Annotated in this window: 49 protein-coding genes (2 of these 49 cut by a window edge); 18 read left to right on the plus strand and 31 right to left on the minus strand. The window is 67.3% G+C overall.

The features are described from left to right. A protein-coding gene (locus OC534_RS08945; RefSeq protein ID WP_136003216.1) for a 2-oxoglutarate and iron-dependent oxygenase domain-containing protein crosses the window boundary here: on the minus strand, nt 1–734 show its 5' portion. Its footprint begins 202 nt before the window's first position; 734 of the gene's 936 nt are visible here — the first part of the coding sequence; the start codon lies at nt 732–734; its stop codon lies beyond the left edge, outside the window. A 199-nt stretch (nt 735–933) separates the two neighbouring features. Between OC534_RS08945 and OC534_RS08950 the strand changes: the two genes are divergently transcribed. Together OC534_RS08950 and OC534_RS08955 are read left to right on the plus strand one after the other, a co-directional pair. Next, nucleotides 934–2,217, plus strand: coding sequence for a glycosyltransferase family 4 protein (locus OC534_RS08950; protein ID WP_262071678.1), 1,284 nt, complete (start codon nt 934–936; stop codon nt 2,215–2,217). After that, nucleotides 2,204–3,058: a polysaccharide deacetylase family protein gene (locus tag OC534_RS08955; RefSeq protein WP_017354651.1), complete on the plus strand. Its 855-nt coding sequence runs from the start codon at nt 2,204–2,206 to the stop codon at nt 3,056–3,058. Before OC534_RS08950 ends, OC534_RS08955 begins: the two co-directional genes overlap by 14 nt. Before the next feature lie 77 nt (nt 3,059–3,135). Here the strand turns inward: OC534_RS08955 and glmM are convergent, their stop codons facing one another. From glmM to trpB, 5 genes are all read right to left on the minus strand, one after another. Continuing rightward, nucleotides 3,136–4,503, minus strand: a complete 1,368-nt coding sequence (gene glmM / locus OC534_RS08960) for a phosphoglucosamine mutase (protein WP_262071679.1) — start codon at nt 4,501–4,503, stop codon at nt 3,136–3,138. Then, a complete protein-coding gene (gene accD / locus OC534_RS08965; protein ID WP_017354649.1) occupies nt 4,503–5,387 on the minus strand; it encodes an acetyl-CoA carboxylase, carboxyltransferase subunit beta in 885 nt (294 codons plus the stop codon). Before accD ends, glmM begins: the two co-directional genes overlap by 1 nt. A gap of 152 nt (nt 5,388–5,539) precedes the next feature. Further along, nucleotides 5,540–6,346 (minus strand): tryptophan synthase subunit alpha, encoded by an 807-nt coding sequence (gene trpA, locus OC534_RS08970; RefSeq protein WP_262071701.1) that lies wholly within the window; start codon nt 6,344–6,346, stop codon nt 5,540–5,542. A 7-nt stretch (nt 6,347–6,353) separates the two neighbouring features. Continuing rightward, the gene (locus tag OC534_RS08975) at nt 6,354–7,052 is read right to left on the minus strand and encodes a hypothetical protein (protein WP_262071680.1); all 699 of its coding nucleotides are present in this window, start codon (nt 7,050–7,052) and stop codon (nt 6,354–6,356) included. Beyond that, nucleotides 7,049–8,275, minus strand: coding sequence for a tryptophan synthase subunit beta (gene trpB / locus OC534_RS08980; protein WP_017354646.1), 1,227 nt, complete (start codon nt 8,273–8,275; stop codon nt 7,049–7,051). The genes OC534_RS08975 and trpB overlap by 4 nt, the downstream gene beginning before the upstream one ends. Before the next feature lie 95 nt (nt 8,276–8,370). Between trpB and OC534_RS08985 the strand changes: the two genes are divergently transcribed. Beyond that, the gene (locus tag OC534_RS08985; protein WP_262071681.1) at nt 8,371–9,258 is read left to right on the plus strand and encodes a LysR family transcriptional regulator; all 888 of its coding nucleotides are present in this window, start codon (nt 8,371–8,373) and stop codon (nt 9,256–9,258) included. Between the two features lie 52 nt (nt 9,259–9,310). Here OC534_RS08985 and OC534_RS08990 read toward each other — a convergent pair whose 3' ends face one another. The 8 genes from OC534_RS08990 to prmB form a co-directional block, all read right to left on the minus strand. Further along, nucleotides 9,311–9,967, minus strand: a complete 657-nt coding sequence (locus OC534_RS08990; RefSeq protein WP_017354644.1) for a phosphoribosylanthranilate isomerase — start codon at nt 9,965–9,967, stop codon at nt 9,311–9,313. Then, nucleotides 9,964–10,737 (minus strand): tRNA pseudouridine(38-40) synthase TruA, encoded by a 774-nt coding sequence (gene truA / locus OC534_RS08995; protein ID WP_017354643.1) that lies wholly within the window; start codon nt 10,735–10,737, stop codon nt 9,964–9,966. The genes OC534_RS08990 and truA overlap by 4 nt, the downstream gene beginning before the upstream one ends. Nucleotides 10,738–10,817: 80 nt before the next feature. Then, nucleotides 10,818–12,731 (minus strand): FimV/HubP family polar landmark protein, encoded by a 1,914-nt coding sequence (locus tag OC534_RS09000; RefSeq protein WP_262071682.1) that lies wholly within the window; start codon nt 12,729–12,731, stop codon nt 10,818–10,820. A gap of 88 nt (nt 12,732–12,819) precedes the next feature. Continuing rightward, nucleotides 12,820–13,845, minus strand: a complete 1,026-nt coding sequence (locus tag OC534_RS09005) for an aspartate-semialdehyde dehydrogenase (protein ID WP_017354297.1) — start codon at nt 13,843–13,845, stop codon at nt 12,820–12,822. 148 nt (nt 13,846–13,993) lie between these two features. After that, complete coding sequence (locus OC534_RS09010) at nt 13,994–15,049, minus strand: D-glycerate dehydrogenase (RefSeq protein WP_262071683.1); 1,056 nt, start codon at nt 15,047–15,049, stop codon at nt 13,994–13,996. After that, nucleotides 15,042–16,145: a chorismate synthase gene (aroC, locus tag OC534_RS09015; RefSeq protein WP_262071684.1), complete on the minus strand. Its 1,104-nt coding sequence runs from the start codon at nt 16,143–16,145 to the stop codon at nt 15,042–15,044. Before aroC ends, OC534_RS09010 begins: the two co-directional genes overlap by 8 nt. Further along, nucleotides 16,135–16,647, minus strand: coding sequence for a hypothetical protein (locus OC534_RS09020; RefSeq protein ID WP_153165189.1), 513 nt, complete (start codon nt 16,645–16,647; stop codon nt 16,135–16,137). The genes aroC and OC534_RS09020 overlap by 11 nt, the downstream gene beginning before the upstream one ends. Further along, a complete protein-coding gene (prmB, locus tag OC534_RS09025; protein ID WP_017354301.1) occupies nt 16,637–17,563 on the minus strand; it encodes a 50S ribosomal protein L3 N(5)-glutamine methyltransferase in 927 nt (308 codons plus the stop codon). Before prmB ends, OC534_RS09020 begins: the two co-directional genes overlap by 11 nt. A 225-nt stretch (nt 17,564–17,788) precedes the next feature. On the opposite strand from prmB, the gene OC534_RS09030 reads away from it, so the two are divergent. Together OC534_RS09030 and asd are read left to right on the plus strand one after the other, a co-directional pair. After that, nucleotides 17,789–18,439 (plus strand): SCO family protein, encoded by a 651-nt coding sequence (locus OC534_RS09030; RefSeq protein ID WP_136003208.1) that lies wholly within the window; start codon nt 17,789–17,791, stop codon nt 18,437–18,439. Further along, a complete protein-coding gene (gene asd / locus OC534_RS09035; RefSeq protein ID WP_017354303.1) occupies nt 18,436–19,278 on the plus strand; it encodes an archaetidylserine decarboxylase in 843 nt (280 codons plus the stop codon). Before OC534_RS09030 ends, asd begins: the two co-directional genes overlap by 4 nt. Before the next feature lie 64 nt (nt 19,279–19,342). On the opposite strand, the gene OC534_RS09040 is transcribed toward asd, so the two are convergent. Together OC534_RS09040 and OC534_RS09045 are read right to left on the minus strand one after the other, a co-directional pair. Next, on the minus strand, nt 19,343–19,684 hold the full coding sequence (locus OC534_RS09040) for a ribonuclease E inhibitor RraB (protein WP_017354304.1): 342 nt from the start codon (nt 19,682–19,684) through the stop codon (nt 19,343–19,345). 65 nt (nt 19,685–19,749) lie between these two features. Then, nucleotides 19,750–21,360, minus strand: coding sequence for a transglycosylase SLT domain-containing protein (locus tag OC534_RS09045; RefSeq protein ID WP_153165191.1), 1,611 nt, complete (start codon nt 21,358–21,360; stop codon nt 19,750–19,752). Between the two features lie 65 nt (nt 21,361–21,425). On the opposite strand from OC534_RS09045, the gene OC534_RS09050 reads away from it, so the two are divergent. Next, on the plus strand, nt 21,426–22,988 hold the full coding sequence (locus tag OC534_RS09050) for a DUF853 domain-containing protein (RefSeq protein WP_262071702.1): 1,563 nt from the start codon (nt 21,426–21,428) through the stop codon (nt 22,986–22,988). A 31-nt stretch (nt 22,989–23,019) separates the two neighbouring features. Continuing rightward, the gene (greB, locus tag OC534_RS09055; RefSeq protein ID WP_017354307.1) at nt 23,020–23,535 is read left to right on the plus strand and encodes a transcription elongation factor GreB; all 516 of its coding nucleotides are present in this window, start codon (nt 23,020–23,022) and stop codon (nt 23,533–23,535) included. Here greB and OC534_RS09060 read toward each other — a convergent pair. Both OC534_RS09060 and rimO read right to left on the minus strand, forming a co-directional pair. Then, entirely contained in the window at nt 23,435–24,364 is a 930-nt protein-coding gene (locus OC534_RS09060) for a DUF3025 domain-containing protein (protein ID WP_017354308.1), read from the minus strand. The two genes, greB and OC534_RS09060, sit on opposite strands and share 101 nt — an antisense overlap. Continuing rightward, nucleotides 24,361–25,728, minus strand: a complete 1,368-nt coding sequence (rimO, locus tag OC534_RS09065; protein WP_153165193.1) for a 30S ribosomal protein S12 methylthiotransferase RimO — start codon at nt 25,726–25,728, stop codon at nt 24,361–24,363. Before rimO ends, OC534_RS09060 begins: the two co-directional genes overlap by 4 nt. Before the next feature lie 188 nt (nt 25,729–25,916). Here rimO and OC534_RS09070 point away from each other — a divergent pair, with 188 nt between their 5' ends. From OC534_RS09070 to OC534_RS09080, 3 genes are read left to right on the plus strand one after another with little or no spacing between them, the layout of a single operon-like run. Continuing rightward, a complete protein-coding gene (locus OC534_RS09070) occupies nt 25,917–26,588 on the plus strand; it encodes a dienelactone hydrolase family protein (RefSeq protein WP_017354310.1) in 672 nt (223 codons plus the stop codon). Continuing rightward, complete coding sequence (locus OC534_RS09075; protein ID WP_017354311.1) at nt 26,585–27,007, plus strand: HIT family protein; 423 nt, start codon at nt 26,585–26,587, stop codon at nt 27,005–27,007. The genes OC534_RS09070 and OC534_RS09075 overlap by 4 nt, the downstream gene beginning before the upstream one ends. A gap of 14 nt (nt 27,008–27,021) precedes the next feature. Next, entirely contained in the window at nt 27,022–27,189 is a 168-nt protein-coding gene (locus OC534_RS09080; protein WP_017354312.1) for a DUF5668 domain-containing protein, read from the plus strand. 80 nt (nt 27,190–27,269) lie between these two features. On the opposite strand, the gene dcd is transcribed toward OC534_RS09080, so the two are convergent. Both dcd and apbC read right to left on the minus strand, forming a co-directional pair. Continuing rightward, nucleotides 27,270–27,842: a dCTP deaminase gene (gene dcd / locus OC534_RS09085; RefSeq protein WP_017354313.1), complete on the minus strand. Its 573-nt coding sequence runs from the start codon at nt 27,840–27,842 to the stop codon at nt 27,270–27,272. 69 nt (nt 27,843–27,911) lie between these two features. Then, entirely contained in the window at nt 27,912–28,769 is an 858-nt protein-coding gene (apbC, locus tag OC534_RS09090) for an iron-sulfur cluster carrier protein ApbC (RefSeq protein WP_017354314.1), read from the minus strand. Between the two features lie 204 nt (nt 28,770–28,973). On the opposite strand from apbC, the gene OC534_RS09095 reads away from it, so the two are divergent. From OC534_RS09095 to OC534_RS09105, 3 genes are all read left to right on the plus strand, one after another. Beyond that, nucleotides 28,974–31,778 (plus strand): TonB-dependent receptor, encoded by a 2,805-nt coding sequence (locus tag OC534_RS09095; protein ID WP_017354315.1) that lies wholly within the window; start codon nt 28,974–28,976, stop codon nt 31,776–31,778. A 331-nt stretch (nt 31,779–32,109) separates the two neighbouring features. Then, the gene (locus OC534_RS09100) at nt 32,110–34,926 is read left to right on the plus strand and encodes a TonB-dependent receptor (protein ID WP_026070475.1); all 2,817 of its coding nucleotides are present in this window, start codon (nt 32,110–32,112) and stop codon (nt 34,924–34,926) included. A gap of 353 nt (nt 34,927–35,279) precedes the next feature. Further along, nucleotides 35,280–38,351 carry a TonB-dependent receptor gene (locus OC534_RS09105; RefSeq protein WP_017354317.1) on the plus strand — a complete coding sequence of 1,024 codons (3,072 nt, stop codon included), beginning with the start codon at nt 35,280–35,282 and terminating at the stop codon, nt 38,349–38,351. Between the two features lie 63 nt (nt 38,352–38,414). Here the strand turns inward: OC534_RS09105 and OC534_RS09110 are convergent, their stop codons facing one another. After that, the gene (locus OC534_RS09110; protein WP_153165236.1) at nt 38,415–40,013 is read right to left on the minus strand and encodes an NAD(P)/FAD-dependent oxidoreductase; all 1,599 of its coding nucleotides are present in this window, start codon (nt 40,011–40,013) and stop codon (nt 38,415–38,417) included. Nucleotides 40,014–40,238: 225 nt separating this feature from the next. Between OC534_RS09110 and OC534_RS09115 the strand changes: the two genes are divergently transcribed. Continuing rightward, nucleotides 40,239–42,347 carry a M13-type metalloendopeptidase gene (locus OC534_RS09115; protein WP_262071703.1) on the plus strand — a complete coding sequence of 703 codons (2,109 nt, stop codon included), beginning with the start codon at nt 40,239–40,241 and terminating at the stop codon, nt 42,345–42,347. A gap of 145 nt (nt 42,348–42,492) precedes the next feature. Beyond that, on the plus strand, nt 42,493–44,502 hold the full coding sequence (locus tag OC534_RS09120) for a M13 family metallopeptidase (protein ID WP_153165194.1): 2,010 nt from the start codon (nt 42,493–42,495) through the stop codon (nt 44,500–44,502). 228 nt (nt 44,503–44,730) lie between these two features. Here the strand turns inward: OC534_RS09120 and OC534_RS09125 are convergent, their stop codons facing one another. The 6 genes from OC534_RS09125 to OC534_RS09150 all read right to left on the minus strand — a co-directional run bounded on the left by OC534_RS09125 (nt 44,731) and on the right by OC534_RS09150 (nt 50,133). Then, the gene (locus OC534_RS09125; RefSeq protein WP_017355812.1) at nt 44,731–45,399 is read right to left on the minus strand and encodes a rhomboid family intramembrane serine protease; all 669 of its coding nucleotides are present in this window, start codon (nt 45,397–45,399) and stop codon (nt 44,731–44,733) included. Between the two features lie 70 nt (nt 45,400–45,469). Continuing rightward, nucleotides 45,470–45,835 (minus strand): MGMT family protein, encoded by a 366-nt coding sequence (locus OC534_RS09130; RefSeq protein WP_017355811.1) that lies wholly within the window; start codon nt 45,833–45,835, stop codon nt 45,470–45,472. After that, the gene (locus tag OC534_RS09135) at nt 45,832–46,752 is read right to left on the minus strand and encodes a DMT family transporter (protein WP_026070741.1); all 921 of its coding nucleotides are present in this window, start codon (nt 46,750–46,752) and stop codon (nt 45,832–45,834) included. Before OC534_RS09135 ends, OC534_RS09130 begins: the two co-directional genes overlap by 4 nt. A 96-nt stretch (nt 46,753–46,848) precedes the next feature. Next, entirely contained in the window at nt 46,849–48,204 is a 1,356-nt protein-coding gene (gorA, locus tag OC534_RS09140) for a glutathione-disulfide reductase (RefSeq protein WP_136003172.1), read from the minus strand. A 101-nt stretch (nt 48,205–48,305) separates the two neighbouring features. Next, nucleotides 48,306–49,565: a DUF418 domain-containing protein gene (locus OC534_RS09145; protein WP_153165238.1), complete on the minus strand. Its 1,260-nt coding sequence runs from the start codon at nt 49,563–49,565 to the stop codon at nt 48,306–48,308. Between the two features lie 88 nt (nt 49,566–49,653). Beyond that, the gene (locus tag OC534_RS09150) at nt 49,654–50,133 is read right to left on the minus strand and encodes a peptidylprolyl isomerase (protein ID WP_026070739.1); all 480 of its coding nucleotides are present in this window, start codon (nt 50,131–50,133) and stop codon (nt 49,654–49,656) included. Between the two features lie 110 nt (nt 50,134–50,243). Between OC534_RS09150 and OC534_RS09155 the strand changes: the two genes are divergently transcribed. The 3 genes from OC534_RS09155 to OC534_RS09165 all read left to right on the plus strand — a co-directional run bounded on the left by OC534_RS09155 (nt 50,244) and on the right by OC534_RS09165 (nt 53,273). Further along, nucleotides 50,244–50,786 carry a C40 family peptidase gene (locus OC534_RS09155; RefSeq protein WP_026070738.1) on the plus strand — a complete coding sequence of 181 codons (543 nt, stop codon included), beginning with the start codon at nt 50,244–50,246 and terminating at the stop codon, nt 50,784–50,786. A 146-nt stretch (nt 50,787–50,932) separates the two neighbouring features. Beyond that, on the plus strand, nt 50,933–51,688 hold the full coding sequence (locus tag OC534_RS09160; RefSeq protein WP_229296545.1) for a C40 family peptidase: 756 nt from the start codon (nt 50,933–50,935) through the stop codon (nt 51,686–51,688). A 247-nt stretch (nt 51,689–51,935) separates the two neighbouring features. Beyond that, nucleotides 51,936–53,273, plus strand: a complete 1,338-nt coding sequence (locus OC534_RS09165) for a sigma 54-interacting transcriptional regulator (RefSeq protein ID WP_136003171.1) — start codon at nt 51,936–51,938, stop codon at nt 53,271–53,273. A 19-nt stretch (nt 53,274–53,292) separates the two neighbouring features. Here the strand turns inward: OC534_RS09165 and OC534_RS09170 are convergent, their stop codons facing one another. The 4 genes from OC534_RS09170 to OC534_RS09185 form a co-directional block, all read right to left on the minus strand. Beyond that, nucleotides 53,293–54,603: a hypothetical protein gene (locus OC534_RS09170; RefSeq protein ID WP_017355803.1), complete on the minus strand. Its 1,311-nt coding sequence runs from the start codon at nt 54,601–54,603 to the stop codon at nt 53,293–53,295. Nucleotides 54,604–54,648: 45 nt separating this feature from the next. Further along, nucleotides 54,649–55,410, minus strand: coding sequence for a hypothetical protein (locus OC534_RS09175; protein WP_262071686.1), 762 nt, complete (start codon nt 55,408–55,410; stop codon nt 54,649–54,651). 9 nt (nt 55,411–55,419) lie between these two features. Next, nucleotides 55,420–56,130 (minus strand): C39 family peptidase, encoded by a 711-nt coding sequence (locus OC534_RS09180; protein ID WP_136003169.1) that lies wholly within the window; start codon nt 56,128–56,130, stop codon nt 55,420–55,422. Nucleotides 56,131–56,264: 134 nt separating this feature from the next. Next, nucleotides 56,265–57,671 carry the 3' portion of an adhesin gene (locus tag OC534_RS09185; RefSeq protein WP_136003168.1) on the minus strand. It continues 27 nt past the right edge of the window, so only the last 1,407 of its 1,434 coding nucleotides appear in the window; its start codon lies beyond the right edge, outside the window; the stop codon is at nt 56,265–56,267.

The following is a 57,671-nucleotide window of genomic DNA, read 5'->3' on the forward strand; positions in this document are numbered from 1 at the left end:
GTGGACGGGTACACATGGTTGGTCAGGCGCTGCAGCATGTCGCCGATGTTGACCACGATGGTGTCCGCGTCGGAGGTGAACGGCACCCACTTGCCTTCGTGCGACTGCACTTCCAGCCCCGCCGCGCTGGCACCGACCAGCAGCGTGATGAAATTGATGTCGCCGTGTGCGCCGGCGCGCACGTTGGGAATGTTCTCGGCGGTGATCGGCGGGTAGTGGATCGGGCGCAGGATCGAGTTGCCGTTGTTGGTCTTGTCGGCAAAGAAGTCGATCGGCAGGCCGATGTGCAGCGCCAGCGCCGACAGGACCCGCGAGCCCAGGTTGTCCAGGGCCTGGTACAGGCCGTAACCGCGCTCACGGAAACCGGGAACCTCGGACGGCCACAGGTTCGGGGCCATCACGTCACGGTACTTGGAATCGTCCGGGATCTCGCGGCCGATGTGCCAGAACTCCTTCAGGTCGAAGTGCTGGGAGCCCTTGGCGGTTTCCACGCCGAACGGGGTGTAGCCGCGGGCGCCACCGCTGCCCGGCACGTGGTACTGGCGCTTGGTCTCCTCCGGCAGAGCGAAGAAGGCCTTGAAGACGTCGTAGGCCGCATCGATGTCGGCCTGCGGGATGCCGTGGTTGCGGATGCCCGCGAAACCCCATTCGCGGTAGGCCGCGCCCAGCTCTGCAACGAAGGCGTCGCGGTCACTGTCGAAACGGGTGATGTCGAGGGTCGGAATCTGGCTCACAGCGTTACCTGGCTTGTTCTTGGATGGACGAAGGGCCGCACCTGTGGCCCGGCTGAACATTGTGACAGATCGGGCTCATGCCGCCACCGATACATTGATACAAGCCGATACAATGCGCGCCACCCGGGCTGTGTGAACGGGCCAATGACGCTGCCGCCGCCACGCGTCCCCTCCTCTGCTGCAGCACTCGATCCGCCCTATGGACGCCACCTCGCCGGTTCCCGCTGAGCCCTCTTCCTTCGCTGGCAGCCCCCGGCAGGCCGACGCCGGTCCGCCCGTCGCCGATCCCCACGCTCAGGCCCTCGCGGCGGGCGCTGAGGCCGCCGGCCACCGCGTCATCCCGCTGAAGATCCTGCATACCGAAGCGGCCAAAGGCTTTGGCGGTCAGGAGATCTACATCTACCGGCACATGCTGGCCATGCGCGAGCGCGGCCATGACGTGTCGCTGCTGTGCCAACCCGGCGCGCGGCTCGGCGAAATCGCACGGGAAGCCGGGTTCACCGTGCACACCCTGAAGATGGGCGGCCTGCTGCGCCTGCTGCGCGGCATCGGCACGGTCTCGCGACTGGTGCGACGCCACGGCTACCACGTGGTCAACACGACCAGCCGGCGCGACAGTCTTATCGCCGCTGCCGGAGCGCGCCTGGGCGGCACGCCCCTGGTGGTGCGCTCGCGTCACCTGATGAGCCCGGTCAACTCACTGCTGACCTACACCGGCCTGCCGCACCGGGTCCTGACCGTCAGCAGCTTCGTGAAGCAGCTGCTGGTGACGCGCGGCATCGCCGGGGAGCGGATCGGCATCGTGCCGCCGATCGCGGTCCCGCCGCAGTGGACGCAGATCAACAAGGACGATCCGTGGCAGTGCCTGCAGGAGACCCGCACCGAGGTGCGGCGCGAACTCGGTTTCGACGAGGACCAGATCGTGGTCGGCTGCGTGGCGGTGCTGCGTGAGCCGAAGGGCCACGCCGACCTGCTGCACGCCATCGCCCCGCTCTGCCGCCGCCACCGCAACCTGCAGCTGGTGATCGTCGGCGACGGACAGCCGGTGATGGACCGCCTGCTGGCGCTGCGCGCGGAACTGGGCATCGCCAGCCAGGTGCACCTGCTGGGCTACCGCCTCGGCGCGTGCCGGTTGATGACCGCCTTCGACATCTTCGCGCTGGCCAGCCACAAGGAAGCGGCCGGCACCGTGTTCCTGGAAGCAGCTTACGTCGGCGTGCCGATCGTGGCCACGCGGGTGGGTGGCGTGCCGGAAATGGTGATGGAAGGGAGCAATGCTATGCTCGCGCCGCTTGGCGACCCGGCCGCGCTGACGCACGCGCTGCAGACGCTGGTCGAAGACCCGCAGGAGCGCCGCCGCATGGGCCGCGCCGGCTGGGAATGGATGCACAGCGCGCAGCGCTTCACGCCGACCGGCCACACCGAAGCGACCGAACACTATTACCACCAGTGGTTGAAGGAACTTGGGCATGGCCAACGCTAGATCCGTCCCGGTGCTGATGCATCACCATGTATCGCCCTCGCCGGGCATGATCACCGTGTCCCCGGAGAACTTCGAAAGCCAGATTGCGTGGCTGGCCGCCGACGGCTGGACCTCGCTGACGCTGGAGCAGTACGCCGGCTTCCTCGCCGGCCAGCCGGTGCCGCGCAAGTCGATCGTGATCACCTTCGACGACGGCTACCTGGACAACTGGGTCTACGCGCACCCGATCCTGCTCAAGTACGGCATGCACGCGGTGGTGTTCGTGGTGACCGGCTGGATGGGCGATGGCCCGGAACGGCCGCATGCCGGCCAGACCGGCGCGACCCTGCCGGCAACACCGGACCATCGCGGCTGCGAAGCGGCGATCCTGGAACAGGACCGCGCCGACTCGGTGATGATGCGCTGGAGCGAGGCGCGCGCGATGATCGCCGCCGGCACCTTCGAAGTGCACTGCCACACCCATACGCATACGCGCTGGATGAAGCAGGCGATCAGCCGGGCGCAGAAATGCGTGGGTATCGAGAGCGACCTGTCGCGCGCGCGCGCGGTGCTGCAGCAGGAGCTTGGCAGCGTTTCGGACACGCTGTGCTGGCCGTACGGCGATTTCGACGAGGACTACGTGGCGATCGCACGGCAACAGGGCTTCACCCACCTGCATACCACCCATCCGTTCGGCCGCAATGTGGTGGGCGGCGATCCTGGCCACATCTATCGCTTCGCCATCCGCAACCGTCCGGCACGCTGGCTGCGCAAGCGGATCGCGTTGAGCTACCACCCGCTGATCGCGCCGCTGTTCAACCGCTTCAAGGCGAAACAGAAGAAGATGGCGCCGGGGCCGTAACGGCCCGGAAACGAACGCGTGCGCCACGAAAAAACCCGGCCGAGGCCGGGTTCTTCGTTTGCGCCGCCTGCGACATGTCAGGCCGCTGCGGCGGCCTTCACCGCATCGGACAGGTTGTCCAGCGTGGCCTGCATCAGGTCGCTGCTGTCCGCTTCGACGGTCACGCGTACCACCGGCTCGGTCCCCGACGGCCGCAGGAACGCACGACCGCGGCCCTGCACCGACTGCTGCGCGGCCGCGAGAGCGGCCTGCACGCTGTCGGACTGCACGACGGCCTTGGCCGAGACACCGGCCAGACGCACGTTGACGGTCTTCTGCGGCACTTTGTGCAGGCCCGACAGCGCCTGCCGCAGCGATGTATTCTCACGCCGCAGCACTTCCAGCACCTGCAGTGCGCTGACGATGGCGTCGCCCGTGGTGGCGCGGTCCAGGCACAGCAGGTGACCGGAGGCCTCACCGCCGAGCACGCCACCGCCTTCGACCAGCGCCTGGTGCACGTAGCGGTCACCGACGTTGCTGCGCAGGAACTGTATGCCCAGCCGCTCCATCGCCTGCTCGAGCCCGAAGTTGGTCATCAACGTGCCGACCACCGGACCGCGCAGGCGTCCATTGCCGCGCCAGGAGGGCGCCAGCACGTACAGCAGGTCGTCGCCATCGACCGGGTTGCCCTGATCGTCCGCCATCAGCACGCGGTCGCCGTCGCCATCGAAGGCGATGCCGAGATCCGCACCGGTCTCGCGCACCTTGGCGGCAAGGTTGTCGATGTGCATCGACCCGACGCCGTCATTGATGTTCACACCGTTCGGCTCGGCGCCGATGGCGACCACCTCCGCACCGAGCTCGCGGAACAGCAGCGGCGCGATGTGGTAGGTGGCGCCGTGGGCGCAGTCGAGCACGATCTTCAACCCGCGCAGGTCGAAGGCACGCGGCACGCTGGCCTTGCAGAATTCGATGTAGCGGCCCACCGCGTCCCGGGCGCGCATGGCCTTGCCGAGACGGTCCGATTCGGCGGTGGTGAACGGTTCGTCCAGCGCTGCTTCCAGTGCCAGCTCGGTGGCGTCATCGAGCTTCTCGCCATCGGCGGAGAAGAACTTGATGCCGTTGTCGTAATGCGGGTTGTGCGAGGCGCTGATGACGATGCCGGCGTCGGCCCCGAGCGTGCGGGTCAGGAAGGCGACGGCCGGGGTCGGCATCGGCCCCAGCAGCTGCACGTCCGCGCCGGCGGCAACCAGCCCCGCCTCGAGCGCGGCTTCGAACATGTAGCCGGAGATGCGCGTGTCCTTGCCGATCACCACCACCGGGCGGTGGCCCGGCCGATGGCCGTTGCGCGCGGTCAGCACGCGACCGAGCGCGTTGCCCAGGCGCAGCACGAAATCGGCCGAGATCACCCCCTGGCCGACCCGACCGCGGATGCCGTCGGTGCCGAAATACCTGCGCGCGCCCATCAGGCAGCGGCGTCCGCGGCAGGCGCGGGCTGGCGGCCCAGCATGGCCAGCAGCTCGGACAGACGGTCACGCATTTCGCGGCGATCGCAGATCTGGTCGATCGCCCCATGCTCCAGCAGGAACTCCGAACGCTGGAAGCCTTCGGGCAGCTTTTCGCGCACGGTCTGCTCGATCACACGCGGACCGGCGAAGCCGATCAGCGCCTGCGGTTCGGCGATGTTGATGTCGCCCAGCATGGCAAACGACGCCGACACGCCACCGGTGGTCGGGTGGGTCAGTACCGAGATGTACGGCAGGCCGGCATCACGCAGGCGACCCAGCGCGGCCGAGGTCTTGGCCATCTGCATCAGCGAGAACAGGCCTTCCTGCATGCGCGCGCCGCCGCTGGCGGAGAAGCACACGTAGGGCGCACCGATCTCCAGCGCCTTTTCGGCGGCCAGCGAGAAGCGCTCCCCCACCACCGAGCCCATCGAACCGCCCATGAAGGCGAAGTCGAAGGCCGAGGCCACCAGCGGGCGGCCCTTCATCAGGCCCTGCATGGCAATCAGCGCGTCGTACTCGCCGGTGTTCTTCTGCGAGGCCTTGATGCGTTCGCTGTACTTCTTCTGGTCCTTGAACTTGAGCAGGTCCGTCGGGCCCAGGCGCGCGCCGATCTCGGTGGTGCTGTCGACGTCGAACAGCGCCGCCAGACGCGCGCGTGCGCGGATGGCCATGTGATGGCCACACTTGGGACAGACCTCGAGGTTCTCCTCCAGCTCGGGACGGTAGAGCGCGCTGCCGCAGCTGCTGCACTTCTCCCACAGGCCCTCGGGGACGCTGCGCTTCTTGCTGGGGACGTTGTCGGTGCGGATGCCAGACGGCATCAACTTGCTGAGCCAACTCATGCGGGATGCTACTTCCGTTCAGGGCGGCCCGGGGGCCGCAAAGGCCGACAGTCTAGCTTACCCGTACGGTGCCCGGGACCCCCTGCCCGTGCAGTAAAGCGGGCGTGAAAACCGTGCTGGGGCGTACGTTCGAGGGGGCGCGGCGGCCGGCGTTACCGCACGTCCAGCGCCTCGCGCAGCGGTTGCAGGAACGTCCGGGCCACGTGCGCGGCGGCAGCGGCATCACCGGTCCCGGCCAGGGCGGCAACCAGGGCGCTGCCGACCACGACACCATCAGCCTCCACCGCCATCGCCGCCGCACTGGCCGCATCCTTGATGCCGAAACCGGCCACCACCGGCACGTGGGAGCGCTGGCGCAGGTCGCGCAGGCGGGCGCTGGCGGCGCTGCTGTCCAGGCGGTCGGATGCACCGGTGACGCCGGCGAAGCTGACGTAGTACAGGTAGCCCTGGGCCATCGTGGACAGGGTGTCCAGCCGCGCATCGGCGGTGGTCGGCGAGGCCAGGAGGATCAGGGCCAGGCCTGCGGCCGCGAAGATGCTGCGGGTTTCGTCGGCCTCTTCCGGCGGCAGGTCCACCAGCAGCACACCGTCCACGCCGGCGCGGATCGCCGCCTCGGCAAAGCGTGCGGTGCCGTGGATCTCGACCGGATTCAGATACCCCATCAGTACCACCGGGGTGGCAGCGTCGTCACGGCGGAAGGCAGCCACGGTCTCCAGTACGTAGCGCAGCCCTGCACCACGCGCCAAGGCGCGCTCGGAGCTGCGCTGGATGGTCGGTCCGTCGGCCATCGGGTCGGAGAACGGGACGCCCAGTTCGATCACGTCCGCCCCCGCGGCAGCCAATGCGTGCATGACCGGCACGGTCGCCTCCAGGCCCGGGTCACCCGCGGTGATGAAGGGAATCAGCGCCTTGCGGCCGGAGGCACGCAGACGGGCAAAACAGGCATCGATACGGTCCACACTCATGTCAGGCACATCCTTCGAACGTTTCAACGGCGCCGCTGGCGCCCCAGTACATCTTCGTTATCGCCCCATCGACGATCTCCAGCCGGATCGCCAGATCCGAGCCCGGGTCCTGCCAGGTGAGGTACTCGCCCGCGTCAGGGACATAGGCATGCGGCTGCGCGGTGCTGCCGCCGGGCAGGCGCCGCAGGGCGTCTTCGCGCGACATGCCCAGGCGCAGTCCGAACGGCCCGGGCTGGGTGATGGTCTCGCCCGATCCGTCCAGCAACGCCAGGTCGAAACGCAGTACGTGCTCATCCTGGACCATCATCGAAACGCCCTCGGGCAGACTGCCGCGCTCATAGAACTCGCAGCTCCCGGGCGCCCCGCCCTCGCTCAGACCCGCCGAATGCCACTGGTCATCGGCATCGGTCACGCTGAAGCGCTGCCCGATCACGATGTCGCCGGCATGGTCCAGGGCAACCGAGACCACCGCCGGAGCCGCGGCGTCGGGGGCAACCGGCTCGACGGCCGGTTCGGGCGCCGGGTCGTCCTCGATCGGGCGGTTGGCAATGTCGTCTTCGTTGCTTGCCGGCATCCGTGCCGGTGCGATCGCCGCGGGCGCCGCAGGCGCGGCCGGCAGCACCGGCGGGTCCGGCGGGGTACAGCCGGTCAGGCCGACCACGATCAGCAGCGCACTTCCCTGGCGCAGCAGGGGGGTCACAGCATCAGACCCTCGCGCGCGGCGATGGTGTGCACGTCCTTGTCGCCCCGACCGGACAGATTGCACAGCACCAGCTTGTCGCTGGGCAGCGCGCGCGCCAGCTTGATCGCCTGGGCGACCGCGTGGCTGGATTCCAGCGCGGCGAGGATGCCCTCGCTGTGGGCCAGTTGATGGAACGCGGCCAATGCTTCGTCGTCGGTGATACCGACATACTCGGCGCGACCGGCATCGGCCAGGAAGGCGTGCTCCGGGCCCACGCCGGGGTAGTCCAGGCCGGCTGAAACCGAGTGGGTTTCGATGATCTGCCCGTCGTCGTCGCAGATCACATAAGTGCGGTTGCCATGCAGCACGCCCGGGCGGCCGGCCGCGATCGAGGCCGCATGACGACCAGTTTCAATGCCGTCACCGGCGGCCTCGGCGCCCACGATGCGCACATCGCGATCGTTGAGGAAGGCATGGAACAGGCCGATCGCGTTGCTGCCACCGCCCACGCAGGCGGTGATCGCATCGGGCAGGCGGCCGTAGTCGGTGAGCATCTGCGCGCGCGCTTCGCGCCCGACGATGGCGTTGAAATCACGCACCATGCGCGGATACGGGTCCGGCCCGGCGACGGTACCGATGATGTAGAAGGTATCGCGCACGTTGGTGACCCAGTCGCGCATCGCTTCATTGAGTGCGTCCTTGAGCGTGGCCGACCCGGAGGTGACCGGCACCACCGTCGCGCCGAGCAGCTTCATGCGGTAGACGTTGATCTTCTGCCGCTCGATGTCGGTGGCGCCCATGTACACCACGCATTCCAGGCCCAGCCGCGCCGCCACGGTGGCGCTGGCGACGCCATGCTGGCCGGCACCGGTCTCGGCGATGATGCGCTTCTTGCCCATGCGCGCGGCCAACAGCGCCTGGCCGATGGTGTTGTTGATCTTGTGCGCGCCAGTGTGGTTCAGGTCCTCGCGCTTGAGCAGGATCTGTGCGCCACCGACCTGACGGCTGAGGCGTTCGGCGTGGTAGATCGGACTCGGCCGGCCCACGTAGTGGGTGAGGTCCTTGTCGTAGGCGGCGATAAAGGCCGGATCGCGGCGCGCCTCGTCATAGGCGGCGGCCAGCTCCTGCAGCGGCCCGATCAGGGTTTCGGCGACGAAGCTGCCGCCGTAACGGCCGAAATGCCCCTGGGCATCCGGATAGGCATGGAAATCGGCGATGGGGGATGCGGGGGTGGAGGACATGGCGCGACAACCGGTGGAGACAGGCTGACACTTTAACGCACGGGTCATGACAGTAATATCGACAATATCTGCCATGACCTGTCAGGAAAACTCACATGAGCACCTCCCCCCTGCCCCCGCTCAACGCCCTGCGCAGTTTCGAGGCAACGGCCCGGCTCGGCGGCGTGGGCCGCGCGGCCGCGTCGCTGCACGTGACGCATGGGGCAATCAGCCGCCAGTTGCGCGTGCTGGAAGACGTCCTGGGCGTGGCCCTGTTCGTGCGCGACGGCCGCGGACTGCGGCTGACCCCCGCCGGCACCGTGCTGCAGACCGCCTGTGAGGGCGCTTTCGCGCAGATCCGCGACGCGGTTGCGGTGATCAGTCGCGAGCAACGGCCGGGGCCGCTGGTGCTCGGCTGCAGTGGCAGCATTCTGGCGCGCTGGATGATTCCGCGGCTGCAGGCACTGCAGGCTGCCCTGCCCGGGCTGCCGCTGCACTGGTCGGCGCAGGATGGCAGCTTCACCGCCGACCAGCAGGCGCTGGATGCCATCCTGCTGCTGGCGCAACCGCCGTGGCCCCGCGGCTGGCGGGTGCGCGCACTGGCACCGGAACGGGTCGGCGTGGTGGTGAGTCCGCAGCACCCTGCCGCTGCGCGCCTGCGCGGGAGGCCGCCGCACGCGTTGCTGGACGAAACGCTCCTGCAGACCACCTCACGCCCGCAGGCGTGGCCGGCGTGGGCAACGTCGCAGGGACTGGACCCGGCGCGCCTGCAACTGGGCACCGGGTTCGAGCATCTGTACTACCTGCTGGAAGCGGCCGTGGCCGGGCTGGGCGTGGCGATCGCCCCCGAACCGCTGGTGGCCGACGACCTGGCGGCAGGGCGGCTGCTCGCACCGTGGGGGTTCGCCGCCACCGGCGGCTTCTGGGTGCTGGCAACGCCGGAGGGGACCCAGGATGCGCGGGTGGACGCCTTGGCGGACTGGTTGGCCGGACAACTGACGTGAACCGGTCTCCCGGCCCACGGTCGGGCGCTGCCGTCGAATGCCGCCGTGGAGGCTAATCCGCCTCGTGGCAGTCGGCGCGGCGCACTTCCTCGACGAACTTGCGCATCTTGTAGCCGTCCTTGATGCCCGGTTCGGTTTCGATGCCGCTGGACACATCCACCCCCCACGGCAGGGTGGCGACGATGGCATCGAATACGTTGTCCGGGGTGATGCCACCGGCCAGCAGGAAGGGACGGTGCAGGCCGGTGGGCAGACGTGTCCAGTCGAACGCGACGCCGGTGCCGCCGCCACCGCCCGGTGCGTGGCTGTCGAACAGGAAGCCGGCCGCGCCGGGATAGCGCAGCTGCAGCTGACGGGCGTTGACGTCGTCGCGCCCGCCCATCGCCACGGCCTTCAGATAGGGCATGTTGAAGCTGCGGCAGAACGACTCGTCCTCGTCGCCGTGGAACTGCAGCAGGGTTGGCCGCACGGTACGCAGCACTTCGCGGACTTCCTCCTTGGTGTTGTCACGGAACAGCGCGACCACGTCCACCATCGGCGCGATGGCCTGGCGCATTGCGCGGGCCTCAGCCGGCGCGACGCGGCGCCTGCTCTCGCGGGCAAAGATGAAGCCGACCGCGTCCACGCCCAGCTCGCCGGCCAGGCGGACGTCGCCGGCCCGGGTCATGCCGCAGAACTTGATGCGGGTGCGATAGAAGGAGCGGCTCATAAGGTGACCTCGGCGGGCAGATGCCAGTTGTCGGGATACAGGGGGCCAACGAACACCAGTCCCTGCGGGGGGGCGGTGGGACCGGCCACGGTGCGGTCCTGGCCAGCCAGCAGCTCGGCCATCCACGACACCGGCTTGTCCCCACAACCGATCAGAATCAGTGAGCCGACGATATTGCGCACCATGTGATGAAGGAATGCATTGGCCTGAACGCAGACCTCCACCACCTCATCGTGGCGGACCACGCTGATCGCCTGGAGCTCGCGGCGGGCATGCAGGGCCTCGCACTGGATGCTGCGGAAGGCACTGAAGTCGTTCTCGCCGAGCAGCGCCTGGCCAGCCGCGTGCATCAGCCCGGCGTCCAGCGGGCGACGTTCCCAGCTCAGGGTCTGGCGGTACAGCGCCGGCCGCACCTGACGGTTGAGCAGCCGATAGCGGTAGCGCCGCGCCCGGGCCGAGAAGCGTGCGTGGAAGTCGTCGGCCACCGGCACGCACCAGCGCACGGCGATCGAACGCGGCAACCGGGTCGTGGTGCCCAAGGTCCACCCGCGCGGATCGCGCACCACGTCGGTATCGAAATGGACCACCTGGCATTCGCCGTGCACGCCGGCATCGGTGCGGCCGGCGCACGTCACCTGGATCGGTGCATCGGCCACCGAGGACAACGCCTCCTGCAGGCTGGCCTGCACGCTGGGACACCCACTCTCGCCCAGCTGCTGCCAGCCCTTGTACTCACTGCCATCGTATTCCACGCCCAACGCGTAGCGCATGCTCAACCTCTGTTTCGTCGGGGAACCGGGCCGGCGTCGGCCCGGGAATCAAGCGGGGAAACGACGGGCAAACGCGTCGTTCATCCCAGGCGCGCCAGCAGCTCGCGCGCTTCGGCCTGCATGTGCGGGTCCGCGCCCACGGCGACTTCCTGCAGCAGCGTGCGCGCGGTTTCGGCGTCGCCCAGGTCCAGGTAGGCGATCGCCAGCTCCAGGCGGTCGCGTCCCGGCGCGGGCCCGAACACGGTGCCATCGGCAGGCGCGTCCCCTGCCTCGATCGCATCGTGGCCTGCGGCGGCGATGTCCGTCGGGTCGGCGTCGGACACCGGCTCGGCCGGGTACTCGAACACGCCACGGAAGGACGGCTGCGCCGCCGCTTCCAGCGCATGCGCCGGCGGGCCCGGCAGCACCGGCGCAGCCTCGGGCGCGGCCTCGGCGACCACCTCGTCCTCGTCCACGGCCGGGCTGTCGCCGGTCACCGGCGCCAGCGCGAACACCGGCTCGCGGCGCAGGTCGTCGGCCAGCGGCGCTTCGTCCAGCGCGGCGACGTGTACGTTGTCGTCTTCGTCGGCCAGGCGCTGCTGCGCGGCCAGCTCATCCACGTAATCGGCGGCCGGCACGGCGGCGGCAAGTGCGGCACCGTCAAGGCCGTCACGCGACAGCGGCGGCAACGGTGAGGCTTTGCGACGGCGACCGAAGAGCCAGCCGACCACGCCCAGCACCAGGACGACCAGACCCAGCCAGTACCACCCACTCCCACTGCTGTCGCGTGGCGACGGCGCCTGCGCAAGACGCTGCTGGGCAGCCGCCAGGTCGCTGTCCTTCATTGCGATGAGTGACTGCTGCTGGGTCTTGAGCTTCTCCAGTTCGGCCACCCGGTTGCGCAGCTCCTGGATCTCGGCATCGCGGGTGGCGACATCTTCCTTGGCCTGACGCAGTTGTTCGTTGCCCAGCATGTCACCCTCACTGCCGGCGGCGGTGCCGGTGGTTGTTCCTGCGGTGTGGTCGGCAGCGGCGACGGCCGGCGCGATTTCCAGACGGGCCCCCTGGCGCGGCGGCGTGGCAGCGGCAGCGCTGGCAGGGGCCGGTGCACTGGCGGCGGTGTCGGCCGGCTGCGGAATCGCTGCGCGCGACTGGCGCCACTGGGCGGTATGTTCACGCACGATCGCAGCCGCCTCGCCGGGATCGATGGCCGCGCCGCCGTTGCCGGCCGGACCGCGCAGCACCGCGCCCTGCTTGAGCAGGTTGACGTTGCCACGGATGAAGGCCTCGGGGTTGGCGCGCAGCAGCGCGATCATCGCCTGGTCGCGGCTGACGCCCTGCTCGCGTGCGACTGTCGCGGCGATCTGCGACAGCGTCTGGCCGCGCTGGACGGTAATGCCCTCGGCGCCCAGGGCGGCCGGGGCCGGCGGACGGTTGACGGTGGGGCGCGGTGCGGCCGCCGCCGTCCGCGGCGCGGGGGCCGCCGCAGCAGCGGCCGGCGGCACCACGGCTGGCGCAGGGGCCGGCTCACGCACGATGGCATTGGACAGGGCGCCGGCAGGCGCGACGATCTCCGGCTCGGCAACGGCGGCGGCGCTGTTGGGCGCATCGACCAGCGCCGAATACTCGCGCACCAGCCTGCCCTGCCCCCAATCAGCCTCGATCAGGAAGTTCAGCGACGCTGTCGCGACCGGCGCATGGCTGCTTACGCGGACCACGGCCCGGCCCTGCGCATTGCGGGTCAGCTCGAACTGCAGCTCGCTGACCAGGCCACTGGGCGGTTCCAGCCCGACGCGGGCGAAGGTGGCCGGCGACGCCAGCGAGACCCGAAGCTGTTCCAGTTCGGCCGGATCGGCCGAAATCACCGGAATCTCTGCCAGGAGTGGCTGGCCGGGCTTGGACAGCACACGGATATCGCCCAGGCCGAGGGCCAGGGCGGAGCTGCTGGCCAGGGCCAGCAGCAGCGTCGACACATACTTGAGCGGGCGCAATGCGCCCGGAGCCCGGTTCTTCATGGCGGCCAATATAACGGCTCCCCCCGTGATCGGCGATGATTCATGTGGTGCGGTCGGCGGCATCCCCATGCCGCCGCCGCCCACCCGCTCAACCTTCGGCGGCAACCAGCTCGGCCAGCTGCACGGCGTTGAGGGCAGCACCCTTGCGGATGTTGTCCGACACGATCCACAGGTTGAGTCCGCGCGGATGCGACAGATCCTCGCGGATGCGGCCGACATACACCGCATCGTTGCCCGACGCATGCGTGACCGGCGTCGGATAGCCGCCGGCTTCATGCCGGTCGACCACTTCCACGCCCGGCGAACGCGACAGCAGTTCACGCGCGGCGTCGGGGGTGACCTTGTCACGGGTTTCGATGGTGACCGCTTCGGAGTGGCCGTAGAACACCGGCACACGCACGGCGGTGGGGTTCACCAGGATGCTGTCATCGCCGAGGATCTTGCGGGTCTCCCACACCAGCTTCATTTCTTCCTTGGTGAAGCCGTTGTCCTGGAAGTCGTCGATGTGCGGGATCAGGTTGAAGGCGATCTGCACCGGGAAGCGCTGCGGGTCGATCTCCTGGAAGCTGAGCAGCTGGCCGGTCTGCTTGCCAAGTTCCTCCAACGCCGAACGCCCGCCGCCGGACACCGACTGGTAGGTGGCCACGTTGATGCGCTGGATGCCGTACTGGCGATGCAGCGGAGCCAGCGCCACCAGCATCTGCATGGTCGAGCAGTTCGGATTGGCGATGATGCCGCGGGGACGGTTCTTCAATGCCTCCGGGTTCACTTCGGACACCACCAGCGGCACGTCGTCGTCGTAGCGGAAGGCCGAGGAGTTGTCGATCACCACCGCGCCGGCCGCGGCGAACCTGGGACCGAACTCCTTGGAGACGCTGCCACCGGCCGAGAACAGCGCGATATCCACGCCGGTCGGATCGAAATCGGACAGGTCCTGGACCTTGATCTTCTCGCCCTTGTACTCGATCTCGCCGCCGGCCGAGCGCGAGGACGCGAGCAGGCTCAGGGTGGCGATCGGGAAATCACGCTCGGCCAGGATGGCCAGCATGGTTTCGCCGACAGCACCGGTGGCACCGACGACGGCGACGTGGAAACGACGATCAGGGTTGTTCATGGGGAACCTCGTGTGATGGGGTGCCGACCCAGGGCCGGCACTGTCGTGTCTGTTTGAAGGGCGTACCGGCCGACGGTCGGTACCTGCCCGCTGTGCAGGGAACGCGGAGTGGGTTCGGGGAACCTCGCGTGATGGACGCGGCGGTTCCCTATCGTTTTGCGTCGTCGGTTTTCTTGGCGCCCACGAAAGCCGCGCCGGCACGGGCAGCGTGCACGGCGTCGGCGTTGATCGCGCTTGGCGGACGCCCGGCATGGGGTCCCTTGTCCAGCGCGGCCGTCAGGTTGTCCACGGCCAGCTGCACCATCGCCCGGCGCGTGGCCTGGCTGGCGCTGCCGATGTGCGGGGTAAGCACCACGTTGCGCAGGGCCAGCAGTTCCGGACGGACCGTGGGCTCGCCGTCGAACACGTCCAGCCCGGCGGCCGCCAGGCGGCCATTGGCCAGCGCATCGGCCAGTGCCAGCTCGTCAACGATGCCGCCACGCGCGATGTTGACCAAGGTGGCGCCCGGCTTCATCTTCGCCAGGGCGGCCGCATCGATGATGTGATGCGAGGCGGCGCTGTACGGCAATACCAGTACCAGGTGGTCGGCCTGTGCCAGCAGCGTGTCCAGGTCGACGTACGTCGCGCCGACCTCGGCCTCGGTGGCCTCCGGCAGGCGTGACCGGTTGTGGTACAGCACACGCATGCCAAAGCCCAGGGCGCCGCGGCGGGCGATGCCCTGGCCGATGCGGCCCATGCCGAGGATGCCCAGCGTGCTGCCGTGAATGTCCGCGCCGAGCATGGTCCGGAACGACCACTGCCCCCACTGGCCCTCACGCAGCCAGCGCTCGGACTCGGTGATGCGGCGGGCGGCGGCCATCAACAGTGCGAAACCGAGATCGGCGGTGGTCTCGGTCAGCACGTCCGGGGTGTTGCTGGCCAGGATGCCGGCGGCGCTGAGCGCGTCGACATCCAGGTTGTTGTAACCCACCCCGACATTGGCGATCGCACGCAACCGCGGGGCGTTGGCGATCTCGGCCGCGCCGATGCGTTCGTTGAGGGTGATCAGCGCGCCGTCGGCACCTGCCAGCCGCGCGGCCAGCTGCGATGGCGTGTGGCGGGTGACCTCGGCGGTCATGTCCAGGTCGAAGTACTGCCCGAGCCGTTCGACGACATCGTCGAACAGCGGCTGGCTGACCCAGACCCTCGGACGCGGATCAGCCATCGATGCTGCCCGGAATGCGCGGCGCGACCTCGCCCACGTCGCCGCACTGGGCCCGATGACGCAGGGCCTGGTCCATCAGCACCAGCGCCATCATCGCCTCGGCGATCGGGGTGGCGCGGATGCCCACGCAGGGATCGTGACGGCCGGTGGTGATCACCTCCACGGCCGCGCCGCTGGCGTCCACCGTGGCACCGGGCAGGCGCAGGCTGGAGGTCGGCTTGAGCACGATCGAGGCGGTGACCTGCTGGCCGGTGGAGATGCCGCCGAGGATGCCCCCGGCATGGTTGCTGGCGAAGCCGTCGGGGGTGATCAGGTCGCGGTGCCCGGTGCCCTTCTGGGCTGCGCTGGCGAAACCGTCGCCGATCTCCACGCCCTTGACCGCGTTGATGCTCATCAGCGCAGCGGCCAGTTCGCCGTCGAGCTTGCCGTAGATCGGTTCGCCCCAACCCGGCGGCACGCCATCGGCGACGACGTTGACGCGCGCGCCGACCGAATCGCCGGACTTGCGCAGGGCATCCATGTAGCTTTCCAGTGCGGGCACCTGCCCGGCCACCGGCCAGAAGAACGGGTTGTCTTCCACGGCCGACCAGTCGAAGCCGGTCGGCGTGATCTCGCCCAGCTGCGACAGGTAACCGCGTACGCGCACGCCATAGCGCTGCAGCAGCCATTTCTTGGCGATCACGCCGGCGGCCACGCGCATGGTGGTTTCGCGTGCGGACGAGCGACCGCCGCCGCGCGGGTCGCGGATGCCGTACTTCTGCCAGTAGCTGTAGTCGGCGTGGCCAGGACGGAACTGCTGGCCGATGTTGCTGTAGTCCTTGCTGCGCTGGTCGGTGTTGCGGATCAGCAGCGCGATCGGGGTACCGGTGGTACGCCCTTCGTAGACGCCGGACAGGATTTCCACGGCGTCTTCTTCGCGACGCGCGGAGGTATGCCGGCTCTTGCCGGTGGCACGGCGCTGCAGATCGTGGACGAATTCCGCAGCGTCGATCTCCAGGCCCGGCGGGCAGCCGTCGATCACGCAGCCGATCGCCGGACCGTGCGATTCGCCGAACGTGGTGACCGAGAGCAGCTTGCCGAAGGTATTACTGGACATGGGATACCGCATGACGGGGGAAGGCGGCGCGCAGAACGCGCGGCAGGTGGCGCACGGCGACGATGGCCGGCAGCAGGGTGAAGCTGAGGATGAACACCGGGCGGCCCCAGCCATCGCGCCAGCCGTCCGGGCTGCTGCCGATGCTGGCAATCACGGTGGCCACGGCGACCGCCAGGCCGATCACCAGCGCGACCGTCAGCGCCCGCGACAGCAGCGGGCGCCGTTGCAGCAGCGTTGCATCGACAATCGCGCAGCAGATCACGGCGGCGCCGCCAAGCAGGGCCGAGACGCCGTAGACCAGGCCCTTGAGGTGGTACCAGAGCTGTTCGCCGGGTGCGGCGGCATAACGGCAGTGCATCGTGTCGCCGCTGAAACAGGCGACGCCGCTCTGCAGGGACATCATCACGATGATCAGCGCGAACGGCAGCAGCAGCGCCAACGGCATCAGCAGGGCCAGATCGGCCCAGCGGATGCGCGCGGCGACGGCCGGCCTATCGGGCATTGGCCAGCTCGGTGATGCGGGTGCTGTGGGCGATGAGCTCGCGGCACTCGACGGCGAAGATGCCCATCTGGCCGACCTTGAACTCGATCCAGTTGAAAACCACCTCGGGCAGCAGCTTGGTCAGGTGGCGCTCGGATTCGCCCACCTCGCAGATCAGCAGGCCGTCTTCGCTGAGGTGCAGCGGCGCATCGCGGAGGATCTTCAGCACCAGGTCCAGGCCGTCGTCGCCGGCACGCAGGCCCATCTCCGGCTCGTGGGAGTACTCCGGCGGCAGGGCATCGGTCTCGTCGTTGGTGACGTACGGGGGGTTGGTGACGATCAGGTCGTAGTGACGGCCGGTGAGGCCGTTGAACAGGTCGGACTTGATCAGGGTGACGTTGTGGGCGTCGAGGCGTTCCTTGTTCTCGGCGGCCAGGGCCAGGGCATCATCGCTGAGGTCCACGCCATCCACCTCCCAATGCGGGTAGTAGTGGCCCATCGCGATGGCGATGCAGCCCGAGCCGGTGCACAGGTCCAGCGCGCGGTGCACGTCACGGCCGGCCAGCCAGGGCTCGAAACCGGTTTCGATCAGTTCGGCGATCGGCGAGCGCGGCACCAGAGCGCGCGGGTCGCTCTTGAAGCTCAGGCCGGCGAACCAGGTCTCCCCGGTGAGGTAGGAGGCGGGCAGGCGCTCGGTGATGCGGCGCTCGAACAGGGCCAGCACCTCGGCCTTCTCCGGCGTGGTCACGCGGGCGGCACCATAGGCCGGGCCGAGGTCATGCGGGAGATGGAGCGTATGCAGGACGAGCTGGGTCGCTTCGTCCAGGGCATTGTCGTAGCTGTGCCCGAAGGTCAGCCCGGCGGCGTTGAAACGGCTGGTGCCGTAGCGGATCAGATCGATGATCGTGTGGAGTTCGGCGGCCGTTTCGGCAGTCATGGCGGGGCAACAGACAAAGTGGCCCCTGATTATAGGCGACCCCATGCCGGGCAGCATCCGTTGCAGAAGAAACGGGTGGTGGGGACCCACGCTCTCCCCCTTCCCCCTTGCACCTGCCCTTCATTGCGCGCCAGTCCACCGCCGAGGGAACCCGTCCCGCCCAAAACAACCACCCAGGCCGCCGCCGCCCCTATCATGGTGGCCCCTTCCGGGAACGGGCCTTACATGTTCAATCGCAACGTCGGCATCATCCTGCTCATCGCACTGGCCGCCGGGCTCGGCCTGGTCGTGGCCCAGAAGGTGTTCGCGCCCACGCCGGCCGGCGACCGGCCGGCCACCACGTCGATCACCTTCTATCCGCAGCCGCGGGCCCTGCCCGACTTCAACCTGGGCCAGTCCGACGGCACGCGCCTGATCCCGGGCGAGCTGAAGGGGCATTGGACCCTGGTATTCCTGGGCTTCACCTTCTGCCCCGATGTCTGCCCGACCACCCTGGGCGACCTGGCGCAGGCCCAGAAGCAGTGGGAAGCGCTGCCGGAGACGCTGCGTCCGCGGCTGGTGTTCATCTCCGTCGACCCCGAGCGCGATACGCCGGCCCGCCTGGGCGAGTACGTACATGCGTTCCACAAGGACACCCTGGCCGCTACCGCCGACGTGCCGTCGCTGGAGCGGTTCGCCACCTCCCTGGGCTTCGTGTTCCAGAAGGTGCCCGGCAAGCACTTCGATGAGAACCCCGAGGATTACACCGTCGAACACTCGGCCAGCCTGGCCGTACTGGACCCGCAGGGCCGCCTGGCCGGCCTGATCCGCCCTCCCTTCAATGCGCCGGCCATCGCGCGCGACCTGCAATTGCTGACCGAGAAATCCGCCCCATGAGTCTGATGACCACGCTGAGCTACGCCCTGCCCCATCGTCTGCTGTCCTCGATGGCGCGGCGCCTGGCGTATTCCAGCAATCCGCGCATCTCGCGCTGGCTGATCGATACGGTCACCGCCAGGTTCGGCGTGAACCTGGCCGAAGCCGCCAATCCGGACCCGCGCAGCTACGCCACGTTCAACCAGTTCTTCACCCGCGCCCTGAAGCCCGGTGCACGCGTGGCCGATCCCGATCCGCGCACGCTGGTGATGCCGGCCGATGGCCGGATCAGCCAGCTCGGCGCGATCGAGGACGGGCGGATCTTCCAGGCCAAGGGCCAGTCGTTCACGGCCGCCGAACTGCTGGGCGACGCCGCCGATGCCGAGGTCTTCCGCCACGGCCTGTACGCCACCGTGTACCTCTCGCCGAAGGACTACCATCGCGTGCACATGCCGTGGACCGGCACCCTGCGCGAGACGGTGCACGTGCCCGGCCGGCTGTTCAGCGTCGGGCCGGCAGCGGTCAACACGGTGCCGGGGCTGTTCGCCCGCAACGAACGGCTGGTCTGCCATTTCGATACCGACTTCGGGCCGATGGTGTCGGTGATGGTCGGTGCGCTGCTGGTATCGGGCGTGGAAACGGTGTGGGGCGGCGAAGAGATCCCGCGCTATGGCGACACGATCACGCGCAAGGATTACCGCGGCAAGGGCATTACCCTGGCACGGTTCGCGGAGATGGCGCGTTTCAACTACGGCTCCACGGTGATCGTGCTGCTGCCACCAGGCGTGGCCGATTTCGCGCCGCACCTGGACGCCGAGCACGCCGTGCAGCTGGGCCAGGCGCTGGCGACGTTGCGCTGACCCCAACGCAGAACGCCCCGCTCCCGCGGGGCGTTTGCGATGGCGCGCAGCGCCCGACGGGCGGTCAGATCTCGACCGGTCCGACGTCCATGCCGTCGTAGTCTTCCACGCCGTTCTGCTCGGCCAGGGTCTGCAGCTCGTGGTTGCGGGCATCCAGCGAGGCCTCGGTGTGCACCTCGGCGCGCTCCACGTGCAGCACGTGGTACGGCGCCTCGCCCTCCTCCAGCTCCGGCTCGAAGATCTCCACCAGGCTGTAGCCCATCGCGACCAGCTTCTCGGCCAGGCCATTGAGCGGTTCCGGGGTGGTGTTGACGAAGAAGTACCCCCACAGCATCGGGCCGTTGAGGTCCCAGTCTGTGTTTTCGCGGATGTTGGCGAACATCTCGTTGATTGCGGTGATATCCATCCTGCTTCCTTTGTCTGTGTACATGGGGGCCGTGGCGCGTTGCCACGGCCGATGATGGATGTCGGTTACCTGTCGCAGCCCTGCAGCTTGAGCGTCTGGCCGGGGCGCAGCGCGTAGCCCGGCGCCTTGAGACCATTGGCCCGCGCCAGCGCCGGCAGGTCGCACTGGTACCTGGCGGCGATCCCGCCCAGGGTATCGCCCTTGGCCACCTTGTGGCTGCGCACCGGCTTGGCTTTCGGCTTGGCCGACGCACGCGGCACGGCCACCGGAGCGGTCGGCGTGACCGCCGGAGCGCTGTCCCGTGCTTCGGCGATCGGCACCACGCTGCCCACGGCCACATTGCCGGTGTAGGTGGCGGCCGACGGGCGCACGATGGCGGCGTTGAGGTCGGCGGTGATCAGCGTACGCGCCAGGTCCGCGCGCGGGCCGCTGACGCAGTAGCGGTTGTAAAGCCCGGCGATGCGCGTGGTGGCGTTGATCGTGGTGCCCGCCGGAATCCAGCCGTCCGCTTCGTAACGCGGGTTGAGATTGCGCAGCACGCGCATGTAACCGTCACGCGTGCCGGCGCTGCCCAGGCAGATGGTCAGTTCGTAGATGGTGGTCGACTTGGCCAGGCGCAGAGTGGCCGGCTGCGCGCTGATTTTGGGGAACTCCACACCGTACTGCTGCGGGTGCAGGTAGATCCAGGCCGCCGCAATCACCATCGGCACGTAGTCTTTGGTCTCGCCGGGGAACTGGTTGTAGACGCTGTCGGTCCAGAAGCCCTGGCCCGCGCTCTGGCGATACACCCGCGCCGCACGGCCTTCGCCGCCGTTGTAGGCGGCCAGCGACAGTTCGATGTTCTTGTTGAGCTCGCGCATGCGCTCGTTCATGTACGAGGCACTGGCCTCGGCCGCGCTGCGTGCATCGAAGCGGGTGTCAAAGCCGGTGCCGTCCGGGCCGAGCCCGAAACGGCGGCCGGTGGCCGGCATGAACTGCATCAGACCGGCCGCACCGGCGCGTGAGGAGGCGTGCACGCGGCCATTGGATTCCTTGGCCATGATGCCGAACAGCAGCGCCTCGGGCAGGCCACGCTTCTCCCACTCCGGCCACATCACCGCACGCAGGTTCTGGTAGTTCTCATAGCTGGTGAGCAGCGCCGGACGCATATCGGTGAGCCAGCGGCGGATGCCCGCCTGCACGGCCGGGTTGTACTCGACCATGCTGTCGAAGGCGTGGCGCTTGTCGTTCAGCAGCGCGGCCGCGCGCGCCGCTTCGGGCACATCGGCCGCCAGCGGCCCGACGTGGTCCGGATCGGCCTCGAGCAGGACGCCATCGGCAACCACGGCATCGGCGTCTTCGCCCTGGCCATCGGCGGTGTTCTTGAGCAGGCGCTTGTAGGTGGTCAGCAGATTGCTGACCTGGCAGCCCTTCTGGGCCACACAGGCGCTGATTACATCCTCCATGTCCTCCAGCGCCGCATCGGCCTCGTTGCGGCCCTTGGGGTCGGCGTTGGCCACCAGCACCAGCGCGTCGCCGTAGCGCTTCTCCGCCGCTGTCATGCGCTGCTCCAGCGCTTCGATCTTCACCCGGTCGCGGGCCGAGACCCGCTGGGCATGTGCCTCCGGCACCAAGGACACCATCGCAGCGAGCGCCAACAAAGGCCAAGCGCGGACAAGCAAGACAGGAACGGGCATTTTTGGCACTGTGTGCGAGAGATGGGGCAGAGTAGCCGCGGCCATCGCATCGGGGCAACCCGCTCATCGCCGCGCCTGCCGCCACTGTCTGCAATCCCGCGCATTCACACAACGAGTTGACCATGAACCCGATTCTGCTCGGCAAAGGCATCACCGACGACATTCCGGTCACCCTGCTGCCGCGACTCGGCAACCGCCACGGACTCGTGGCCGGCGCCACCGGCACCGGCAAGACCGTGACCCTGATGACCCTGGCCGAAGGCTTTTCGCGGCTGGGGGTGCCGGTGTTCCTGGCCGATGTGAAGGGCGACGTATCCGGCCTCGCCGTCGGCGGCGCGGGCGGCGATGCGCTGCTGCAGCGTGCCCACGACATCGGCGTGGCCGACTACGCCCCGGCTGCCAGCCCGGCGATTTTCTGGGATCTGTACGGCAAGCTCGGTCACCCGGTGCGCACCACCGTGAGCGAGATGGGCCCGACCCTGCTGGCGCGGATACTGGAACTCAACGACACACAGGCCGGCGTGCTGGACATCGTGTTCAAGCTGGCCGACGACCGTGGTCTGCTGCTGCTCGACCTGGACGACCTGCGCGCCCTGCTCGGCCTGGTCGCCGAGGAGCGCAAGGACATTTCCACTGACTATGGCCTGGTCAGTGCGCAGACCGTGGCCGCCATCCAGCGCTCACTGCTGCGCCTGTCGCAGGACGGTGGCGAAGCGTTCTTCGGCGAACCGGCGCTGGAGCTGGCCGACCTGATGCGGGTCAATCACGACGGCCGCGGCGTGATCGGCATCCTCGCCGCCGACCAGCTGGTGCTCAAGCCGCGGCTGTATTCGACGTTCCTGCTGTGGCTGCTGTCGGAGCTGTTCGAAACGCTGCCGGAGGTGGGTGATCTGGACAAGCCCAAGCTGGTCTTCATCTTTGACGAGGCGCACCTGCTGTTCGACGACGCGCCGCCGGCGCTGGTGCAGCGGATCGAGCAGGTAGTGCGGCTGATCCGCTCCAAGGGCGTGGGCGTGTACTTCTGTTCGCAGTTCCCCGACGACGTCCCGGCCAACATCCTCGGGCAGCTCGGCAACCGCGTGCAGCATGCGCTGCGTGCCTTCACCCCGCGCGACCAGAAGGCGGTGAAGGTGGCAGCCGAGACCTTCGTCCCCAATCCCAAGCTCGATGTCGCCGCCACGCTGGCCAGACTCGGCACCGGCGAGGCGCTGGTCTCCACGTTGCAGGACAAGGGCATCCCCTCGCCCGTGCAGCAGACCCTGATCGCGCCGCCACGCTGCCGCATGGGCACCATCACCGAGACCGAACGCGCCCAGGTACGCGCCGGCAGCCCGGTGGGCAGCCGCTACGACACCGCCATCAACCGCGAGTCGGCCGCCGAACTGCTGGCCCAGCGCGCGCAGAAGGCGGTGCAGCAGGCCGATGCCCCCAAAGCCCGCACGCGCGAGCAGGACGACGCCCAGGCCGGCGGCTTCGGCCAGTCGATCAAGGATGCGATCTTCGGCACCAAGCGCCGCCAGGGCATGATCGAAACGATGGCCAAGCAGACAACGCGCACCGTCGGCACCAGGCTCGGCAACCAGATCGTGCGCGGCATCCTCGGCGGCATCTTCGGCGGCAAGCGTTGAACCGCGTCACCTCACCACGAAAGAAGACCTGATGTCGCGTTGGCGTCCCCCTGCGGAAAAGAGTACGGCCCTGATCACCGCGCAGGGCCACCAGCGGCTGAAGGCCGAGTTGGACGATCTGTGGCGGGTGCGCCGGCCGGAGGTGGTCAAGGCGCTGGCGGCCGCTGCGGCCGAAGGCGACCGTTCGGAGAACGCCGAGTACACCTACCGCAAGAAGCAGCTGGGCGAGATCGACCGCCGCGTGCGCTACCTGACCAAGCGGCTCGAGTCGCTGCGGGTGGTTGATACCGTTCCGAGCGATCCGCAGGCGGTGTTCTTTGGCGCGTGGGTGGACCTGGAGAATGTGGACAGCGGCGATGTCAGCCGCTATCGCATCGTGGGACCGGACGAGACCGATGCGGGTGCAGGCTGGATCAGCATCGATTCGCCGCTGGCGCGTGCGCTGCTCAGGAAGCGCGTGGACGACGAGTTCGAGGTGGAGCTGCCGAGCGGCCGGACCGGATTTGCGGTTCTGGCGGTGGCGTATGGAGCGCACGGGGTGGAGTAGTCCGCCCGTTGATCGGCGGGTACGTCCTGCCCTCGCGCCGTGGCCTGAAGTAGTCGACCTGGCGGTAGAACGCCGCATCCTGCAGCCCATGCCAACCCGGGATGCCCATCAGCGGCAGCGGTCGCAGGTCCAGCGGGTCGCACAGCCGTTCGCCGTGCATGATGGCCTGCGCCACCTGCGCCACCGCCTGCGCATCGTCTTCGGCTTCTGTCAGCAGGCATTTGCCCACCAGCCGCCGCCCGGGCAGCAATGCCTGCTCCATGAGGGCATGGCCGAACACTGCGGCCACGGCAATATCACCGTTGCGCCATGCGTCGGCACCTTGCACGAACAGCGCATCCCAGTCATGCCGGTCCCACGCGCCTGCCAGTGCCGCATCGCGCACCCGGACGACGACACCGGTCTCATCGAACTGGGTCAGCGCGGCCTGTGCGCGCGTCCGCCCTCCCGGCGCATCGCGATGGAGGTCACGGCATTGGCGCGCGTTGAGCGCGTGCTTGATCTGCGGATAGCGCGCCCAGACCAGCGCATTGAACAGGTCATGCCAGTTGCACGGACGAGTCGCGATACGGCCTTGCGCAATGCGCTGCTCGTAATGCAGTCCATCGGCGAGCAAGGCGTCATCCTGCTCGACCAGTTGCCTGCCCGGCAGCGCCAGGCGGACGTCCAGGGCATCGATGGCCGGCCAGTCACCGGCCACCATCAGATCTTCGTAGGCCGCGTATGCCGTAAACAGGGGGTGACCGAAGCACGCCCGGTCCACCTGTGCACGCGCCGGCGCAAGGAAACGCCGGCGGCCAACCGCCTCGCGGGCGGCCGCGTCGGTCACAGCACCTTGATGTCGAGCCGCGTCTTGGCCGCGTCTTCGTCGATCAGCGCATCGCCGTACAGGTCGTGCTCGTCGCTTTCGGTGATTTCCACGTCCACGAACTGGCCCACGCGCAGACGCGCCTCGTCGGCATTCTGGATGTGCACCAGACCATCGATTTCCGGTGCATCGGCCTTCGAGCGCGCCACGGCGATGCCGTCCTCGATCACATCCACCAGGCACTGCTGCACAGTGCCGATCCTGGCCTCCAGGCGCGCCGCGGAAATCTCGGCCTGGCGGGCCATGAAGCGGGCCAGGCGCTCCTGCTTCACTTCCTCGGGCACCGGGTCGGGCAGAGTGTTGGCGGTGGCACCCGTAACCGGCGAGTACGCGAAGGCGCCCACGCGATCCAGCTGCGCTTCGTCAAGGAACGACAACAGGTCCTCGAACTCGGCCTCGGTCTCGCCGGGGAAGCCGACGATGAAGGTCGAGCGCACGGTGATGTCCGGGCACAGCTGGCGCCAGCGCTGCACGCGCTCGAGGGTCTTGTCGACCGCGCCGGGGCGCTTCATCAGCTTGAGGATGCGCGGGCTGGCATGCTGGAACGGGATGTCCAGGTACGGCAGGATCCGGTTCTCGGCCATCAACGGCACGATCTCGTCCACGTGCGGGTACGGGTACACGTAGTGCATGCGGGTCCAGGCGTCCAGTTCGGACAGGCCTTCGCACAGGGCTTTCAGACGGGTCTGGTAAGCCTTGTCGCGCCACATGCGCTCGGCGTACTTCACGTCCACGCCGTAGGCCGAGGTGTCCTGGGACACCACCAGCAGTTCCTTGACGCCGCCGCGCACCAGCCGCTCGGCTTCGCGCAGCACCTCGTCGACCGGGCGCGAGACCAGCTTGCCGCGCATCGAGGGAATGATGCAGAAGCTGCACGTGTGGTTGCAGCCCTCGGAAATCTTCAGGTACGCGTAGTGGCGCGGGGTCAGCTTGATGCCGTAGTCGGGCACCAGGTCCACGAACGGGTCGTGCCTGGGCGGCAGCGCGGCGTGCACCGCCTCCATCACGCTCGTGTAGTCCTGCGGGCCGGACACCGCCAGCACGTTCGGGTAGGCCTCCCGGATCTGCTCGGGGCGCTTGCCCAGGCAGCCGGTGACGATCACCTTGCCGTTGGCGTTCATCGCCTCGCCGATCGCATCCAGCGATTCGGTCACCGCCGAATCAATGAAGCCGCAGGTGTTGACCACCACCACATCGGCCGAGTCGTAGGACGGCACAATGTCGTAGCCCTCGGACCGCAGCTGGGTGAGGATGCGCTCGGAATCGACCAGGGCCTTCGGGCAGCCAAGGCTGACGAAGCCGACTTTGGGGTTCAGCTGGGACATGGATCAGGACTCTGGGGGCCTGGGTCGGAATGACCTGGGGCCGGAAACGGCGGCAAGTATACCGGCGTTGCACGCCCAGCCCTGAACCGGATCGCGGGCGAAGCCGCCAGACCCGGCATGACCGGCGACACCGCGCTAACCGGTGCGGGGCCGATAATGACGCACTTCAGCAACGGGAGTCTCGCATCATGGGTGAGTGGGTCACGCTCGATACGCATCACGGCCCGGTCCGCGCCTGGCAGGCCGAACCGGACGGCAAGCCCCGTGGCGGGCTGGTGGTCATCCAGGAGATCTTCGGTGCCAACGCGCACATCCGCGAAGTGGCCGAAGGCTTCGCCGCCAAAGGCTATGCGGTGCTGGCACCGTCCTTCTTCGACCTGGTCGACGGCCCGGCCGCCGATCCCGACACCCTGCCCTACGACCCGGATGGCGTGAAACGGGGGCTGGAGCGGGTCACCGCCCTGGGGGTGGAGAAGGCCCTGGAAGTCGTCCGCGCCGCCGCCTCGCGGCTGGCCCCGGCCGGCAGGGTCGGTACCGTGGGTTACTGCTGGGGCGGCAGCATCGCGCTGCTGGCCGCGCTGCGCCTGGGCCTGCCGTCGGTCAGCTACTACGGCGCACGCAACGTGCAGTTCCTCGACGAAACGGCCAAGGCACCGGTGATGTTCCACTTCGGTGCCCAGGACAGGAGCATCCCGCCGGAGGCGATCAAGGCCCACCGCGAGAAGCTGCCGCAGATGGCCACCTTCGTCTACCCGGCCGACCACGCCTTCAACCGCAATGTCGGACATGCGTATGATCCAGACAGCGCCGCACTGGCGCTGGAACGCACCCTGGACTTCTTTGCGGAGCATCTTGGATGAGCGAGTTCGAACTGGATTCACGCCTGGCCACCGATAGCGTACTGGTAGCAGAAGGGCCGTTGTCGCAAGTGCGGCTGATGAACGACGAGCGGTACCCGTGGTTGATCCTGGTGCCGCGCCTGGCCGGCATCACCGAATGGATCGAGCTGGACGGCGAGCAGCAGGACAAGCTGCGCACCGAGTTGAACCGGGCCTGCAAGGCCCTCAAAGGCACCGACGGCGTGGAGAAGATCAACATCGGCGCGCTGGGCAATATCGTCCGCCAGCTGCATTTCCACGTCATCGGCCGCCACGTCGGCGATCCGGCGTGGCCCGGGCCCGTCTGGGGCCACGGCCAGGCCCACCGTCACGATCCGGACGTGCTTGCCGAGCGTGTCGCGTACTGGAAGGAACGGCTAGGATATCCGGCCCACTCCTGACGGACCCTGCCCTGATGCGTTCGAACCTGATTGCCGCCATCGTCCTGATCCTGGTGGGCCTGTTCCTGCTGGCCAGCAACCTGGGTTGGACCAACATGAACATGGGCCGCCTGATCCTCACCTGGTGGCCGGTGATCCTGGTGGCGGTGGGCATCGGGCTGCTGTTCGGCCGCGGCAAGTAATGCGGCGGCGATGAACGGAAAAAGCGCGGGTTGCTCCGCGCTTTTTTCGTTTACGGGGGGGTAGAGAGCCGACCTGCCGCTCAGGTGCGCGGCAGGGTCACGCCGGTCTGGCCCTGGTACTTGCCGCCGCGATCCTTGTAGGAGGTCTCGCAGATATCGTCCCTGTCGGCCTGGAAGAACAGCATCTGCGCCACGCCTTCGTTGGCATAGATGCGCGCCGGCAGCGGCGTGGTGTTGCTGAATTCAAGGGTGACATGGCCTTCCCACTCCGGCTCCAGCGGGGTCACATTGACGATGATCCCGCAGCGCGCGTAGGTGCTCTTGCCCAGGCACACCACCAGCGTGTCGCGCGGAATGCGGAAGTACTCCACGGTGCGGGCCAGCGCGAAGCTGTTCGGCGGAATGATGCACTCGTCGCCGACGATGTCCACGAAGCTGCCCGGATCGAAGTGCTTCGGGTCGACAATGGTGGAATTGATGTTGGTGAACACCTTGAACTCGCGCGAGCAGCGCACGTCGTAACCGTAGCTGGAGGTGCCGTAGCTGACGATGCGCTCGCCATTGGCCTGCTTGACCTGGCCGGATTCGAACGGCTCGATCATGCCGTGCTGTTCGGCCATCTGGCGGATCCAGCGGTCACTCTTGATGCTCATGTAGGGGTCCTGAAGGGCAAGGGGCAGGTCGGGGCCGGGCACGATTCTAGCAGCCGGCCCCGGCGCCGGTCAGAGCAGCGAGGACAGGATCGGAATGCTGGCCCGCGGGCGCTTGCCCATCTCTTCCACCAGCCGTTCGGCCGCCCGCAGATAGGCCTGCGCGGCCGGCGAGTCCGGTGCGGCGGCGACGATCGGGGTGCCCGCGTCGCCCTGCTCCCGGATGCCGATGTCCAGCGGCAGCGAGCCGAGCAGCGGCACGCCGTACTGCGCAGCCATGCGCTCGCCACCGCCCTGGCCGAACAGGTGCTCGACGTGGCCGCAGTTGCTGCAGGTGTGCACGGCCATGTTCTCGACCAGGCCCAGCACCGGCACCTCGACCTTCTCGAACATCTTCAGCGCCTTCTTCGCATCCAGCGTGGCGATATCCTGCGGCGTGGTGACGATCACCGCACCGGCCAGCGGAATCTTCTGGGTCAGCGTCAGCTGGATGTCGCCGGTGCCCGGCGGCAGGTCGATCAGCAGGTAGTCCAGGTCGTCCCACAGCGTGTCGTTGAAGAACTGCGTCATCGCCGACGTCGCCATCGGACCGCGCCAGATCATCGGCGTCTCGTCCTCGATCAGGTAGCCGATGGACATCGTCTCCACGCCGAACGCGCGCAGCGGTTCGATCGACTTGTTGTCCGGGCTCTCCGGGCGCCCGCTCAGGCCGAGCATCATCGGCACGCTGGGGCCGTAGATATCAGCGTCCAGAAGGCCGACGCGCGCGCCCAGACGGGCCAGTGCGACCGCCAGGTTGACGGCCGTGGTGGACTTGCCGACACCGCCCTTGCCCGAGCCAACGGCGATCACGTTGCGGATGCGCGGATGCGGCGTCAGCCCCTTCTGCACCTGGCTGGCATGGGGACGACGAGACTGGCTGGCACTCACTGCGGGCACTCCGGAAACGCTTCAGGGGAACCCAACACTATACAACCTTGACGGTGCCTGACTAAGAATCGCGATTGCTACGAATCCATGCAATTTTCGTTAAGTTCATGTTACGGTCGATTGGCACCACGTTGAGCGTTTTCTGCGCGTTTTCGGGAGGGAATCATTGACGTCGTGCATTCGTATCTGCTCTATGGACTATCAATGAATTACCCACGCAATACTGCTCGTCGCAACACCCTCGCTGCTGCACTGTTCTCTGCCCTGATCGCCACCGCGGCCGCACCGGCCCTGGCACAGGACCAGGCCACGACGCTGGACAAAGTCACCGTCACCGGCTCGCTGATCCCGCAGACCGATATCGAAACCCAGACCCCGGTGATGTCCATCACCGCGCAGGACATCCAGACCCGCGGCTTCACCAGCGTGGCCGAAGTGCTGCAGCAGTCCTCGCTGACCACCGGCGGCCTGCAGGGCGGCCAGACCTCCGCCTCGTTCACCCAGGGCGCCGAAGCGGCTGGCATGTTCGGCCTGAACCCGGGTTACACCAAGTACCTGATCAACGGTCGTCCGATGATGTCGTACCCGGCGCTGTACAACGGCGGCGATACGTTCAACAACATCAGCGGCATTCCGATCGACATCGTCGAGCGCATCGAAATCCTGCCGGGCGGCCAGTCCTCCCTGTACGGCTCGGACGCAATCGCCGGCGTGGTCAACATCATCCTCAAGGAACGCATGGAAGGTGGCACGCTCACCGTCCGTGGCGGCACCTACAGCGAAGGCGGCGGCAACAACCTGCGCGTCAGCGCGGCCCACGGCTTCAGCGCCTTCGATGACCGCTTCAACGCACTGGTCAACGTGCAGATCGAGTCGAGCAACCCGATCTGGGGCTACCAGCGCGACCTGACCAGGACCACCAATGCCAACGGCTACACCGCACAGGTGCCGGGCAACGACTTCGCGGTCATCGACGCCGACACCAACCGCCTGTACATGATGGATCCGACCAACTGCGCCAGCGTCGCCGGCCAGTTCGGTGGCACCACCGTGATGGGTTCGCGCGCCTCGGGCCTGTCCTGCGGCTCGGTGTACGGCGCCGGCTACAAGACCGTGAAGAACGGCAAGGACAGCGGCCAGTTCTATTCGGCAATGACCTTCGACGTCAACGACGACCTGCAGTTGTTCGCCGACGTGCTGTACAGCAAGGAAAAGACCGAATACACCTCCGGCTCGAACTACCTGTGGTGGGGCACCAAGAGCACGATGGGCGGTTTCTACGACCAGTCCTCGGGCAAGGTGGTCAACCTGCAGCGCGCCTTCGCGCCGGAAGACATCGGCGGCCAGGGCTACAAGGACGTGCTCAACAGCGATGAGAGCCGCTCCTACCAGGTGACTCTGGGTGCCAAGGGTGTCTTCGGCGACTGGGACTACAGCGCCAGCTTCACCCGCGGTGAGTACAAGCTCACCGAGAACAAGTTCATGCGCTGGAAGGACCCGATCAACAACTACTTCGCCGAGCACGTGCTGGGTCCGGTACTGGGCACCACCGCCGACGGCTGGGACATCTACAACCCGAACTGGGGCGCGTTCTACTCGGCGATCTCGCCGGAAGATTTCGCCAGCTTCACCGGCTACGCGCACAACCGCAGCCGCACCTGGCAGAACCTGGCCCGCGCGCAGGTCACCAACGGTTCGCTGTTCTCGCTGCCGGGCGGTGACGCCGGCTTCGCGGTCGTCGTCGAAGGCGGCAGCGAAGGCTGGGACTACTCCCCGGACCAGCGCCTGCTGGACGGCCAGGCATGGGGCTCGTCGGCCGTGGCCGGCAACGGCCACCGCAGCAACTACGCGGTGACCTCCGAGCTGCGCATGCCGCTGCTGGAATCGCTGACGGTGACCGCCTCGGGTCGCTATGACGCGTTCAAGATCGCCGACAACACCGTCGACAAGGCCACCTACAGCCTGGGTCTGGAATACCGTCCGCTTGAAAGCCTGCTGTTCCGCGGCAAGTACGGCACCGCCTTCCGCGCGCCGACCCTGTCCGATGCCTTCCAGGGCACCAGCGGCTACTACGCCAACAACTCGACCGACTACTACCGTTGCGGCCAGCTGGGCTACACCCCGGGCAACACCGCCGACTGCCGTTACGACAACAGCGTCTCGGTGTACTCCGAGCGCGCCGGCAACCCGGACCTGGAGCCGATCACCGCCGACGTGTGGAACGCCGGCCTGGTGTGGGCGCCGATGCCGACCCTGTCGATCTCCGCCGACTACTACAACTGGAAGATCGAGAACGAAGTCGACACGGCCAGCACCGACCAGCTGCTGCTGGCCGAGTACTACTGCCGCAACAGCCTGCCCAACGCCGCCTCGGCCAGCTGCCAGAACGTGGCCGACTGGGTCGTGCGCGACGCCGCCGGCAACCTGAGCAGCCTGTACACGCCGAAGATGAACGTCGCGCGCCAGAACCTGCAGGCCGTGACCGTTGGCTTCAAGTACCTGCAGGACATCGGCCGCTTCGGCGCGCTGCAGTTCTCGGGCAACTACACCAACATGCTCAAGCGTGAAGTGCAGTCCGAGCCGGGTGAAGATTTCCAGGATCTGCTGGGCAATCCGATCGCGATGTGGAACTACGACAACTACGCCAAGGTGCGCAGCGATGCCGCCGTGGCCTGGTCGATCGGCAAGTTCACCACCACCGCCTACGCCAACTATGTCGGCAAGACGCCGAACTACCTGGCCGGTCTGAACGGTTACGACTACACCCACCCCGCGTCGGGCAAGTCGGCAGGCAAGTGGGGCTCGTACACCACCTACAACCTGAGTGTGAACTACCGCGCGCAGGACGATCTGACCCTGTCGGTGATGGTCAACAACGTGTTCAACAAGATGCCGGAAGGCCAGGTGTACAGCTACCCGGGTACCTCCGGCACGCCGTACAACAACGCCTTCTACAGCATCTACGGCCGCGCCGTGTACGCGCAGATGAAGTACGACTTCGGCAAGTAATCGCCGCGTCAACCCCGCTTCAGGGCCCCGCTTCGGCGGGGCTTTTTTTTGCGGTGTGAAACTCGATCTGACGATCAATCTCAATTGTTAATACTGCGTGTAAATTCACTTGCCACTCATGATGGTGCAGATCGCATTTTTTATGGAATTCGCAACCACTTGTTTTTACCCGCTTTTTTACCTGCCTCGCACATTCACTCGCGCCGATTAATTGACAACCCTGCGGCATCCACGTTAAGCCTGCGTTACTTTCCCTGACAGCCGTCCGTACAACCGAGTGTCATCCCCACGGAAGGGAAAGCTTCGACTTCACCACAACACGGGTATCCACATGTCCTGCCAAGGTTTGAAGATTTCGCGTCACCCGCTCACCGCCGCCGTTCTCTCCGGCCTGCTGTTTGTCAGCGCCAGCGCCCTCGCGCAGGACAACGAGCCTGCGACCAACCTGGATCGCGTCACCGTCACCGGTTCGCTCATTCCGCAGACCCAGATCGAAACGCACACCCCGGTGCTGACCGTCACCGCCGAAGACATCCAGACCCGTGGCTTCACCAGCGTGGCCGAAGTGCTGCAGCAGTCCTCGCTGACCACCGGCGGCCTGCAGGGCGGGCAGACCGCCGCCTCGTTCACCCAGGGCGCCGAGGCGTCGGGCATGTTCGGCCTGGATCCGGGCTACACCAAGTACCTGATCAACGGCCGCCCGATGCTGCAGTATCCGGCGCTGTACAACGGCAGCGACGCCTTCAACAACCTCAGCGGCATCCCGATCGACATCGTCGAGCGCATTGAAATCCTGCCGGGCGGCCAGTCCTCGCTGTACGGTTCGGACGCGATCGCCGGCGTGGTCAACATCATCCTCAAGGAGCGCATGGACGGCGGCGTGCTCAACGTCCGTGGCGGCGCCTACTCCGAGGGCGGCGGCAGCAACTTCCGCTTCAGCGCGGCCAAGGGCTTCAACAGCGCCGATGACCGCTTCAACGCACTGGTCAACGTGCAGTACGAAAAGAGCAGCCCGATCTGGGGCTACCAGCGCGATCTGACCCGCACCAACAATGCACACGGTTACAGCCCGCAGGTGCCGTCCAATGACTTCCTGGTGTACCTGCCTGCCGACCGCAACCGGTTCGTGATGATGGACCCGACCCGCTGCGCGAGCGTTGCCGGGCAGTTCGGCGGCACCACCGTACTGGGCACCCGTGCCTCCGGCGAGTCCTGCGGCTCGGCCTATGGCGCCGGCTACCGCACGCTGAAGAACGACAAGGAAAGCAGCCAGTTCTACAGCTCGATGACGTTCGATGTGAACGACAACTTCGAGCTGTTCGCCGATGCGCTGTACAGCCTGGAAGAGGTCAAGTACACCGCCGGTTCGGGCTACACCTTCTGGGGCAGCGACCTGAGCTTCGGTGCCTTCTACGACCAGGGCACCGATCAGTACATGAACCTGCAGCGCGCGTTCGCGCCGGAGGACATCGGGCCCAACGGTTACAAGGACATCCTCAACACCGACCGCAACAAGGCCTACCAGTTCACGTTGGGCGGCCGCGGCACGTTCGGCAACTGGGACTACAGCGCCAGCTTCAGCCGTGGCGAGTACAAGCTGACCGAACGTGGCTTCGTGCGCTGGGCCGATGCGATCGACAGCTACTTCGAGGACCGCGTGCTGGGCCCGGTGCTGGGCACCACCGATGACGGCTACAACATCTACAACCCGAACTGGACCGCGTTCTACTCCACGCTGCCGGCCGGCGACTTCCAGAGCTTCACCGGCTTTACCACCAGTGAAAGCCGCACCTGGCAGAACCTGGGGCGCTTCCAGATCACCAACGGTTCGCTGTTCACCCTTCCCGGCGGCGATGCCGGTTTCGCCGTGGTGGCCGAAGCGGGCAGCGAAGGCTGGGACTACACCCCCGACGCGCGCCTGATGGATGGCACGGTGTGGGGCACCACCTCGGTGGCCGGTGCCGGCCATCGCAGCAACTACGCGCTGACCACCGAACTGCGTCTGCCGCTGCTGGAATCGCTGACCGTGACCGGCTCGGGGCGCTATGACGCGTTCAAGATCGCCGACAACACCGTCGACAAGGCCACCTACAGCATCGGCGTGGAGTACCGCCCGATCGAGAGCCTGCTGTTCCGCGGCAAGTACGGCACCGCCTTCCGCGCGCCGACCCTGCCCGATGCCTTCCAGGGTGAGAGCGGCTTCTACGCCAACGGTGCGGTGGACTACTACCGCTGCGGCCAGCTCGGCTATGACCCGGCCGATACCGTCGGCTGCCCCTACGCGCAGGAATCGGTGTTCGGCACCCAGGCCGGCAATCCTGACCTGGAACCGATCACCGCCGATGTCTGGAACGCAGGCATCGTATGGGCGCCGATGAGCAACCTGTCGCTGTCGGTGGACTACTACAACTGGAAGATCGAGAACGAGGTGGACAACCTCAGCTCGGACCAGCTGCTGCGCGCGGAGTATTACTGCCGCAACAACCTGGACAACGCCACGTCGGCCACCTGCGACAACGTCGCCGATTGGATCACCCGCGATGCGGCGGGCAACCTGGAGCAGATCTTCACCCCGAAGCTCAACGTGGCCCGCCAGAACCTGCAGGCGGTCACCGCCAGCTTCAAGTATGTGCAGGACATCGGCCGCTTCGGCTCCCTGCAGTTCACCAGCAACTACACCAATATCCTGAAGCGTGAACTGCAGCCGCAGCCGGGCGACAACTACCTGGACCTGCTGCGTGACCCCTACGCGATGTGGTACTACGACGCGTACGCCAAGGTGCGCACCGACGGCTCGGTCGGCTGGGCCAAGGACAAGTGGACGACCACGATGTACTTCAACTACATCGGCAAGACGGCCAACTACATGTCCTATCTGGGCGAGAGCTTCGACTACGTCCATTCGTCCGGCTACAAGGCCGGCAAGTGGGGCTCCTACACCACCTACAACCTGAGCGTGAACTACCGGGCACTGGACAACCTGACCCTGTCGGTGATGGTCAACAACGTCTTCAACAAGATGCCCGACGGCCAGGCCCACAGCTACGCGGGCAACATCGCTTCGCCGTACAACACCTACATGTACAACCCGTATGGCCGGGCCATCTACGTGCAGGCCAAGTATGACTTCGGCGTGAGCAGCAACTGACCCGGACCCGACCGGCCACGCTGCCGTGTCGCTCCAGGCCCCCGTCTTCGGACGGGGGCCTTTTTTTGTGTCGGACTGTGTCGGCGAACCGCCCGATTGCGCAAAACGACACGAAGTCACCTATTCATAGTTCACTCATAAAGACAGGATGAGCAAACTGTAATGACAACCAAGCGATTGTATTTATTGCACTTTTCTTAAAACGAGGGGCTTGATTCGTTCATTCGCGTGATGGTCATGTACATTTCTTGTTAATTGCATGTTAGGTTCGAATGACGCTAGGACGGCGACTGAACCTACACAAAACGGCCACCACGGAATGAGGCCGTCTCACTTCACCAGGGGATTCATAGATGACCAACCACAGCATCCGGCACATCCGCCACCCGCTGACCAGCGCCCTGCTGGCCGGCCTGGCAGTCGCCGCCGGTTCGGCACCCGCGTTCGCGCAGGAAGCCGGCACCAACCCGATCGACCTCGACAAAGTGACCGTAACCGGCTCGCGCATCGCGCGTACCGGCTTTGTGACCCCGTCGCCGGTGACGGCGATCACCGCTGAGGAAATCCGCAGCACGGGCGCGCTGAACATCGGCGACCTGATGAACAAGATGCCGCAGTTGACCCCGAGCTACTCGCTGGGCAACTCGACGCGCTTCATCGGTACCGCTGGTCTGGGCCTGATGGATCTGCGCGGCATGGGTCCGTCGCGTACCCTGGTGCTGGTCAATGGTCGTCGCCACGTGGGCGCCAGCCCGGGCTCGACCTCGGTCGACGTCAACACGATCCCGGTGGAATGGATCGAGCGCGTTGAAGTGATCACCGGCGGCGCCTCGGCCGTGTACGGTGCCGACGCCGTGGCCGGCGTGGTCAACTTCATCATGAAGAAGAGCTTCGAAGGCTTCGAGCTGCGTGCCCAGGCGGGCCAGGCAGACGAAGGCAGCTTCGACCGCTCGTTCGTCAGCTTCTCCGGCGGCAGCGACTTCGCCGACGGCCGCGGCAGCGCCGCCATCGCGCTGGAATACAGCAAGCAGGGCCGCTTCGGCCGTGGCGACCGTGAAATCGGCCGTCGCTACCAGGTCTCGGTGCCGAACCCGAACTACGACCGCACCAAGCCGCCGAGCGAAAGCAATCCGCAGACCATCCTGGCCAGCCCGGGTGGCAACCACTCCATCTCGTACGGCGGTACGATGGATCTGGGGCCGATGACGATCTCGCGTACCGGCACCCGCACCACGGCGTTCAGCCCGTCCAACCGTTACCTGTTCAACGATGACGGCACCTTCCGCAAGAACCGCTACGACGGCACCATCGTCAGCGCCACCAGCTGCGTGGACTGCGACTTCGCCGACCTGAACGCCGTTGCCGACCTGCAGCCGTCGTTCGACCGCGTCAGCTTCAACACCGTGCTCAACTTCGAACTGAACGACAACCACCGTCTGTTCTTCGAAGGCAAGTACACCAAGACCGAGTCGGAGTTCTACGGCCAGCCGGCGTTCGACAGCAGCCTGCGTCTGCGCCGCGACAACGCGTACATCTCCAACGATCTGCGCGCGCTGATGGATTCGCGCCGCGTGACCGTGACGAACGCCGATGGCAGCACCACCAATCGTGCGATCTCGACCGACAGCAACAACGCGGAAAGCAATCTGATCCTGGCCCGCTTCAACGTCGATGCCGGCCGTCGCGGCGAGCAGATCGAACGCCAGACCACCCGCGCCGTGCTGGGCCTGGAAGGCAACCTGGGCGAAGAGTGGACGTATGAAGCGTCGGCCAACTTCGGCCAGACCACCATCGACCGCATCAACCTGAACAACCGCATCAACGAGCGTTGGCACGCCGGTATGGATACCGCCCTGGATTCCAGCGGCCGTGTCGTCTGCCGTGCCTCGCTGGACCCGAACGCGATCAACCCGAACACCGGGCAGCGCTACAACCAGGCTCTGATCGCCGGGTGCGTGCCGTTCTCGGTCTTCGGCAACGGCGCCATTTCCAAGGAAGCGGCCGAGTGGTTCAACACCCGTTCGCTGAACCAGTCCAAGCTGAAGCAGCAGGTGTTCAGCGCCTCGGTCGCCAACAACTCGCTGTTCTCGCTGCCGGCCGGCGACGTCGGCTTCGCCGGCGGTGTCGAGTACCGCAAGGAACAGAGCCAGGAAAACACCGACGCCCTGTCGGCGCTGGGCCTGACCTTCCTCAACGCCATTCCGAGCCGCGGCGGTGAGTACGACGTCAAGGAAGTGTTCGCGGAAACCACCGTGCCGCTGCTGGCCGACCTGCCGCTGATCCGTCGACTGAACCTGGATCTGGCCGGCCGCTGGTCGGACTACAACTCCATCGGCGACACCAAGACCTGGAACGTCGGCCTGGATTGGGAAATCCTGAGCAGCCTGCGCGTGCGTGGTACCTACGCCAGCGCCGTGCGTGCCCCGAGCATCGGCGAGCTGTACAACCCGCAGTCGCAGAACTTCGCGACCATCGCCGACCCCTGCAGCACGCTCAGCACCAACAGCAACCGTCCGGCGACCGCCAAGGACCCGGCTCTGCGCGCTGCCAACTGCGCCGCGCTGGGCATCCCGGCCAACTGGGTTGACACCTACTCGGCCAACCGTCCGGGCGTCAGCGGCGGCAATCCGAACCTGAAGCCGGAAGAAGCCAAGACCCTGTCGTTCGGCTTCGTGTGGCAGCCGGAGTTCCTGGAAGGCTTCGGCATGTCGATGGACTACTGGCGCGTGACCCTGACCGACGCGATCGGTTCGGTCTCCGCCCAGACCCTGGCCACCCGCTGCGTGGATTCGCCCGGAGGCGTGCAGAACAACCCGTTCTGCGATTCCATCAAGCGCGCCCCGGTGGGCGGCTACACCTCGCCGACCGGCACCGCGTTCCCGGAATACAGCATCTACAACTGGGTCGCGATCTCGGAAAACCTGGCCAAGTCGCGTCGCGTCGGCGTCGACCTGGAAATGGACTACCGCTTCAACCTGCTGGGTGGCTTCACCACCATGCGCCTGGTCGGCACCCGTCTGATCCAGTCGCGTGAGTGGGCCTTCCAGTCGTTCCCGGACGAGTTCACCGAATACGTCACGTACTACACCGATCCGCGCTGGCGCGGTCAGTTCACCACCACGTACAAGCGTGGTGACTGGCGCGCTTCGTGGGACATGACCTACGTCGACGGCAACCTGCGCGTCACCCCGGACAGCTACAACTCCAACCCGGGTTCGCAGAGCCCGATCCGCAACCCGTCGTACCTGTACCACAACATGCAGGTCGGCTATAAGTTCCCGAACTCGGGCATCGACGTCTACGTGGGCGTGGACAACGTGTTCGACAAGGATCCGCCGGTGAACTACTTCGGTGCCGACGCCGGTGCCGCCCTGTACGACAGCATCGGTCGTTACATGTACATGGGCATCACCTACAAGTTCTGATCCATCCAGAACCGCACCACGAAAAAGCCCGGCATCCGCCGGGCTTTTTCTTTGGCTGCGCCGCTAGTCGGCGAGGATGGCGCGGGCGGCGTTGTGGCCCGGCGCACCGGTGACGCCGCCTCCGGGATGGGTGCCCGCACCGCACAGATACAACCCCGGCAACGCCCCCCGGTAGTCGGCCTGACCCAGCATGGGTCGCGCACTGAACAGCTGGTTGAGGCTGAGCGCGCCGTGGAAAATGTCGCCACCGATCAACCCGAAGGTGCGCTCCAGATCCAGGGGACTGAGGCTCTGCCGTCCCAGCACCGATGCGGCGAATCCCGGCGCGTGGCGCTCGACCGTGGCGATCATCAGGTCGGCGACTTCTTCACGATGGTCGTCCCAGTGCCGGCCGTCCGGAAGCTGGGGCGCGACGTGCTGGCAGAACAGGCTGGCCACGTGTTGCCCCGGCGGCGCCAGCGACGGGTCCAGCGTGCTGGGAATCAGCAGCTCGACGACCGGTTCGCGCGACCACCCGTGCGCCCGCGCATCCTGCCAGGCGCGGTCCATGTAATCCAGACTGGGGGCGATGATGATGCCGGCAGTGAGGTGATCGCCCGGGCCGGGCAGGCAGGTGAAGGACGGCAGGTGCGACAGCGCCACGTTCATGCGGAAGGTACCGGACCCACAGCGCCAGTGGGCCATGCGCTCGCGGGTGGCCTCGGGCACCTCGGCCGGCGCCAGCAGGCGTTCGTACAGCAGTTTCGGATTGACGTTGGCGACCACGCTGCGCGCGCCGATGCGCTCGCCGGCCAGCGTTTCCACGCCGACCGCACGACCGTGTTCAACCAGGACGCGGCGCACGCCCGCGCCGGTGCGCACGGTGGCGCCGGCCGCGGTCGCCGCCGCCGCCATCGCCTGGGTGATCGCGCCCATCCCGCCGAGCGCGTGGCCCCAGGCGCCCTTGACGCCGTTGCTCTGCCCGAAGGCGTGATGCAGCAGGACGTAAGCGGTGCCTGGCGCATGGGGACTGGCATAGTTGCCGACGATGCCGTCGAAACCGAACAGCGCCTTGATCGGTTCGCTTTCAAACCAGCGGTCCAGGTATTCGGCGGCGGAAATGGTGAACAGGTCCAGCAGCTCCTGGCGCAGGGCCGGCGACAACGCGTACAGCTGCCTGCCCAGTTTGCCTGCCTGCCACAACGCCGGCAGCGCATGCAGCCAGCCGCCCTCGCCCACGTTCGGCGGCGGTTGCAGCGCGAGCGCGCGCAGCACGTCGGCAAACACCTCCAGGCGCTGCTCATACAGCGGGAGGCGTTCGGCATCGCGGGCGGAAAAGCGCGCCACTTCGGCCGCGGTCCTGCCCTGCCCGGCGAGCAGATAGCGGTTATCCGGCAGCGGCAGGAAATTGTTGATGCGGCGCGGTACCACCTGCAGTCCGTGGCCGGCCAGGTCCAGGTCCGCGATCACCTGCGGCTGCAGCAGCGACACCGTGTACGACGCCACCGAATTGCGGAAGCCGGGATGGAAGGTCTCGGTCACCGCAGCGCCGCCGACCGTGGCCCGGCGCTCCAGGATCAGCACGCGTTTGCCGGCGCGGGCCAGATAGGCGCCGCACACCAGGCCGTTGTGACCGGCGCCGATGATGATCGCGTCCCACGTCCGGGCCGATGCGTGTCCCATAGGCACTATATACACCGCCGGATGGGCCGCTGCCCGGCCGTCGGGGACGTGCCGATCCCGGCCGGTCGCTGTACCCGGCCCGGGCATTGGCCGCCTGCCTGTCCCCCTTGACCACCGGCCATGACCTTCGACACCCTTGCAGGCTGGGCCACCGGCGTATCGTCTGGCCCACGGCCCTCCCGGGGGCACTCCGCATGACTCATCGGCCTGGAGGCCATTCAAGTGATCTCTCGCACACCCAAGATTGTTCTGCTGACCCTGGCGGTCTCGGCCGCGCTGGTCGGCTGCGGCAAGACCGAAACGCCCGCTGCGGACAGCGCCGCCTCCACCGCCACGCCGGCGCCCGCCGCTGCTCCCGCACTGACGCTGGACGAGGCCAAGCTGCCGGCGTACAACGCCTTCCACCCGTCCGACCTGGATACCAGCCTGGATGCGTGCACCGCGTTCGGCGACTACGTCAACAGCAAGTGGCTGGCCGCCAACGAGATCCCGGCCGACCGCACCAGCTGGGGCGCCTTCACCATCCTCGACGAGCGCTCGGTGACCGTCCAGCACCAGCTCGCCGAGCAGGTGGCCGCGATCAAGAACCCGACCGGCATCGAGAAGATCGTCGGCGACTTCTGGGCGTCCGGCATGGACGAGGCCAAGATCAACGCACAGGGCATCGAGCCGCTGAAGGCCGACCTGACCGCGATCGACAGCCTGCAGAACAAGGACGCCATCGCCGACTACCTGCGCAGCAGCGCGGCCAAGGGCCAGAATGTGCTGTTCGCCTTCGGCCCGGAAGCGGACTTCAAGAACTCCAGCATGAACATGGCGTACGCCAGCCAGGGCGGCCTGGGCCTGCCTGACACCACCTACTACACCGACGCCAGGTACGCCGACAAGCTGAAGGCCTACCAGGCTCACGTGGCCAAGGTGCTGGAGCTGTCCGGCGTGGCTGCCGCCGACGCCGCCAAGCAGGCGGCCGACGTGGTCAAGTTCGAGACCCGCCTGGCCAAGGCCTCCAAGTCCAGCGTGGAGCTGTCGCGCAACGTCGAGCTGAACTACAACCCGGTCACGGTGGCCGACGCCGACAAGCTGACCCCGAACTTCAGCTGGAGCAAGTTCTTCGAGGCCCAGGGCGTTGCCACGCCGGAGACGTTCTCGCTGGCCATGCCGGCCTTCCACCAGGAAGTGAGCAAGGCGTTGGGCGATACCGACCCGTCGGTGTGGCGCGCCTACCTGCGTTTCCGCACCGTGGACACCGCCTCGCCGTACCTGGCCGACGCCTTCGTGCAGGAAAGCTACGACTTCTACGGCAAGATCCTCAACGGCCAGAAGGAGATGAAACCGCGCTGGAAGCGCGTGCTCGGCACCATCGAGGATGATGCGGGCGAAGCCTTCGGCCAGCTGTACGTCAAGGTCGCCTTCTCCCCGGAAGCCAAGGCGAAGATGGAAGTGCTGGTCAAGAACCTGGCTGCCGCGCTCAAGGAACGCATCCAGGGCCTGACCTGGATGAGCGATGAGACCAAGGCCAAGGCCATCGCCAAGTGGGAGACCTTCACCCCGAAGATCGGTTATCCGGACAAGTGGCGTGACTGGAGCGGCCTGACCACCACCCGCGACAGCTACCTGGGCAACGTGCGCGCGGCGGACGAGTTCAACTACAGGTTCGCGCTGTCCAAGATCGGCCAGCCGGTCGACAAGACCGAGTGGGGCATGACCCCGCAGACGGTCAACGCGTACTACAACCCGCTGCAGAACGAGATCGTGTTCCCGGCCGCCATCCTGCAGCCGCCGTTCTTCGATCCCAAGGCCGACGACGCGCTGAACTACGGCGGCATCGGCGCGGTGATCGGCCATGAGATGACCCACGGCTACGACGACCAGGGCAGCCGCTTCGGGCCGACCGGCAACTTCGAGAACTGGTGGACTCCGGCCGACACCAAGAACTTCAGCGGCCTGACCGGCAAGCTGGTCAAGCAGTTTGACAGCTACAAGGTCGGCGACCAGCACGTCAACGGCAGCCTGACCCTGGGCGAGAACATCGCCGATCTGGGCGGCCTGGCCACTGCCTACGACGCGCTGCAGAAGGCGTCGGCCGGCAAGGAAGATCCGAAGATCGACGGTTTCACCCGCGACCAGCGCTTCTTCTTCAACTGGGCCACCGTGTGGCGCACCAAGTACACCCCGGAAAACGCCAAGGTCCGCCTGGCCACCGATCCGCACGCCCCTTCGCAGTTCCGCGCGATGGGCGCGCCGTCGAACCTGCCGAGCTTCGCGGCCGCGTTCCAGTGCAAGGCCGGTTCGCCGATGGTCCGCACCGGCGACCAGCAGGTGGTGATCTGGTAAGCCCCGCCTGACCTGTTGAACCCGCAAAGGCCCGGATTTCCGGGCCTTTGCTTTTGGGCCCGACGAAGGGTGCGCCATGCATGCCGCCGTGCGGTGCGGCTTGGTACACTCGCGCGATCTTCAATCCTCGATGGATTTGCTTTACATGCCCAACTTCCGTCCGCTCGCCGTCGCGCTGGGCCTCAGCCTGGTCACCCTGGTCGCCGCCAACGACGCCCATGCCGCTCCCAAGAAAAAGGCCGCCCGCGCGCCGGCCGCCAGCGCGCAGTGCACCGATTTCTACGAGGCGACCAATGCCGCCTGGCTGAAGTCCAACCCGGTGCCGCAGGTGGGAGCCACCACGGCGTTGGGCCTGATGGCCGAGCGTACCCGCGTGCAGCAGCGCGAACTGCTGGATGCCGCGATGACGGCCCCGCAGGGCAACGTGCAGAAACTGCTGGGTGACTTCTGGGCCAGCGGCCTGGACGAGGCCGCGGTCGAGGCCGACGGCTCCAACCCGATCGCCCCGCTGCTGACCCGCATCAACGCGATCAAGAAGGCCAAGGACGTGCCGGCCTCGATCGCCGCGCTGCACCAGGTGGGCATCCCGGTGGCCTTCAACTTCGCACCGGACGTGGACCTCAAGGCGCTGGACCGCCACATCGGCTACTTCATGCAGGGCGGCATGGGCCTGCCCGACCCGGCGTTCTATACCCGCACCGATGCCGACACCGTGGCGTTGATGGGCCGCTACCGCACCTACGTCAAGCAGATCCTGGCGCTGACCGGCACGCCGGCGGCCAAGCTGGATGCCGAGTCGCAGGCGGTGATCGCGCTGGAGACCGAGCTGGCGCGCAACGCGCAGTCGCTGGCCGGCATCAACAACCCGTTCAACAACTATGCGCCGATCTCCACCAAGGAACTCACCGGCCGGTACCGCAACCTGCAGCTGGATGCGTTCCTCAAGGTGCAGGGTGTCAATGACGACCTGGTTTCGCTGTCCGATCCGGCGCTGTTCAAGCAGCTCGACGGCATGGTCACCCGGATCAAACCGGACCAGTGGAAGGCCTACCTGCGCTGGCGCGTGGGCGATGCGATGGCACCGTACCTGTCCAAGGCCTACCGCGACGCCGAGTTCGAGTTCCGCGGCCGGGTGATCCGCGGCGAGACCATCGCCCCGGCGCGCTGGGAGCAGACCCTGGATGCCATCAACGTGGCCGCCGGCCCGATGCTTGGCCGCGAGTACGCCAGCAAGCACCTGTCGGCCGATGACCGCCGCCAGGCCGCGCTGATCGTGGACAAGCTGCGCGAAGTGCAGATCGAAGCGGTCAAGCGCAGCACCTGGATGAGCGCGGACGCCAAGACCGAGGCACAGGCCAAGCTGGCCGCGATGAAGATCGAAATCGGCACCCCGCTGCGCGACCTGGATTACACCGTGCAGCCGATGGGCCGTGGCAGCTTCGGCGGCAACATGCTGATCGCCTCGACCTGGCGCCACCGTGAGGAAATGAAGCGCATCGGCAAGGGCAACGCGGACCGCCGCTGGGACGTGCTGCCGCAGCAGCCGGCACTGGCGTATGACATCGCGCAGAACCGCCTGATCGTCACCGCCGCCGTGCTGCAGGGCCCGGTGTTCAACGCCAAGGCCGACACCGCCGACAAGTTCGGCAGCTTCGGTGCGCTGGTCGCGCACGAGCTGACCCGCGCCATCGACGCCAAGGGCGCACTGGTGGATGCCAAGGGCGAACTGCGCAGCTGGTGGACCCCGGCCGACAAGACCGCCTGGACCCTGTTCGGCAACCGCGTGGCCGCCCAGTACAGCGGCTACGAGTTCCCCGGCGTCAAGGGCGCCAAGGTCAACGGCGAGCTGACCCGCGAAGAGAACCTGGCCGATCTGGCCGGCCTGGAACTGGCGTGGGAGGCCTACAACGCGGTCGAACCGAACGCCAAGCCGGCCGCCCGCCAGGGTTTCTTCCGTGCCTGGGCCACCCTGTGGCCGCAGCAGCTGTCGCCGAACGAAGCGGCGCAGCGCGTGACCTCGGACATCCTGGCGCCGGGCCGCTGGCGCACCAATGGCCCGCTGTCCAACCTGCCGGCATTCGGTGCGACCTTCAGCTGCAAGCCGGGCCAGCCGATGCAGCGCGTGGATGGCGACCAGATCAAGGTCTGGCGCTGAGCCTGTCGCGGTGAGGTAACGAAAAAGGCGCCCACCGGGCGCCTTTTTCGTTGCGGCCTGCCCGCGCCGCACGGGACTACCGCTCTGGCTGCAGGGGGCCGCTGTATGCGGCGATCAGGCCGGTGACCGGCACGGCGATCTCGACGACGAACACGAAGCGCGTCGAAGGCGCTGCCCAGCACGTGCCGGTACAGACCTGCGACCGTCATCTGACGGCCCTGCCCCGTCCTACTTGACCCGACGCAGATGGTTGGGCCGCGGGCCGCCCGGCGGGCGACGGTTGAACGGCGGCTGGCCGCGCCAATAGCGGATCAGCAGCCAGCCGAACAGCATGCCGCCGAGGTGGGCGAAGTGGGCCACGCCGGGCTGCCAGCCGGTGGCGCCCAGCATCAGCTCGATCGCACCGAACACGATCACGAAGGTGCGTGCCTTCATCGGAATCGGCGGGAACAGCAGCATCACCCGCTGGTTCGGGAACAGCATGCCGTAGGCCAGCAGCAGGCCGAACACGCCACCGGACGCGCCCAGCACCGTGGCCGGGTTTTCCATCATCATGCCAACCACCAGTTGGCACAGCCCGGCGCCGACCACGCAGACCAGGTAATAGGTGAGGAACCGCTTTTCACCCCAGGTCTGTTCCAGCGGCGCGCCGAACATGAACAGTGCGAGCATGTTGAAGAACAGGTGGCCCACGCTGCCATGCAGGAAGCCGTAGGTCAGCAGCTGCCAGGGCTGGAAATTGCCGCCCGGCGAGAACGGATCGAATCCGCTGCGCAGCGGCTGCAGCATGAACGGCTCGAACGTGCCGTTGCCGAGCAGGAACGGCTGCTGCAGCAGAAACAGCAGAATGTTGGCGATCAACAGCGCCTTGGTGACGGTGGGCAGTCGCGGGAACATGGGGGCATCCTTTGGAACCGTGTGCATCATAGCGCGGCCCGTTCACCCCCGACCCGGCCCGGGCGAACGCTCAGCCCGGACCCCACAGCGCCGCGTCCAGATCATCGGCGCTGCGCGGCATGTGCTTGACCCTGCCGCGTTCGACCGCCACGCCTTCGGCGCGCAGCCGCTGGGTCTGTTCACGCCAGCCACGCGATCCCTCCGGCATCGCGATGCGCCCGTCAGAGCGCAGCACCCGATGCCACGGCAGGTCGGGGTCCTCGTTCTGCCCGAGCACGCGCGCGGTCAATCGCGCCCGGCCCGGCAATCCGGCCCTGGCCGCCACCTGGCCATAGCCCATCACCTGCCCTCGCGGAATCGCCCGGATCACCGCCAGGATGCGTTCACGGGCCTGGGCCGCCGGATCATCGCCTGCCGGCGGGGGCGCGCCCGTCACGCGCGCACGCGGCTGACCAGCAGCACGCCGACCAGTACCAGCGCGGTCCCCAGGATCTGCCAGGGACCCATCGGTTCGTCGAGCAGCCATAGACTCATCACGATGGTGGATACCGGCCCGAGCATACCGACCTGCGCAGCCAGCGACGAGCCGATCCGCTTGACCGCCAGCATGATCGCCAGCACCGGCAGGACGGTGCACACCGTCGCATTGAGCAGCGACAGCCCATACACCGGCGCCGGCGCCTGGCCGAGCGCGGCCAGCGGGTGCAGCAGCGCGAAGTGCAGTACGCACAGCACGCATGCGACGCAGCTGGCATAGGCGGTCAGGCGGATCGCACCGATCCGCGCCACCACTTGGCCGCTGCCGAACAGGTACAACGCATAGCTGAGTGCACTGGCGAATACCAGCGCACTGCCCAGCACGATGCGTCCGCCCTCCAGCTGCAGGTCGTGGCCAAACGCCAGCAGCACGCCGAGATAGCTCAGCACGAGCGCGGCGAGCTGCCAGCGGCCGGGGCGCTTTTTCAGCAGCACCAGGCTGATCAGCAGCACCAGGGTCGGATTGAGATAGAGGATCAGCCGTTCCAGGGTCACGCTGATGTACTGCAACCCCTGGAAGTCGAGCAGGCTGGACAGGTAGTAGCCGGTGAAACCCAGCCACACCACCCTGCCCCGATCCGCCCATGACAGCGCCGTGGCGCGCCGCGCCGACCATACCGCGAGCGCGGCGAACAGCGGAAAGGCCATCAGCATGCGCAGCGCCAGCAGCGTGGTCGCATCCACGCCATGCCGGTAGGCCAGCTTGACGATCACCGCCTTGCCGGACGCCGCGATCGCACCGACCGCGGCCAGCGCGATGCCACCGGCGGCGATGCGGCTGGACGAGGTGGGAAGCGACGACACGGTGGGCGGCATCAGGACGGCGGGCAGCCGCGCGCGCGGCTGCAACAGAGGAATCGGGACGGGATTGTCGCACGCGTCCGACGCGACGGCCTTGCTGGAATGGCCGTGTTATCGCATCAGCACGACTTCCTCGGCCGAGGTCGGATGGATCGCCACGGTGGCATCGAACTGCGCCTTGGTCGCCCCCATCTTCACCGCCAGCGCGAAGCCCTGCAGGATTTCATCGGCCGCCTCGCCAAGCAGGTGCACGCCCACCACACGCTCCTCCTCGCCCACGCAGACCAGCTTGAACAGGCTGCGCTGGGTACCGTCGGCCAGTGCCTGCAGCATCGGGCGGAAGTTGCTGCGATACACGCGTACATCGCCGTACCTCGCGCAGGCCTCTTCCTCACTCAGCCCCACCGCGCCGAGCGCGGGGTGCGAGAACACCACGCTGGCGACGTTCTCATAGTCCATCTTCGCCTGCGGCTGGCCGCCGAACAGGCGATCCATCAGCGTGCGCGCCGCGGCGATGGCCACCGGGGTCAGACCGACCTTGCCGGCAATGTCGCCCACCGCGTGCACGCTCGGCACGGCCGTGGTCTGCCATGCGTCGACCTCCACCTCGCCCTTGTCGCCCACCACCACGCCCAGCGCTTCCAACCCGAGGTCGGCACTGTTGCCGCGGCGACCGGTGGCGAAGAACAGCGCGTCGAACTGCCCGTCGGCAGGCCCGTCATGGCCCAACGCCACCACTGCATCGCCGTCGCGCTGCAACTCGCGCAGGCGATAGCCGAAATGCAGCTGCACGCCCTGGTGGCGCAGGTTGTCGGCGAGCTGCGCGGTCAGCTCCGCGTCGAACCGTTCCAGCAGGCGGTCGCCACGCACCAGCAGTGTCACCCGGCTGCCCAGCGCCTGCAGCAGGCCGGCCAGCTCCACGGCGATGTAGCCACCGCCGACAATGGCCACGCGCGCCGGGGCACTGCACAGGTTGAAGAAATCATCGGAGACCAGCCCAAGCGCCGCCCCCGGAATATCCGGGCGCTGCGGATGCGCGCCGGTGGCGATCAGGATGTGCTCGGCACTGATGCGCACGCCGTCGCTGCATTCCACGGTATGCGCATCGACCAGACGGCCGCGGCGCGGCACGCGGACCACCTTGTTCTCGTCCAGGCGCTTGAGATAACTGGCATGGATGTTGGCGATGTACGCCTGGCGGTGCACCACCAGTTCCTTCCAGTCCAGCGCCGGACGCAGCGGAACATCAAAGCCCATTGCCGCAGCCAGGCCGATGCGCCCGGCCAGATCGGCCGCCAGCCACATGGCCTTCTTCGGCACGCAGCCGACGTTGACGCAGGTGCCGCCGAGTTCACCGGGCTCCAGCATGGCCACCCGGCGACCGTGCTGCGCGGCGCGGAAGGCCGCCGCCAGGCCACCGGAGCCGCCCCCCAGCACGATCAGGTCATAGTCGTAGTGCGTCGTCATTGGCAGTACTCGAACAGATGGCAGGTGGACGGTCGCCCACCTTCAGACAGGACCCCGAGCATGCCACGCCCGGCCGCGAGCCATGCGTGACGATGCCGGGCTCACGCGCGCGCGTCGCCTCGGCGCAGGGGCGGCCACTGCAGGTAGGTCATGGCGCGCCACACCCATTCCAGCGGACCGAAACGGAAGTGCCGCAGCCACCAATGGCTGACGAGTACCTGCACGCCGAACAACGCCAGCGCGAACGGCACCTGCCACAGCCGCGGCACCTGCTCGAACAGGCCCAGGCCGTATCCGTAGAAGATCCACGTGCAGACCAGCGACTGGCCGATGTAGTGGGTGAGCGCCATCCGCCCCACCGGCGCCAGCCAGTGCAGCCGATCGCGCACGCGCACGACCCAGGCCAGGTAGCCCAGGCACATCAGCAGGCTGGCCACCGACGACAGCGCGTAGGCCGCCCCACTGGCCGGCGTGAATGTGCCCGGGGCCAGATACGGCACCCAGTACGCACTCACCAGCATCAGCGCCAGCCCCACCGGCAGCGCGACCCAGCGCAGCGCCGCGTACAGGCCGGCGAAACGTGCCGGCTCGGCCAGTGCGCCGCTGCGCGCGAACCAGCTGCCGATCAGGAACATGCCCAGCACTTCCGGCCCGACGATCATGATGCCCGACAGCATCGCGCCAAGGTCGCTGAAACGCTGCGCGACGGCCTGGCTCCAACTGCCGTAGCCATACGCCTGCCGCTGCAGTTCGATGGTCTGCTGGGCCTGCAGCATCGCTTCGCGCGTCTGCCCGCCCGGATCGCCACTGGCAACCAATGCGCCCATCAGCGCGCCCATCAGCAGCAAGAGCACGGCCGCAAGCAGGTAGCTGCCCACACCCATCACCGGCAGCCAGCTGCGCGGCGCCTCGCGGCAGGCCAGCAGCGGCAGCGAGATCAACGCGTACATCACCAGGATGTCGCCGGACCACACCAGCAGTGCATGGCACAGGCCGATCAGCAGCAGCGCGGCGCTGCGACGCAGGTAGAAAGGGGTGAATTCGCGGCCGGCGGCCGCCGCACGCTGCGCCATCACCGAGAAGCCGGCGCCGAACAGCAGCGAGAACAGGGTGAAGAATTTGCCCTGGACGAGCACGTAAATGGCCGCGTCGGTCCAGTAGTCGGCACCCTGCCAGTGCGGATCGATGCTGGTGAAGGACAGATCCAGCGGACCGCTGAGCGCTTCGATGTTCATCAGCAGAATGCCCAGCAGGGCGAAACCGCGCAGGATGTCGATCACCGCGATGCGCTCGCCGGCACCGATCGGCTGCAAGGAAGGAGCGGCTGCGTTCACGGGCGTTCCGGGGGCAAGGGCGGACAGTATGGCGCCGCAGACGCGGCATGGCGGCGCCGCAGACGCAGACGGCCCGCCGAAGCGGGCCGTTGCGGTACAGCGCGTTGGCGGAAAATCAGTGCTGGTGGCCGCCGTCGCCGTGCACGTGGCCGTGCTCGATTTCTTCCTTGCTGGCTTCGCGCACTTCAACGATCTCCACATCGAAGTGCAGATCCTTGCCGGCCATCGGGTGGTTCAGGTCGACGTCGACCACGCTCATGCCGACCTTCTGCACGGTGACCGCGCGCGGGCCGAAGTTGGTCTGCAGCACGACCTGCTGGCCCGGCACCAGGCGGGTGGTACCGAAGTGCTTCTTGGGCACGCGCTGGCTCAGGCCGTCACGGCGCTCGCCGTAGGCATCGGCCGCCTTCACGTCGACGGCGAAGGTCGCGCCGGCTTCCTTGTCCATCATGGCGTTTTCCAGGCCCGGGATGATGTTGCCGTGGCCGATCAGGATCGCCAGCGGATCACGATCCCTGGAGCTCTCGATCGGCTCCTGGCCGAGTTCCGAGACGGTGTAATGGAAACGGACGACGCGGTCTTTTTCGATCTTCATGCGCAACTCTGTCTGGGACTGCCATCGGGCAGACGGGTGAGGCGGGTTGTCGCCCGCCGGATACGCCGCCATGATGACGGCCATCTAAGGTGGCGCATTATCCGGACAACATGCAGCTGACGCCAGTTTCGCCCGCAACCCGCCTGCCCGTCCGCCGGGCGCTGGCCCTGCTCGCGGTCGCCCTGCTCGCCGGTTGCGGTGGCGGCAAGGCGGTCCGTCCCTCGTCCCCGCCCGCCGCCAGCCAGGTCTGGCCCACAGTGGCACCGAGCGACCCGGCGGCGGCCAACGCCGTGCTGATGCGCGCCATCGGTCTGGTCGGCACCCCGTATCGCTACGGCGGCAACACGCCCGAGTCCGGCTTCGACTGCAGCGGCCTGGTCGCCTACGTGTACAGGGAAATGCTGGACCTGCGCCTGCCGCGCACCTCGCGCGACCTGGCTGCCGTCCAAGGGCCGAAGATCGACCCGCAGCGGCTGGCGCCGGGCGATCTGGTCTTCTTCGGCAGCCGCGGCAGCGTCTCGCACGTCGGCATCTATGTGGGTGAAGGGCGGTTTGTCCACGCCCCCAGCACCGGTGGAACGGTGCGGCTGGATTCGCTCGGTGGCGCGTACTGGAAGGACCATTACACAGGGGCGAAACGTGTCCTGCACTAAGCTGAACAGGGGCAAGGTCCAAATTTGTGACGAATATCACACCTAGTAAAACGAAAATTTAACGGAATTTGTACCAAATCACAGGTCTTACACGGCATGATCACCCATCGTTTTTATTCAGTGACCGCCGCGTGACGACAGACGACCTGACTTGCAAAGGCCAGACCGCCGCTTCCCGGCGAAGCGCCCGACCCGCCCTCCTCGCTTTCGCGCTCTGCCTGGCCAGCCTTCCGGCCTGGGCCCAGACCGCTCCGACGACCGGCTCCGAGGCTGCTGCACCCGCCGTCACCGCTACCCCCGATTCCACCGCGCCGGCCCGTCCCAAGGCTGAAGCGCCGGCCCGCAGCAAGGCCGATGCCGCTGCCAGCGCCACCCTCGCCGCCCTGCTTCCGCACCTGGCGGCCAACGACACCATTCCCCTGATGGACCGCTCGGCGATGGTCGCCGGCGATCTGAGCCGCCTGCTCGCCAATTACGACGCCAGCACCGGCGCCGTGGTCGGCAGCGCCGCCGACAACGGCAAGGTGCAGTCCCTGCTGCGCCGCGCGATGACCCTGCTGGGCACCCCGTACCGTTGGGGCGGCACCTCGCCGGACAGCGGCTTCGACTGCAGCGGCCTGGTCGGTTACGTGTTCCGTACCGCTCTGGGCATCGAACTGCCGCGCGTCTCGCGCGAGATGGCCCATGACGGCGAGGCCGAACTGATCAACGACCGCAACGCCTTGGCAGCCGGCGACCTGGTGTTCTTCGGCCGCAAGGGCCGGGTCGACCACGTCGGCATCTATGTCGGTGAAGGCCGCTTCCTGCACGCCCCCAGCACCGGCAAGGACGTCCGTGTGGACAGCCTGGTCACCGGTTACTGGAGCGCCAAGTTCATGCAGGCCCGTCGCGTCGAGCTCTGAGCCTGCCGCCACCGCCCGCCGGGAAAGCCGCTGCCTTGCAGCGGCTTTTTTTTGGTTTCCGAACCGGCCCTTGCCGCTGGCCGGTACCGCCGCCAACCGGCGTTGTTCCTTCTGTCGTGCAGGCATTCTTCGCTGGCGATCTCCCCGTGCCAAACGCCGGGGAGTAGCGGACCGGGCGTGGGGCGGCACGTTCGGAGCACCCGTCCAGGACCTGATGCCGCCCCTGTTCTTCTCGACAAGGTGACGCATGGCGGCAGTCCCTGAATTCCCGGCCCGGTGTGTGATCTGGTTTGGGCGCCCCCTGGCCAACGAACGTGCCGCGCTGGCGGCGGCAGGCTGGCAGGTCCGGGGCGTGGCGCCCGAGCAGTGCGCCAGCATCGGCATGCGTGGCAGCGACCAGATCGTCGGTCTGCTCGACCTGCGCGATGGCGTGCCGGCCCAACTGGCCCCTCTGCAGCAGTTGCTGGTGGAGCATCGCCACATGAGCCTGCTGGCGATCGTTCCCTCCACCGGGCTGCCCCCCTCGCCGGCCGTGGACGCGCTGCTGGAGGCCTGCGTGGCCACCTATCGTGCCCCGGTGGACATGCCGCACCTGGTGCTGCGCCTGCAGGAACTCGCCGACGGCGACGGCGCGCGCAGCGGACCCGGTCCACAGGCACTGATCGGCGACAGTGCGGTGCTGCAGGTCACCCGCGCGGCGCTGCGCAAATTCGCGCCGGTGGAGCTGCCGGTGCTGATCACCGGCGAAACCGGTACTGGCAAGGAACTGGCCGCGCAGGCGTTGCATGCGTTGTCGCCCCGCCACGCGCACCCGTTCATGGCGGTCAACTGCGGGGCCATCCCGGCCGCCCTGGTGCAGTCGGAACTGTTCGGGCACGAGCGCGGTGCCTTCACGGGCGCGGCAGCGCGGCGGCTCGGCCTGTTCGAAACCGCCAATGGCGGCACGGTGCTGCTGGATGAGATCGGAGACCTGCCGTTGGACGCACAGACCAGCCTGCTGCGTGTGCTGCAGGAAGGCACGGTCGAACGCGTGGGCAGCAACCGCCCGCTGGCCGTGGACGTGCGCGTGCTTGCCGCCACCCATGTGGATCTGGAAACGGCGGTGGAACAGGGCCGGTTCCGCCGCGATCTGTTCTACCGGCTCAACGTGCTGCGGCTGCCGTTGCCCCCCCTGCGCGAGCGCGGCAGCGACATCGTGCTGCTGGCCCGTCACTTCCTGGACAGCTTCCGCCACCGCCATGCCACCCGCGCGCGCGGCTTCAGCGCCGACGCATTGCGTGCGCTTGAGCGCTTCCACTGGCCGGGCAATGTCCGCGAGCTGCTCAACCGCGTGCAGCGCGCGGCGATCGTCGCCGAAACCGAGCTGATCAGCGCCACCGACCTGGAACTGGGGCAGCCGCTGCTGCCGACCGCGCACCGCGGCCTGCACGACGCCCGCCAGGTGGCCGAGCGTGAAACGCTGCTGCATGCGCTGCGCCAGAGCGACTTCAACATCAGCGCCTGTGCCCGCACGATGCAGGTCTCGCGGGTCACCATCTACCGCCTGTGTCGCAAGCACCAGCTGGCCCTGCCGGAACTGCGGTAGGGCCTGGCGTCGAGATGCCTTACAGCATGTACGGCACCTTGAACGCCAGGGTGAAGTCCGGCGCGTCCGGCGTCAGGCCGATGCCGAGCAGGCTCACCAGCGTGGTGTTCTGATTGAGCGCATAGGTGATGCCGAGGTTGAGCGTGCCGGCATTGGCGTCGCTGCCGATCACCTTCAGCCACTGGCCGTTGCGATACCGCGTGGAGGCGCGCGCACTGAGTTTGTCGCTGAAGGAGATGCTGAGGCTGGTGCGCTCATTGAATGCGAAGGCGACGCCGGCACCGAAGTAGTACGAGCCGCCGAGCTTCACGTCGCCGGGGTTGACCGTATCCGGATTGGCATCGATGTCGTCGAAACTGCGCGGGAAGGAATGGATGTAGCCGATGTTGGCGAACAGGATCGCCGGATCGGCGGTCTTCACCGCCGACAGGCCGACGTTGGCCTGCCATACGCCATTGCCGGTGGGCTGCTGCTCGGGGACCGCAAAGCGGATGAAGTCGTCGTCATCGCGTTCCAGCACCTTCCAGTCCAACCCGTACGGCGCACGCCCGGTGGGCGCGGTGGCCCCCACGGTCAGCACCGTCTCCGGCCACCGCCCATGTTCGGAAAACAGCTTGTAATTGGCGCTGACGCCGATATCGCCGATTCCGTTGCCGGTGGTTTCCTCCTGCGCGATCGCCGCGGCCGAGCCACCGGCACCGCCCTTCTGGAAGACCGTCTTTCGCGCCAGGTAGGGCACGTCCATGTTCAAGGTCAGGCGCGGGCTGACACCCCAGCGCGCGGCCAGGTTGTAGGTCAGCGTGTCGGACTCCACGTTCTCGATGGCGATGTTGCCGAGGAAGATCGCGTCCAGGGCAAGGAAGCCGTTGAGGCTGAGCTGCTTGCGATCGTAGCGGGCGTAGGTGAGGCTGTTTTCCAGGGTGAAGCGACGGCTGAACAACGCGGCCTGCTGCTGCTTGACGTCATCCACGCTGCGCCGCGATTCCTGTTTGGCCTGCCGCGCCTCTTCGGCGCTGCTCGCATAGCCCTCGCCGCCCACCGGTGCCGCCGGTGTGCCGGCAGGCAGTGGCGGGGGTGCCGCAGCACCCGCCGCCGCGACCGGTGCGGTCTTGCCGGTCAGGCGTGCCTGCATCGCCTGGACCTGCATGTCCAGCTCGCGCAACCGCCGCACTTCCTGGGCGTAATTCGCCTTCAGGGTTTCCAGCTGCGCCATCAGTGCCTTCACGTCGGCCTGGTCGTTGCCGGCTGGCTGCTGCGCGTGCGCGCCCGCCGCTGCCATCAGTGCCAGCGCCGCCAGCGCCAGCGGTGTTGCCCGTATCGAAGTGTGCATTGCCTTGGCCCACGGTTGTGTTGTCGCCCCCTTGCCGGTCCTGCCTTACTGGCCCGGCCCCATGCCTACACCCCGTACCAGCGTCATCGCCTGGGCCACGTTCTGGCTCAGCGGGACGTTGTTGACCAGGGACTGCCTGACCAGATCGATCTGCAGGCGATTGCTCACCGCCTGGCCGTCGCTGCTGAGCGCGATGCTCTGGCCGACGCTGCCGTTGCGGATCCACTGCTGCACCGCGCCGGCGCCCTCGATCTGCAACTGCACCTTGGCGCTGTTGCCGTCCAGCTGGGCAATGGCACTGACCCCATCGCGCTGCAGTGAGGCCACGTGCGCGCTGTCGCTACCGGCGGGCGGCGCAACACCGTCACGCACGGTCAGCCGGGTGGCATTGCTGGCCTGGTTGCCGTCGCCGGCGACCTGGATGGTCTGGCTGAGTCCGGCCACGTTCTGCAGGCCACTGGCATCGATGCTGCGACCGGTGGTGACCGGCAGCGGAGCATCGGCGGCGGTAACGCTGACGCTGGGCGCGAAGGTGATACGCGGGGTGCTGCCCTGGGTGAAGTCCATGCCCAGTTTCAGCGCGCTCTGCGCCGACTGGCCGCCGGCGGTCTGCCACTGCGAGATCATGGTGACGCCGAACCAGGCCACTGTATTGCCACCGACGGTGTAGCGTCCCCGCATGAGGTTCAGTTCCGGATCGGGGATCTCGCTCAGTCCCTTGCCGGGCCGGCTTTCGTCGGCATGCGCCGGTGCCATGCCGAGCACGGTCAGCAGCACCACGCCGGGCGTCCACGTTGCGATGTTCATGTTGACTCCTTAAAACAGGTCGGCATGGGTGAATCCGAAGTCGACCAGTTCCGCGTCGGTGATCGGGCCCTGCCGGGCATACAGCGAACGCGCACTGGGCCGTTCGCCAGGCTGCAGCAGCACCGTGTTGCGATCGAAATCACTGCCGATCACGACAAACACGGCGCGCGACGGCCACGCCTTGAGAAATTCACTGACGGGCAGGCTGCGGTTGCCCAGGATCGGGTCGGCCACGTCCACCACATCGCCACGGACCTGCTTGAGGACCACGAAGTGACGGAACCCGCGTACGTCCATCAGCACCAGTCCAGGCACGCGCAGCGATCGCAACCGCTCTTCGTTGACGCGGTAGCCGCGCCCGCGCATGCCCATCGATTCCACATAACGTTTGATGTCCAGCAGCGAGAATCCACGCTGGTGCACCAGTTGGGGGTCCGATACCCCCATCATCCCTTCGATCACCGTGCCTTCGTCCGCCTCCAGGTGGTAGGCGTAGCGCAGGATCGTGGCCAGCGCCGCCGCGCCGCAGCTGTAGTCGGTGTGCTGCCGCACGATGTTGCGGAAGCGCCGTTCCTGCATGCTTTCCACACGCTGGGTCAGCACCGCTCCATTGGGCAGCACGCCACTGAAGCCGACATCGCCGGCGCGTACCGCGCCCATCGGCAGCATCAGCAGCGACAACGCCCACACCAGCATCCAGATGCGAAAACGGTTGGACATTGCCTTCTCCGGCTCAGGAAGGAGCCCCTGCCCCGAAAGGGGGAGAAGGGACAGGGGCTCCCGGGGAGCCCGGCCATTGGCGGATGGCCGGGTTTGTTGCGCTCAACGCGTACTGCTTGCGAAAACGGACAGACTTACTCGCCGGTGCCGCCGCCACCGCCGCCGGTGGAGGGTTGCGCCACGGCCAGCGCCAGGCTGTTGGCCTGCAGGTTGCCGGTACCCGCCGACACGTTCACCCCGATGTTGCCGGAGGCATTGGAGAACGCACTGCCGGACAGGGCCGCGGTGTTGGTTGCATTCACCGCCACCCAGCGGGTGGTGGAGACGGTGCCGCTCAGGCTCGCGTACAGGTCGGCCACGCCCAGTTCGACGAACTGGCTGGTGCCGCTCTCGTCGGTATCGAAGGCGATACCGCCCACACCCTGGCGATTCGGATTCGCCGTCGCGTTCTGGATGTCGTTATCCATGTCGATGTGGCCCGTTGCATTGCCACTCGGATGGTCCAGCTCGCCATTCCACGTATCCAGGTAGTAGTTGTCCTTCTGGTAGGCGTTGCCGGTACCGCTGTAGCGGCCCGCACCCACCGCGAGGGTCCCGCCGGCGACACGGCCGCGCAGGCTCACGTCCACGGTATCGGTCATGCGCTGCAGATAGCCGGCATTGCTGACGGTATTGCCGCTGGAGACCTGGTTGGAGCTGATGCTCGAGGTGGCATAGGCCGCGGTGGCCACCGAGGCGGCGAGCGCGTTCTTCTGCTCGTTGTTGTTGCCGGAGGTGGCATTGACGCCGATGTTGCCGGACGCACCGCTGAAGGCATTGCCGCCCAGGCCCGCCGCGTTGGTCACGCCGGAGTTGAGGGTGGTGTTGCCTGCGCCGTACTGGTTGACGAACACTTCGGCGTCGGCCATGCCGAAGCTGAAGGACGCATCAGCCGCGGACAGCGATGCGGCGTTGTCCTGGGCATTGTTGTCGCCGGCGGCAACGTTGAAGCCGAGGTTGCCGGACGCATCGGCGCCGACGTCATCGGCGATCGAAGCGCTGTTGGTCACCAGGCTGTTGCCCGCCATGTTGTTGGTGACCGACTGGCGGTTGTCGATGATGGCGATCGCGGCCGAGTCCAGGTCGATCGAGCCGGTGATCTCCGGATCGCCGGAGAAGTTGATGTCCGAGCTCAGACGCAGATCCTTCTCCAGGTTCACGTCCACGCCGTGGTTGTTCTTTTCCTTGCGCTCGTCGGCCTGGATGTTGCTGGTCTTGTTGACGTCTTCGTTGACCGTTACATCGCGGTTGCGGGTGACGTCTTCGTTGACGGTGGTGTTGGTGGTGGTGTTGGTGTTGCGGGTGTTGTTCCAGGTCCGGTTCCAGGTCCGCGAATCGGTGTTGGTGTTGGTTTCGGTGTTGGTATCGGTGTTGGTGTTGGTGCGGGTCTCGCTCACATTGTGCAGGTGATTGATGTTCGCGCTCTGGTTCTGGTTGTCACGGTCATTGCCCCAGCCGTTGGCGCCGGCCGTGGCCGATGCCGCAGCGATGGCGACTGCGAG

The organism is Stenotrophomonas sp. Marseille-Q5258, from assembly GCF_946900935.1.
Taxonomy (GTDB): domain Bacteria; phylum Pseudomonadota; class Gammaproteobacteria; order Xanthomonadales; family Xanthomonadaceae; genus Stenotrophomonas; species Stenotrophomonas nematodicola.

What these genes read in the sequence shown, in the direction of transcription:
- OC534_RS09135 (WP_026070741.1), bottom strand. Translation starts at nt 46,752, where the DNA reads ATGCCGCCCACCGTGTCGTCGCTTCCCACCTCGTCCAGCCGCATCGCC.
- OC534_RS09100 (WP_026070475.1), top strand. Translation starts at nt 32,110, where the DNA reads ATGTCCTGCCAAGGTTTGAAGATTTCGCGTCACCCGCTCACCGCCGCC.
- OC534_RS09095 (WP_017354315.1), top strand. Translation starts at nt 28,974, where the DNA reads ATGAATTACCCACGCAATACTGCTCGTCGCAACACCCTCGCTGCTGCA.
- OC534_RS09080 (WP_017354312.1), top strand. Translation starts at nt 27,022, where the DNA reads ATGCGTTCGAACCTGATTGCCGCCATCGTCCTGATCCTGGTGGGCCTG.
- OC534_RS08955 (WP_017354651.1), top strand. Translation starts at nt 2,204, where the DNA reads ATGGCCAACGCTAGATCCGTCCCGGTGCTGATGCATCACCATGTATCG.
- aroC (WP_262071684.1), bottom strand. Translation starts at nt 16,145, where the DNA reads ATGTCCAGTAATACCTTCGGCAAGCTGCTCTCGGTCACCACGTTCGGC.
- OC534_RS09075 (WP_017354311.1), top strand. Translation starts at nt 26,585, where the DNA reads ATGAGCGAGTTCGAACTGGATTCACGCCTGGCCACCGATAGCGTACTG.
- OC534_RS09150 (WP_026070739.1), bottom strand. Translation starts at nt 50,133, where the DNA reads ATGAAGATCGAAAAAGACCGCGTCGTCCGTTTCCATTACACCGTCTCG.
- asd (WP_017354303.1), top strand. Translation starts at nt 18,436, where the DNA reads ATGAGTCTGATGACCACGCTGAGCTACGCCCTGCCCCATCGTCTGCTG.
- dcd (WP_017354313.1), bottom strand. Translation starts at nt 27,842, where the DNA reads ATGAGCATCAAGAGTGACCGCTGGATCCGCCAGATGGCCGAACAGCAC.
- OC534_RS09110 (WP_153165236.1), bottom strand. Translation starts at nt 40,013, where the DNA reads ATGGGACACGCATCGGCCCGGACGTGGGACGCGATCATCATCGGCGCC.
- prmB (WP_017354301.1), bottom strand. Translation starts at nt 17,563, where the DNA reads ATGACTGCCGAAACGGCCGCCGAACTCCACACGATCATCGATCTGATC.
- glmM (WP_262071679.1), bottom strand. Translation starts at nt 4,503, where the DNA reads ATGGGCGCGCGCAGGTATTTCGGCACCGACGGCATCCGCGGTCGGGTC.
- OC534_RS09030 (WP_136003208.1), top strand. Translation starts at nt 17,789, where the DNA reads ATGTTCAATCGCAACGTCGGCATCATCCTGCTCATCGCACTGGCCGCC.
- OC534_RS08985 (WP_262071681.1), top strand. Translation starts at nt 8,371, where the DNA reads ATGAGCACCTCCCCCCTGCCCCCGCTCAACGCCCTGCGCAGTTTCGAG.
- greB (WP_017354307.1), top strand. Translation starts at nt 23,020, where the DNA reads ATGTCGCGTTGGCGTCCCCCTGCGGAAAAGAGTACGGCCCTGATCACC.
- OC534_RS09045 (WP_153165191.1), bottom strand. Translation starts at nt 21,360, where the DNA reads ATGCCCGTTCCTGTCTTGCTTGTCCGCGCTTGGCCTTTGTTGGCGCTC.
- accD (WP_017354649.1), bottom strand. Translation starts at nt 5,387, where the DNA reads ATGAGTTGGCTCAGCAAGTTGATGCCGTCTGGCATCCGCACCGACAAC.
- OC534_RS09165 (WP_136003171.1), top strand. Translation starts at nt 51,936, where the DNA reads ATGGCGGCAGTCCCTGAATTCCCGGCCCGGTGTGTGATCTGGTTTGGG.
- rimO (WP_153165193.1), bottom strand. Translation starts at nt 25,728, where the DNA reads ATGTCCCAGCTGAACCCCAAAGTCGGCTTCGTCAGCCTTGGCTGCCCG.
- OC534_RS08990 (WP_017354644.1), bottom strand. Translation starts at nt 9,967, where the DNA reads ATGAGCCGCTCCTTCTATCGCACCCGCATCAAGTTCTGCGGCATGACC.
- OC534_RS09125 (WP_017355812.1), bottom strand. Translation starts at nt 45,399, where the DNA reads ATGTTCCCGCGACTGCCCACCGTCACCAAGGCGCTGTTGATCGCCAAC.
- OC534_RS09180 (WP_136003169.1), bottom strand. Translation starts at nt 56,130, where the DNA reads ATGTCCAACCGTTTTCGCATCTGGATGCTGGTGTGGGCGTTGTCGCTG.
- trpB (WP_017354646.1), bottom strand. Translation starts at nt 8,275, where the DNA reads ATGTCCTCCACCCCCGCATCCCCCATCGCCGATTTCCATGCCTATCCG.
- OC534_RS09105 (WP_017354317.1), top strand. Translation starts at nt 35,280, where the DNA reads ATGACCAACCACAGCATCCGGCACATCCGCCACCCGCTGACCAGCGCC.
- OC534_RS09040 (WP_017354304.1), bottom strand. Translation starts at nt 19,684, where the DNA reads ATGGATATCACCGCAATCAACGAGATGTTCGCCAACATCCGCGAAAAC.
- OC534_RS09120 (WP_153165194.1), top strand. Translation starts at nt 42,493, where the DNA reads ATGCCCAACTTCCGTCCGCTCGCCGTCGCGCTGGGCCTCAGCCTGGTC.
- gorA (WP_136003172.1), bottom strand. Translation starts at nt 48,204, where the DNA reads ATGACGACGCACTACGACTATGACCTGATCGTGCTGGGGGGCGGCTCC.
- OC534_RS09175 (WP_262071686.1), bottom strand. Translation starts at nt 55,410, where the DNA reads ATGAACATCGCAACGTGGACGCCCGGCGTGGTGCTGCTGACCGTGCTC.
- OC534_RS09005 (WP_017354297.1), bottom strand. Translation starts at nt 13,845, where the DNA reads ATGAACAACCCTGATCGTCGTTTCCACGTCGCCGTCGTCGGTGCCACC.
- truA (WP_017354643.1), bottom strand. Translation starts at nt 10,737, where the DNA reads ATGCGCTACGCGTTGGGCGTGGAATACGATGGCAGTGAGTACAAGGGC.
- OC534_RS08950 (WP_262071678.1), top strand. Translation starts at nt 934, where the DNA reads ATGGACGCCACCTCGCCGGTTCCCGCTGAGCCCTCTTCCTTCGCTGGC.
- OC534_RS09170 (WP_017355803.1), bottom strand. Translation starts at nt 54,603, where the DNA reads ATGCACACTTCGATACGGGCAACACCGCTGGCGCTGGCGGCGCTGGCA.
- OC534_RS09000 (WP_262071682.1), bottom strand. Translation starts at nt 12,731, where the DNA reads ATGAAGAACCGGGCTCCGGGCGCATTGCGCCCGCTCAAGTATGTGTCG.
- OC534_RS09020 (WP_153165189.1), bottom strand. Translation starts at nt 16,647, where the DNA reads ATGCCCGATAGGCCGGCCGTCGCCGCGCGCATCCGCTGGGCCGATCTG.
- OC534_RS09010 (WP_262071683.1), bottom strand. Translation starts at nt 15,049, where the DNA reads ATGGCTGATCCGCGTCCGAGGGTCTGGGTCAGCCAGCCGCTGTTCGAC.
- OC534_RS09155 (WP_026070738.1), top strand. Translation starts at nt 50,244, where the DNA reads ATGCAGCTGACGCCAGTTTCGCCCGCAACCCGCCTGCCCGTCCGCCGG.
- OC534_RS09070 (WP_017354310.1), top strand. Translation starts at nt 25,917, where the DNA reads ATGGGTGAGTGGGTCACGCTCGATACGCATCACGGCCCGGTCCGCGCC.